This window comes from Photorhabdus africana (assembly GCF_035181445.1).
GTDB lineage: Bacteria > Pseudomonadota > Gammaproteobacteria > Enterobacterales > Enterobacteriaceae > Photorhabdus > Photorhabdus laumondii.
This window is the reverse complement of sequence record NZ_JAXBVE010000008.1, coordinates 57672-115342: the sequence shown is the minus strand read 5'-3', so window position 1 is coordinate 115342 and position 57671 is coordinate 57672. Positions and strand designations below refer to the sequence as shown.

At 40.6% G+C, this 57671-nt stretch carries 52 protein-coding genes and 2 pseudogenes (1 of these 54 only partly in view); 37 read left to right on the top strand and 17 right to left on the bottom strand.

Going from position 1 to position 57671, the window contains the following annotated elements:
- Nucleotides 1-120: 120 nt before the first annotated feature.
- Entirely contained in the window at nt 121-624 is a 504-nt protein-coding gene (gene tpx, locus SLS51_RS06910; protein ID WP_323836748.1) for a thiol peroxidase, read from the bottom strand.
- 298 nt (nt 625-922) lie between these two features.
- Between tpx and SLS51_RS06905 the strand changes: the two genes are divergently transcribed.
- Entirely contained in the window at nt 923-2545 is a 1623-nt protein-coding gene (locus SLS51_RS06905; protein WP_323836746.1) for a peptide ABC transporter substrate-binding protein, read from the top strand.
- Nucleotides 2546-2561: 16 nt separating this feature from the next.
- A complete protein-coding gene (gene zntB, locus SLS51_RS06900) occupies nt 2562-3545 on the top strand; it encodes a zinc transporter ZntB (protein ID WP_323836744.1) in 984 nt (327 codons plus the stop codon).
- A 510-nt stretch (nt 3546-4055) separates the two neighbouring features.
- On the opposite strand, the gene ttcA is transcribed toward zntB, so the two are convergent.
- From ttcA to SLS51_RS06875, 5 genes are all read right to left on the bottom strand, one after another.
- The gene (gene ttcA / locus SLS51_RS06895) at nt 4056-4976 is read right to left on the bottom strand and encodes a tRNA 2-thiocytidine(32) synthetase TtcA (protein ID WP_439126852.1); all 921 of its coding nucleotides are present in this window, start codon (nt 4974-4976) and stop codon (nt 4056-4058) included.
- Nucleotides 4977-5226: 250 nt separating this feature from the next.
- Nucleotides 5227-5634 (bottom strand): hypothetical protein, encoded by a 408-nt coding sequence (locus SLS51_RS06890; RefSeq protein WP_323836740.1) that lies wholly within the window; start codon nt 5632-5634, stop codon nt 5227-5229.
- Between the two features lie 29 nt (nt 5635-5663).
- Nucleotides 5664-6068, bottom strand: coding sequence for a hypothetical protein (locus SLS51_RS06885; RefSeq protein WP_323836738.1), 405 nt, complete (start codon nt 6066-6068; stop codon nt 5664-5666).
- Nucleotides 6069-6360: 292 nt separating this feature from the next.
- The gene (locus SLS51_RS06880; RefSeq protein ID WP_323836736.1) at nt 6361-6768 is read right to left on the bottom strand and encodes a hypothetical protein; all 408 of its coding nucleotides are present in this window, start codon (nt 6766-6768) and stop codon (nt 6361-6363) included.
- Between the two features lies 1 nt (nt 6769).
- Nucleotides 6770-7771: a hypothetical protein gene (locus SLS51_RS06875; RefSeq protein ID WP_323836734.1), complete on the bottom strand. Its 1002-nt coding sequence runs from the start codon at nt 7769-7771 to the stop codon at nt 6770-6772.
- 400 nt (nt 7772-8171) lie between these two features.
- Between SLS51_RS06875 and SLS51_RS06870 the strand changes: the two genes are divergently transcribed.
- The 3 genes from SLS51_RS06870 to SLS51_RS06860 all read left to right on the top strand — a co-directional run bounded on the left by SLS51_RS06870 (nt 8172) and on the right by SLS51_RS06860 (nt 9884).
- Entirely contained in the window at nt 8172-8651 is a 480-nt protein-coding gene (locus tag SLS51_RS06870; protein ID WP_011146791.1) for an Hcp family type VI secretion system effector, read from the top strand.
- Nucleotides 8652-9180: 529 nt separating this feature from the next.
- Entirely contained in the window at nt 9181-9513 is a 333-nt protein-coding gene (locus tag SLS51_RS06865; protein WP_011146789.1) for a DMT family transporter, read from the top strand.
- Between the two features lie 53 nt (nt 9514-9566).
- Nucleotides 9567-9884: a putative hemolysin gene (locus SLS51_RS06860; protein WP_323836732.1), complete on the top strand. Its 318-nt coding sequence runs from the start codon at nt 9567-9569 to the stop codon at nt 9882-9884.
- 119 nt (nt 9885-10003) lie between these two features.
- Here SLS51_RS06860 and dsbB read toward each other — a convergent pair whose 3' ends face one another.
- Together dsbB and nhaB are read right to left on the bottom strand one after the other, a co-directional pair.
- Nucleotides 10004-10513, bottom strand: coding sequence for a disulfide bond formation protein DsbB (gene dsbB, locus SLS51_RS06855; protein ID WP_323836730.1), 510 nt, complete (start codon nt 10511-10513; stop codon nt 10004-10006).
- Nucleotides 10514-10694: 181 nt separating this feature from the next.
- Nucleotides 10695-12242: a sodium/proton antiporter NhaB gene (gene nhaB / locus SLS51_RS06850; protein WP_323836728.1), complete on the bottom strand. Its 1548-nt coding sequence runs from the start codon at nt 12240-12242 to the stop codon at nt 10695-10697.
- A gap of 347 nt (nt 12243-12589) precedes the next feature.
- Here nhaB and fadR point away from each other — a divergent pair, with 347 nt between their 5' ends.
- The 4 genes from fadR (at nt 12590) to SLS51_RS06830 (ending at nt 17260) form a co-directional block, all read left to right on the top strand.
- Nucleotides 12590-13309, top strand: coding sequence for a fatty acid metabolism transcriptional regulator FadR (fadR, locus tag SLS51_RS06845; RefSeq protein ID WP_323836726.1), 720 nt, complete (start codon nt 12590-12592; stop codon nt 13307-13309).
- Between the two features lie 523 nt (nt 13310-13832).
- Nucleotides 13833-15143 (top strand): D-amino acid dehydrogenase, encoded by a 1311-nt coding sequence (locus SLS51_RS06840; protein ID WP_323836826.1) that lies wholly within the window; start codon nt 13833-13835, stop codon nt 15141-15143.
- 6 nt (nt 15144-15149) lie between these two features.
- Complete coding sequence (gene dadX, locus SLS51_RS06835; protein WP_323836725.1) at nt 15150-16256, top strand: catabolic alanine racemase DadX; 1107 nt, start codon at nt 15150-15152, stop codon at nt 16254-16256.
- A 251-nt stretch (nt 16257-16507) separates the two neighbouring features.
- Entirely contained in the window at nt 16508-17260 is a 753-nt protein-coding gene (locus SLS51_RS06830) for a MipA/OmpV family protein (RefSeq protein ID WP_112893902.1), read from the top strand.
- A gap of 100 nt (nt 17261-17360) precedes the next feature.
- Here SLS51_RS06830 and gapA read toward each other — a convergent pair whose 3' ends face one another.
- Nucleotides 17361-18356 (bottom strand): glyceraldehyde-3-phosphate dehydrogenase, encoded by a 996-nt coding sequence (gene gapA, locus SLS51_RS06825; protein ID WP_323836722.1) that lies wholly within the window; start codon nt 18354-18356, stop codon nt 17361-17363.
- A gap of 468 nt (nt 18357-18824) precedes the next feature.
- On the opposite strand from gapA, the gene msrB reads away from it, so the two are divergent.
- Nucleotides 18825-19235, top strand: coding sequence for a peptide-methionine (R)-S-oxide reductase MsrB (gene msrB, locus SLS51_RS06820; protein ID WP_323836720.1), 411 nt, complete (start codon nt 18825-18827; stop codon nt 19233-19235).
- A gap of 82 nt (nt 19236-19317) precedes the next feature.
- A complete protein-coding gene (locus SLS51_RS06815) occupies nt 19318-19587 on the top strand; it encodes a YeaC family protein (protein ID WP_323836718.1) in 270 nt (89 codons plus the stop codon).
- Between the two features lie 63 nt (nt 19588-19650).
- Here the strand turns inward: SLS51_RS06815 and pncA are convergent, their stop codons facing one another.
- The 3 genes from pncA to sppA form a co-directional block, all read right to left on the bottom strand.
- Nucleotides 19651-20289 (bottom strand): bifunctional nicotinamidase/pyrazinamidase, encoded by a 639-nt coding sequence (pncA, locus tag SLS51_RS06810; RefSeq protein WP_323836716.1) that lies wholly within the window; start codon nt 20287-20289, stop codon nt 19651-19653.
- 12 nt (nt 20290-20301) lie between these two features.
- On the bottom strand, nt 20302-21321 hold the full coding sequence (gene ansA, locus SLS51_RS06805) for an asparaginase (protein ID WP_323836714.1): 1020 nt from the start codon (nt 21319-21321) through the stop codon (nt 20302-20304).
- A gap of 244 nt (nt 21322-21565) precedes the next feature.
- A complete protein-coding gene (gene sppA / locus SLS51_RS06800) occupies nt 21566-23431 on the bottom strand; it encodes a signal peptide peptidase SppA (protein ID WP_323836712.1) in 1866 nt (621 codons plus the stop codon).
- Nucleotides 23432-23601: 170 nt separating this feature from the next.
- On the opposite strand from sppA, the gene SLS51_RS06795 reads away from it, so the two are divergent.
- From SLS51_RS06795 to SLS51_RS06785, 3 genes are read left to right on the top strand one after another with little or no spacing between them, the layout of a single operon-like run.
- A complete protein-coding gene (locus SLS51_RS06795; protein WP_323836711.1) occupies nt 23602-24153 on the top strand; it encodes an NAD(P)H nitroreductase in 552 nt (183 codons plus the stop codon).
- A 12-nt stretch (nt 24154-24165) separates the two neighbouring features.
- The gene (selD, locus tag SLS51_RS06790) at nt 24166-25209 is read left to right on the top strand and encodes a selenide, water dikinase SelD (protein WP_323836709.1); all 1044 of its coding nucleotides are present in this window, start codon (nt 24166-24168) and stop codon (nt 25207-25209) included.
- A gap of 5 nt (nt 25210-25214) precedes the next feature.
- Nucleotides 25215-27143, top strand: coding sequence for a DNA topoisomerase III (locus tag SLS51_RS06785; protein ID WP_323836707.1), 1929 nt, complete (start codon nt 25215-25217; stop codon nt 27141-27143).
- A 57-nt stretch (nt 27144-27200) separates the two neighbouring features.
- On the opposite strand, the gene xthA is transcribed toward SLS51_RS06785, so the two are convergent.
- Nucleotides 27201-28007, bottom strand: a complete 807-nt coding sequence (gene xthA / locus SLS51_RS06780; protein ID WP_323836705.1) for an exodeoxyribonuclease III — start codon at nt 28005-28007, stop codon at nt 27201-27203.
- A gap of 502 nt (nt 28008-28509) precedes the next feature.
- Between xthA and SLS51_RS06775 the strand changes: the two genes are divergently transcribed.
- Nucleotides 28510-29373 (top strand): helix-turn-helix domain-containing protein, encoded by an 864-nt coding sequence (locus SLS51_RS06775; RefSeq protein ID WP_118985962.1) that lies wholly within the window; start codon nt 28510-28512, stop codon nt 29371-29373.
- Nucleotides 29374-29642: 269 nt separating this feature from the next.
- Here SLS51_RS06775 and SLS51_RS06770 read toward each other — a convergent pair.
- Nucleotides 29643-30020 (bottom strand): annotated as a pseudogene (locus SLS51_RS06770) (hypothetical protein); the annotation flags it as partial.
- A gap of 2 nt (nt 30021-30022) precedes the next feature.
- On the opposite strand from SLS51_RS06770, the pseudogene SLS51_RS06765 reads away from it, so the two are divergent.
- The 5 genes and pseudogenes from SLS51_RS06765 to SLS51_RS06745 form a co-directional block, all read left to right on the top strand.
- A pseudogene (locus SLS51_RS06765) lies at nt 30023-30211 on the top strand (hypothetical protein); the annotation flags it as partial.
- Nucleotides 30212-30304: 93 nt separating this feature from the next.
- A complete protein-coding gene (locus SLS51_RS06760) occupies nt 30305-30565 on the top strand; it encodes a DUF1902 domain-containing protein (protein ID WP_113041296.1) in 261 nt (86 codons plus the stop codon).
- A complete protein-coding gene (locus tag SLS51_RS06755; protein ID WP_323836703.1) occupies nt 30543-30764 on the top strand; it encodes a type II toxin-antitoxin system HicA family toxin in 222 nt (73 codons plus the stop codon). The genes SLS51_RS06760 and SLS51_RS06755 overlap by 23 nt, the downstream gene beginning before the upstream one ends.
- Before the next feature lie 312 nt (nt 30765-31076).
- Nucleotides 31077-31382 carry a type II toxin-antitoxin system RelE/ParE family toxin gene (locus tag SLS51_RS06750; protein WP_323836701.1) on the top strand — a complete coding sequence of 102 codons (306 nt, stop codon included), beginning with the start codon at nt 31077-31079 and terminating at the stop codon, nt 31380-31382.
- Between the two features lie 2 nt (nt 31383-31384).
- Entirely contained in the window at nt 31385-31675 is a 291-nt protein-coding gene (locus tag SLS51_RS06745; protein WP_011146759.1) for a helix-turn-helix domain-containing protein, read from the top strand.
- 364 nt (nt 31676-32039) lie between these two features.
- On the opposite strand, the gene SLS51_RS06740 is transcribed toward SLS51_RS06745, so the two are convergent.
- Nucleotides 32040-32522 (bottom strand): winged helix-turn-helix domain-containing protein, encoded by a 483-nt coding sequence (locus SLS51_RS06740; RefSeq protein WP_323836699.1) that lies wholly within the window; start codon nt 32520-32522, stop codon nt 32040-32042.
- A 710-nt stretch (nt 32523-33232) separates the two neighbouring features.
- On the opposite strand from SLS51_RS06740, the gene SLS51_RS06735 reads away from it, so the two are divergent.
- The 17 genes from SLS51_RS06735 (at nt 33233) to SLS51_RS06655 (ending at nt 54353) form a co-directional block, all read left to right on the top strand.
- On the top strand, nt 33233-33682 hold the full coding sequence (locus tag SLS51_RS06735) for a phage tail protein (RefSeq protein ID WP_036805577.1): 450 nt from the start codon (nt 33233-33235) through the stop codon (nt 33680-33682).
- A 79-nt stretch (nt 33683-33761) separates the two neighbouring features.
- Nucleotides 33762-34928: a phage tail sheath family protein gene (locus SLS51_RS06730; RefSeq protein WP_323836697.1), complete on the top strand. Its 1167-nt coding sequence runs from the start codon at nt 33762-33764 to the stop codon at nt 34926-34928.
- Nucleotides 34929-34939: 11 nt separating this feature from the next.
- Nucleotides 34940-36316, top strand: coding sequence for a phage tail sheath family protein (locus SLS51_RS06725; protein ID WP_323836695.1), 1377 nt, complete (start codon nt 34940-34942; stop codon nt 36314-36316).
- 48 nt (nt 36317-36364) lie between these two features.
- Nucleotides 36365-37546 carry a phage tail sheath family protein gene (locus SLS51_RS06720; protein WP_323836693.1) on the top strand — a complete coding sequence of 394 codons (1182 nt, stop codon included), beginning with the start codon at nt 36365-36367 and terminating at the stop codon, nt 37544-37546.
- A 13-nt stretch (nt 37547-37559) separates the two neighbouring features.
- Nucleotides 37560-38018 (top strand): phage tail protein, encoded by a 459-nt coding sequence (locus SLS51_RS06715; protein ID WP_323836691.1) that lies wholly within the window; start codon nt 37560-37562, stop codon nt 38016-38018.
- Nucleotides 38015-38194, top strand: coding sequence for a DUF5908 family protein (locus SLS51_RS06710; protein ID WP_323836689.1), 180 nt, complete (start codon nt 38015-38017; stop codon nt 38192-38194). The genes SLS51_RS06715 and SLS51_RS06710 overlap by 4 nt, the downstream gene beginning before the upstream one ends.
- On the top strand, nt 38181-38864 hold the full coding sequence (locus SLS51_RS06705) for a CIS tube protein (protein WP_323836687.1): 684 nt from the start codon (nt 38181-38183) through the stop codon (nt 38862-38864). The genes SLS51_RS06710 and SLS51_RS06705 overlap by 14 nt, the downstream gene beginning before the upstream one ends.
- Nucleotides 38861-40462 carry a phage baseplate assembly protein V gene (locus SLS51_RS06700; protein WP_323836685.1) on the top strand — a complete coding sequence of 534 codons (1602 nt, stop codon included), beginning with the start codon at nt 38861-38863 and terminating at the stop codon, nt 40460-40462. Before SLS51_RS06705 ends, SLS51_RS06700 begins: the two co-directional genes overlap by 4 nt.
- A gap of 13 nt (nt 40463-40475) precedes the next feature.
- Nucleotides 40476-40892, top strand: coding sequence for a GPW/gp25 family protein (locus tag SLS51_RS06695; protein ID WP_323836683.1), 417 nt, complete (start codon nt 40476-40478; stop codon nt 40890-40892).
- On the top strand, nt 40889-41305 hold the full coding sequence (locus SLS51_RS06690) for a contractile injection system spike tip protein (RefSeq protein WP_323836681.1): 417 nt from the start codon (nt 40889-40891) through the stop codon (nt 41303-41305). The genes SLS51_RS06695 and SLS51_RS06690 overlap by 4 nt, the downstream gene beginning before the upstream one ends.
- A 71-nt stretch (nt 41306-41376) precedes the next feature.
- Nucleotides 41377-44076: a baseplate J/gp47 family protein gene (locus SLS51_RS06685; RefSeq protein WP_323836679.1), complete on the top strand. Its 2700-nt coding sequence runs from the start codon at nt 41377-41379 to the stop codon at nt 44074-44076.
- On the top strand, nt 44069-47011 hold the full coding sequence (locus SLS51_RS06680; RefSeq protein WP_323836677.1) for a baseplate wedge protein: 2943 nt from the start codon (nt 44069-44071) through the stop codon (nt 47009-47011). The genes SLS51_RS06685 and SLS51_RS06680 overlap by 8 nt, the downstream gene beginning before the upstream one ends.
- A gap of 100 nt (nt 47012-47111) precedes the next feature.
- On the top strand, nt 47112-48398 hold the full coding sequence (locus tag SLS51_RS06675; RefSeq protein WP_323836675.1) for a tail fiber protein: 1287 nt from the start codon (nt 47112-47114) through the stop codon (nt 48396-48398).
- A 57-nt stretch (nt 48399-48455) separates the two neighbouring features.
- Complete coding sequence (locus SLS51_RS06670; protein ID WP_323836673.1) at nt 48456-50243, top strand: contractile injection system tape measure protein; 1788 nt, start codon at nt 48456-48458, stop codon at nt 50241-50243.
- A gap of 18 nt (nt 50244-50261) precedes the next feature.
- A complete protein-coding gene (locus SLS51_RS06665; protein ID WP_323836671.1) occupies nt 50262-52346 on the top strand; it encodes an ATP-binding protein in 2085 nt (694 codons plus the stop codon).
- 24 nt (nt 52347-52370) lie between these two features.
- Nucleotides 52371-53276, top strand: coding sequence for a Pvc16 family protein (locus SLS51_RS06660; RefSeq protein ID WP_323836669.1), 906 nt, complete (start codon nt 52371-52373; stop codon nt 53274-53276).
- A 150-nt stretch (nt 53277-53426) separates the two neighbouring features.
- Entirely contained in the window at nt 53427-54353 is a 927-nt protein-coding gene (locus tag SLS51_RS06655; protein ID WP_323836667.1) for a cycle-inhibiting factor, read from the top strand.
- A 994-nt stretch (nt 54354-55347) separates the two neighbouring features.
- Here SLS51_RS06655 and SLS51_RS06650 read toward each other — a convergent pair.
- Both SLS51_RS06650 and denD read right to left on the bottom strand, forming a co-directional pair.
- The gene (locus SLS51_RS06650; RefSeq protein ID WP_323836665.1) at nt 55348-56733 is read right to left on the bottom strand and encodes a GntP family permease; all 1386 of its coding nucleotides are present in this window, start codon (nt 56731-56733) and stop codon (nt 55348-55350) included.
- A 2-nt stretch (nt 56734-56735) separates the two neighbouring features.
- On the bottom strand, nt 56736-57671 hold the 3' portion of the coding sequence (denD, locus tag SLS51_RS06645) for a D-erythronate dehydrogenase (protein ID WP_323836663.1). It continues 30 nt past the right edge of the window; 936 of the gene's 966 nt are visible here — the last part of the coding sequence; its start codon lies off the right edge, out of view — the gene reads right to left on this strand; the stop codon is at nt 56736-56738.

Here is a 57671-nt window from a genome sequence, read left to right as displayed (position 1 = left end):
AGTTGCCTCTTTGTTGGCGGCACTCGCTCACCCCGGTCACATAGTTTGCTATGCTCCCGGGGATTCACTCCTTTGCCGTCGCGATGCATCTTGAAATCCATAGGGTATAAATCATGGGATTTATTTCAGTGCGGCCAGTGCGCTATCGTAATCTGGCTCATTAGTGATTTCATCAACCAGTTGGCTATAAATCACGTTATCACTTTCATCAAGCACAATGACAGCACGGGCTGTGAGACCACTCAGAGGACTACCGTTGATAGCAACGCCATAATCTTCACTGAAAGTACCGCCACGCAGGGTAGACAGCGTGACGACATTTGATAACCCTTCCGCGCCACAGAAACGGGACTGAGCAAAAGGCAGGTCGGCAGAAATGCACAGTACGACGGTATTTTCCAAATCATTCGCTACCTGATTAAATTTACGTACTGATGCTGCACAAACACCGGTATCGATACTTGGGAAAATATTCAGCACCTTACTTTTTCCGGCATAGTGGCTAAGAGAGACATCGGAGAGATCTTTGGCTGTCAGAGTAAAATCTTGCGCTTTTTCCCCTGATTTTGGGAACTGGCCGCTTACGGAGATATCATTGCCTTGAAATTTTACTGTTTGTGTCATAGCTTTCTTCCTCTGATAAATGAACCACGATTGCCCAGTGTAGAAGAATATTCGGCTCTTGCCCATCAAAAATAGTGCTTGTGAGAGTAAAATTGTCTGATTGTGTCATTCTAACAATGGCTTATAATTTAGTAATGGGATATCTATATCCTATGGATTTCAAGATGCATCGCGACGGCAAAGGAGTGAATCCCCGGGAGCATAGCAAACTATGTGACCGGGGTGAGCGAGTGCAGCCAACAAAGAGGCAACTTGAAAGATAACGGGTATATTTTATAACAGGGCAGATTATTACCTTATGCGCTATTTCAATTTGATTTCTTGTGCACTACTTATCAATAGTTCTTTTATTACCGTTTCTGCTTTTGCTGCGGAAGTTCCTACTGGCACTCAGCTTAATGACAAACAGGAACTGGTTCGTCACCTAAAAGACGAACCGGCATCCTTAGATCCGATTAATGCCGTGGGTTTGACAGAGGCGCAAGTTCAGCGTGATCTGTTTGAAGGGCTGGTGAATCAGGATGCGTATGGCAATGCGATTCCCGGTGTAGCAATAGCGTGGAAAACAGCAGACAACAAAACTTGGTTTTTTACCTTGCGTTCTGATGCCCGTTGGTCAAACGGCGAGCCCGTTACTGCGACAGATTTTGTATATAGTTGGCAGCGGCTAGTCACTCCGGCTAATACGTCATCATTTGCTTGGTTTGCTGCACTAGCGGGTATTGAAAATGCTCAGGAAATTATTGACGGTAAACTGCTACCAGCAAGACTGGGTGTTGAGGCCATTGATAAGCACACATTAAAGGTGACGCTAAACCGGCCTGTGCCTTATTTTCCCAATCTGACTGCGAATTTCAGTCTCTATCCGGTCAATAAGAAAATAGTAGAAAAATATGGGAAAGAGTGGATAAAAGTTGGTCATTTGGTGGGGAATGGTGCTTTCGAATTACATAATAGAATTGTTAATGAGAAAATCGTTCTGACACCAAACCCTTATTACTGGGATCATAAAAAAACCGTCCTGACAAAAGTCACATTCGTACCCATTAATCAAGAATCGCACGCGACTAAACGCTATCTGGCGGATGATTTAGATATCACCGAATCCTTCCCGAAAAATATGTATAAAAAATTGCAGCATGAATTACCCGGGCAAGTCTATACGCCGGATCAGTTAGGAACCTATTATTACGCTTTTAACACCCAACGGGCACCAACGAATGATGCCAGAGTGCGTAAAGCGCTTTCTATGACAATTGACCGTAAAATTATTGCGGAAAAAGTCTTGGGGACAGGAGAGAAACCCGCCTGGCATTTTACACCGGATGTGACGGCGGGTTTCCACCCGATGATCAGTGATATGGAACAACATACGCAAGCAGAATTGGACCAACAGGCTAAAGTTTTATTACAAGCGGCGGGTTACGGTCCGAACAATCCACTGAAACTTTCTCTACTCTATAATAATTCCGAAAATCACCAAAAAATTGCGATTGCTATCGCTTCCATGTGGAAGAAAAAGTTGGGTGTACACGTGAATCTAATGAATCAGGAATGGAAAACGTATATTGATAGCCGTAACACGGGCGATTTTGATGTTATTCGTGCATCTTGGGTAGGTGATTATAACGAGCCCTCTACATTTCTAAGCCTGCTAACTTCAACGCATAGTGGCAATATTGCTAAATTCCATCAGACAAATTACGACAAACTACTACAATCGGCTAGTTTGCGAACAGATGATGGCTTAAGAAACGATGACTATAACAAAGCGGAGCAAATGATTGCTGAACAGGCGCCTATTGCACCGATTTATCAGTACACTAACGGCAGGTTGATAAAACCTTGGTTAAAAGGATACCCGATCACCAATCCAGAAGACGTGGCATATAGTCATACTATGTACATAATTAAGCACTAAGGGTAAGGAGCTGGATGTGGAAACCATTTATGGCTCATCATTGAGAGAGGCTGATGCAGTCTATGCTTGTCAGTTTGATGGTCAAGGCGGTATGACGCCGATTGACATGGATGGATTAGCCACACCAGCTCAACCTTTTTGGCAACATTTGGATTACCGTAATCCCAAGAGCTACCGCTGGTTAATGGACACTGATTTATTACCAGAAACGGTTAAAGCGGGGTTGGCTGGAGAGAGTCTTAGGCCGAAAATAATGCGTACCGGCGATGGGATGATGATTACGCTTCGAACAATTAATAACAGTGAGAGTGAACGCCCTGATCAATTGGTGGTGTTTCGTATTTATATTAATTCTCAGATCGTGATTTCCAGTCGTCATCGTAAAGTTTATTCACTTGAACAGGTACTGAGTGATTTACAAAATGGTATAGGTGCGAAAACGACCGGGCACTGGTTGGTTGAAATGGTTGATGCAATAACCGATGAAGTGGGGAATTTTATTGAAGATCTTCATGACAACCTTATTGAGCTTGAGAATAGGGTTCTTGATCAACGGATACCGGGGCGGGGTGGGTTAGCTTTGCTGCGTAAACAATTGATTATTCTGCGTCGTTATATGGCACCTCAGAGAGATGTATTTGCCCGGCTTGCGAGTGAAAGATTACTTTGGATGAGTGATGAAGATCGTTACCGAATGCAGGAAATATCTGATCGCTTAGGAAGAGAATTGGATGATTTGGATGGTTGTATTGCTCGCACGGCAATTATTTCAGATGAAATTACATCGATGATGGCGGATGCGATGAACCGCCGTACTTATACTATGTCATTACTTGCTATGATTTTTTTACCGACAACATTCCTGACCGGATTATTTGGTGTCAACCTTGGTGGTATTCCTGGCAATGAATATTATTTAGGTTTTGCTATCTTTTGCTTATTGTTATTCGGGTTGGTTTTATTTGTTGCGTGGTGGTTAAAGAAAAGTAAATGGTTGTGAAAATTAAATATATCCTATGGATTTCAAGATGCATCGCGACGGCAAGGGAGAGAATCCCCGGGAGCATAGCAAACTATGTGACCGGGGTGAGCGAGCGCAGCCAACAAAGAGGCAACTTGAAGGATAACGGGTATAGTTATTTGGAGAGGTAAACATAGCTGCGGGAAAGTGTTACGAAAATTGATTCTTAATTTGAGATATATCAATATTCACCCGCCGTCATTGAGGCATAATAACTCTCGCAGGTGAAAACAACGTTAAGCGATGAATGTTGTTCTCCGTAATTGTAGTTTTTCTCACATAAGTCTTTATACAGAATAATTGCCCATTCTTATGCCGATATTAATTTATAATGTCGGCTTTTTTTATTTTTCATTTGCTGTTTTAGGAAAATAAAAAAATCAAGGTGAAAGTGAAAGAGAAGCAAAAATCAACGCTCTGAAATATATCCAGAGCGGTGCGATTAAGAGTCTACCCCAATAGTCCTATTGGGATAGGCGGTAAGAATAACTATTTGACTTCAATGATATCCAACCGTTCTGATTGATAATCGGGTTGATCTTCTATATCAACAACGGGTTGTATGGATAATTCCTCGCGGTCAAAGGCGAGATCACCACCATCAATCACTTCGCTGCCGTGAGTGATATTCTTAAAATCGAATAGATTAAAATCGCTGAGATGTGACGGAACAACATTTTGCACTGCACGAAACATGGTTTCAATTCTGCCCGGATAACGCTTATCCCATTCCCGTAACATATCTTTGATAACCTGGCGTTGCAGATTGGGTTGAGAACCACAGAGATTACAAGGAATGATCGGGAATGCTTTGGCGGTTGCATAGCGCTCAATATCTTTCTCGCGGCAATAAGCGAGAGGGCGAATGACAATATGTTTACCATCATCACTCATCAACTTTGGCGGCATACCTTTTAGTTTGCCGCCATAAAACATGTTGAGAAATAGGGTTTGCAAAATATCATCACGGTGATGGCCTAATGCAATTTTCGTTGCACCCAACTCAGTGGCTGTGCGATATAAGATGCCACGACGTAGACGGGAACAGAGTGAACAGGTTGTCTTACCTTCGGGTATTTTTTCTTTCACTATGCCATAAGTGTTTTCTTCGACAATTTTATATTCGACACCCAGTTCATCCAGATAAGCGGGAAGGATATGCTCAGGAAAACCGGGTTGTTTCTGATCCAGATTAACGGCAACAAGTGAGAAATTAACCGGAGCACTTTTTTGCAGATTTTGCAGGATAGATAGCAGGGTATAGCTGTCTTTACCACCAGAAAGGCAGACCATAATGCGATCGCCTTCCTCAATCATATTGAAATCAGCGATTGCTTGACCGACATCACGACGTAAACGCTTCTGTAATTTGTTCTGGTTATATTGTTGTTTCTGATCCACCACGGACACTCGTAGATAATGTTTAAATGGGATTTAGGGGAAGGAGTATACCATTTTTATGACCTGACACCTTAAAAGAGTTTGTGATAGATTCCGCTTATTTTTACCTGTTAATGCTAATCAATTGATAGCTTTTTCTGTATGGAAGACGAGGATCGCCCATACCTTAGATTCTGTTGATAACTGGTATCAGAATGGAGATGAAAATCAAATTGCGGTGCTCTGTTCATATAAAAAGTCCATTGAGTATTCAGTATAATTAAGCGTATTTTTCAAACAGGCATATTGCCATTGATATAATAAAGGATGCAACACTTATATTGATGGTAATGTAACATATTTTTATCCAGTGAGTTAAATTGGGGGGTAAATTTTGAATAAAATCGTAAGACTCTTGTGGCATATATTTACTACTAGGCTCATTTATTCTTATTCTTTTTCCTGTTAATAACTTATAGAAAAATGCGGCAGTATAAAACTGACCGTGAATACCCATAAAATGCCCAATGTATGCTCCTGATGATAAACAAAATCCTTTTTCCATATATAAATCAATAATTTTATCCATCTTTTTTTGATTTGTTTTGTAAATAGCTGCTGATATAATGAAAAAACCAATAAAAGAAAAGCAAGAAATAAGTAAAATGATAAAGGTGACTCTATTCATATTAAAACCTCATTGAATGTCCAGTATAGTTAAGCGTATTCTCTAAATAGAAATGTTATCATTGTTATGAAGAAGAATACACCACTTATATTAATGGTGATGAAATATATCTTTATCCAATGAGTTAAACTGGAAGGTAGGTTTTGAATAAAGTTATAAGATTCTTGATACATATATTTGCTATCCTTTTCATTGATTCTCATTCTTCTTCCAGTGAGTAGCATATAGAAAAATATCGCAACCTGATACTGACCATAAACACCCAAAAAACGGCCCAACTTTACGCCTGCTGATAAATAAAGTCCTTTTCCTATATATGATTCAATAATTTTATCCATTTTACTTTGGTTTGTTTTGTAAATAGTTATTGATATAATGAAAAAAAAGAAGAGAAAAATAACGGAAATGATGGTTATTAGGTCTAATATTTTCATAATAAATGCTCTATAAATTGATCTGCGAAAAATCCCATAGTCTTCTCTAATCCATAGCATAGCTAGCTAAGTGTTTTCCTAAAAAAATCTTAATTAAAAAATAGCTCATTTTTGCGCGTCCTAACATATATAGTACAGACTCTGTGTATAATTCAATGATTTTATCTGTTTTTTTATTTATTTTGAAAATGACTATAAATATAATCATAAAAATATATAATGAAATATGCGAAATAAAAAATGATGTGTTTTACTCTGCTATTATTAATGTTAAATATAAATTTTTAGTCTTTCAGGTGTATTTGAAATATAAAACAAATATCATTCCAATAGAGAAGGATAATATGCTGATGGAAGTGGTTAAAATATAGGGTCTTAACCAGCTTGTCATATTTTCCGGTAATTTCTGGATAAAGTCGTAGGACTCTTTATACATATATTTACTATCCTTTTCATTGATTCTCATTCTTTTTCCAATTAGTAATTGGTAAAAGAACATAGCAACTTGAAATTGACCGTAAACACCTAAAAAACGACCTAGCTTTACGCCTGCTGATAAATAAAGTCCTTTTCCTATATATGATTCAATAATTTCATCCATCTTACTCTGATTTATTTTGTAAATAATGATTGACACAACTAAAAAAACAAGAAATAAAATATAAAGGATGAGCATGATAATAAAGGTTATTTTATTCATATCAATTCCCTATTGTGTGTTCAACAATAACTCCACTAAACCATTCTCCACCTTTACTTCCAACATAGCCTCCTGCTAAACCACCACCAATCATGCAAAGTCCGGCAACTAAACCTCCTGTTGCAGCTCCAAGAGCAATACATGCTGTTCCTGCTGCCATAGTGCCACCATATCCTATGGCCATCCCACCACCCGTTCTACCAACAAATTTACTATATTCCTTAATTGCCACTTTTTCACATTTTCCTGCTTGCCCATAATTACAGGCATCAATAACTTGCCCGGTGGTATCAACAAAGTCCAGACCAATGGCAATTCTGCCACCATATTTCATCCATTTAATCATTTTTTCACTTTGTAAAATTGTTTGACTATATCCCTTTATTGCGCCAATCCCTGCTTTATCCCATTGGTGAGCAATGGCTTTGGTTGATAACTTTAGCGCGTGTTTTAAATTAGGATGTTGGTCGATTTTCAAAGAGAGTCGGCCAACTTTATTTAATAATCCCTTTAGGTTACCCATAATCAGTTGTCTTTCTACATAAAACTCGGGGCTGGCAAATTTTCGGTTTAGCCCATTTAACCGATATTCTCTTTGATAAAGCTTCTGTAACTTTGACAGATTTTTTTTGATTTGGGAGAAATAAGTGTCACCCAGTGACGATGCGGTGCCAACTAAGGTTCCTCCCTGATCCAGTACATAGTGAAACAGACCAAAATGATGATGCAAAAATGCTGCGGATTCATTAGGCAGAGCTGAAACGGATCGGTTGACTTCATACTGAGATTGTTTTAATAGCTGTATGATATGCGGGGGATTATAGGAATCTGGATCTGCTACCAGCAGAATTTGCCCCGGTTTCAGGAATCGGTAATTTGAATTTAATGCCATAAAATAGCGAGCCGCTTCGCTATTTGAATGGCTGAATAACAGACTGGCTTGAAAACTTAATCCTCCAGGTTGCTGTACGACACAGAAACCGGGTTGAATGTTTCTTTTCATAAATACTCTATTTGTTCCTGTGGTAGCTTTTAACATGTTGGCCTGACGTTAGATGACATAACTTAATCAGATAATCGGATTATTTTCAACATATAATAAATGGGTTTCTAATCTTTACAGAGTGAGAATTTATAGGGAGTCGGTGATGTATAAATTCAATCTGATGTTGTCGGTTGATATTGATTAATTTGCAGTTTTTTCTTTTCTAAAGGATAGCAATAGTGAATGGAATTTGTTTATATATTTGGTCTGACTACGAGCCTTCAATATTTACATTTATATAAGATAATTAACAATTTGTTACAATTATTTTATGGAAATTACAATTATTTTATTGAAATCAAAGGAAAATAACTCAGAATGAGAACTTGAACATAAGGTAAATTAAGTAGGTATAGTTATGGCAAATATGATTTATGTGACGATAAAAGGTGAATCTCAGGGGCTTATTTCTCAAGGATGTTCGACTTTGGATTCCATTGGTAATCGGTATCAGCATGGACATGAAAATCAAATTATGGTGTTGCAATTCAATCATGGTCTGACAGTTGCTCAGAATGTTAATTATCAGCCGGTAAACTTCATTAAACTATTAGATAAATCTTCCCCATTGTTAATGATAGCGGCAGCTAATCATGAAAGACTGGAGTTGACATTTGATATTTATCGGACTTCTCAAATAGGTTCACAAGAACTTTTTTATTCCATCTTGCTCACCGGGGCAAAAATTTGTGATTTAAATGTTAATTGTCCGCATGTTATTAATGATAATAACGGCCAGCCGGAGGAAGTTATTTCAGTTCAGTATGTTAATATTACTTGTCGGCATCATATGGCGGGAACATCAGGATATTGCATTTGGGATGAGATGGTTTATTGATAAATACAGTTTATACGCTTAGTTTTCATTTAATAGCTAAGCGTGTTTTTAAAAGTAAGTACTATAGTCACTCGCCATGCAAATTTCAGCAGCTAATCCTTCAGTTATAGCGCCAAGAGTAGCATATGTTGACTCAACGTTAGACGACATAACCTCCTTATCGTTTCGTCACCACCATTGCTTAATCAAATGATAAGATTATTTTTAGTTTATAAATGTACATGTTTTTAATTCTACTGCCTATGTTTTCTTAGAAATCCTAAAGGGTATCCTACGAATGATTCTGATCTAAATCTCAAAGCTGGAACCTATCGTTAGTACTTTTCCATATTCTCTGTAAAATCCCTCCAACGATTTTCCTGCCTGTGCGGTACTTCTTGAGCAGGGATAAATAAGGTTTGAATTGGATTTAAGGAACGAAATATATCAATTTTGTTACGTTACACCTTAAAGCATTTGTGATAAATTCAATCCGTTTTTGTCTATTAATGTTGGTCGATTTATTTTTTCTACTATAGAGAGTAATGATATGAATGGATTTGTATATTTAGCAATGGCAATTGTTGCTGAGGTTATCGCAACGGCTTCATTAAAAGCCTCTGATGGGTTTAGTAAATTATTCCCTTCTATACTGGTCATTGTTGGATACGGTATCGCTTTCTGGGGGTTATCTCAGGTGGTCAAAGTTGTGCCATTAGGAATTGCTTATGCCATATGGTCTGGCTTGGGTATTGTGTTGGTTTCTATTGCCGCGATATTTTTATATCAACAGAAGTTGGATTGGGCGGCTATTTTAGGTATGGCTCTTATTGTTGCCGGTGTAATGGTAATAAACCTGCTTTCTAACAGCAGTGCACATTAATTAACAATTAACGGCGCGCCTGTTTTCCCTGAATCGTTTTCTGGAGAAGAGATATGTTAAATGCCAGTAATAAGAAAGGATTCCAGACAGTCTTATTAGGAGTACTCTTTAGTATTGCTGTATTAGCGGGTTGTAGTCGCCAGACAGGGAAAACAGCGACTCAATATCAGGGGATACCATACTCTCAACCGGAAAATTCTCAACCGGCAGTTGCGCTTAGGGATAATGCCAGAGCAATCTGTTCTTATGCAGGTGGTATGCCTGCATTAGCAATACAATTAAATGGTGCGCAAGTACCTGTTTGCCAGTTGGCAAATGGTAAGCGTTGTGATGAAAGGGCGTTATTGCAAGGTTCCTGTGCATCAATTTGAGGTAGAAATCAAGCAACTGATATGAGCAGAAACATGCCGTTGGAAAGGCAGCCTTGGGCATGATTCTGTGAGTATATTTGATTCATCAGACAATCATTTTTAACTGTCTGAGTGGGTAATTATTTACGGATAAAAAATTGGCTGATTAATACTAATACAGCAGCTACTAGGTAAGCAGCAAAAATACCGATTAACCATTGTGGCATCTCTAATGTCAGGAATTGCCACTGTCTTACTGAACAATCACCCGTAGCTTCAAATACAGAAGGAAGCCATTGGTTTAACGCCAACCATGAAGGGAAGTTGACGAAGAAATCACAGGTATTAAATGGAGAAGGGTGCAATTGCATCATAGTATGTTCCCACGCAAGTTGCAGGCCACTCCAGGCACTGTAGATCCACAAAATAATAGCCAGCCAGCGTAACGGCGTTTTTGGTGCGATTACACCTAATATCCCCGCGCCCAACACACCAAACAGAGCAACCCGTTCATAAATACACATCACGCAGGGTTGTAATTTCATTACATGTTGAAAATATAATGCCGAGCTTTCTAGTATCAGGGCAGTCAAAATCATTAACAGCCATGCGCTTCGTCCTTGAGAACAGTGGTTCAAAAATCGCATCATTTCCGTTTTTCCATGCAGATTAAGATAAACAATTGAGCGCCTATTTTGCCGATTTACAGGTAACAAAAAAAGTCAATTAAGGTAAATCTGGCTTTTTCGCGGAAAAATAATACCGTATTGAGCGTTATCATTGCTCAATACGGTATTGGTTGGTTAAGGCGATAAAATGAATTATTACTGGTTATGGCAAAGCAATTAGGCCCCAATGAACCATCATGTCAGTGGCTGGAATTAGCAGAAATTCTACACACAGCAAACCGGCCAGCGTCATGACAATGGTATAAGGCAATGCCATGAGCACCATGCGGCCATAAGATAAACGAATTAATGGCGATAATGCCGACGTCAACAGGAACAGAAATGCGGCTTGTCCATTAGGTGTGGCAACGGAAGGCAGGTTAGTGCCGGTATTAATCGCAACAGCCAGATATTCAAATTGTTTATGTGAAATCAGGCCCTCTTGCATCGCAGTTCTTGCTTCATTGATATAAACCGTACCGACAAACACGTTATCTGATACTGATGAGAGTAGGCCATTGAACAGATAGAACAGGGAAAGTTGAGAAGTTTCAGAAACCTGTAATACGAACTGAATAAATGGCGTAAACAGTTGCTGGTCAACAATGACGGCAACGATAGAAAAGAATACAGTCAGTAATGCCGTGAACGGTAGTGCCTCTTCAAATGCCTTACCCAGTGCATGTTCTTCGGTAATACCACAGAACGACGTGGTTAGAATAATGACGGAAAGGCCAATCAGACCAACTTCTGCCAGATGAAACGCCAACGCGACAATGAGCCATATACCGATTAACGCTTGAGCAATAAGCTGTGCTTTTTCTTTACGTGTTCGTTCTGCGCTGGTTTTTTTATCGTAATCTTCCAATACCTGTCGGACGCGCTCTGGCAATTCTGTACCATAACCGAACAGTTTAAAGTGCTCGACCAGAAAACAGACTAGCAGCCCGCAGATAAAGACAGGTAGGGTAATTGGAGACATGCGAATAAAGAAGGTGACAAAATCCCAATTGACGTTTTTGGCGATAATCAGATTTTGGGGTTCTCCTACCATTGTCATCACTCCACCGAGTGCAGTACCTACACCTGCATGCATCATCAGACTGCGCAAAAAAGCGCGAAACTGTTCAAGCGTTTGTTTCTTTTTTGCTGTATCAATGTGATTGTCATGTTTGGCGTTAATGACATCATGCTGATCAGTGATGAAGTTGTTGTAGATAGAATAGAAACCAAGGGAAACACTAATAACTACCGCGATAACTGTCAGGGCATCAAGAAATGCTGACAGGAATGCGCTGGCCAGACAGAATGCTAAGGCAAGCATGCGCTTAGATTTTATGGAGAGCAGGAGTTTAGTGAAAGCAAATAATAGTAATTGCTTCATAAAGTAAATTCCTGCGACCATAAATATCAGCAACAGTATAACTTCCAAGTTATTAGCAATTTCATGACCAACTTGTTGAGGTGAGGTCATGCCGATGATGACCGCTTCAATTGCCAACAGGCCACCTGGTTGTAACGGGTAACATTTAAGTGCCATTGCTAACGTAAAGATAAATTCGATAACAAGCAGCCAGCCTGCGACAAATGGATTAATAAAGAAGAATATCAATGGGTTGATGATGAGAAAGATGATGATAGCGAGCTTATACCAATCTGGCGAGTTGCCGAGAAAGTTTTTTACCGCTGTTTTTAGGATACTGGTTTCCATTGCAATTAAAGTTCCTCTAAATTCGTAAAATCGTGTTCTTGAAACAATAGTACGCTTTTATACAGAATGTTTTAAGGGAAATGAGGTATACCCGTTATCTTTCACGTTGCCTCTTTGTTGGCTGCGCTCGTTCATCCCGGTCACATCGTTATCTATGCTCCCGGGGATTCGCTCCCTTGCCGTCGCGATGCATCTTGAAATCCATAGGGTATATAACTAAGCATGAGTACGCTTTTTTTCATGACCGCCTTTGCGCTTTCTAGACTACATAGCTATATTGAAGTTGCGTATTCTGATATAATTTCATCTATTATTAGTTGAAAAAATCACGTTGGAATAATAAAAATATGGTCATTAAGGCTCAAAGTCCCGCAGGTTTTGCGGAAGAGTATATTATTGAGAGTATATGGAACGGCCGTTTTCCTCCAGGCTCCATTCTTCCGGCAGAACGTGAATTATCTGAGTTAATTGGTGTGACAAGGACCACCCTGCGTGAAGTATTGCAGCGTTTGGCACGTGATGGATGGTTAACAATTCAGCATGGCAAACCAACAAAAGTGAATAACTTTTGGGAAACATCGGGTCTTAATATTTTAGAGACTCTGGCCCGTCTTGATCACGATCGCGTTCCTGAGTTGATTGATAATCTACTGGCGGTGAGAACGAATATTGCAGCGATATTTATTCGCACGGCTTTTAAGCATAATCCGGGTAACTCATTGGAAGTACTGGCAGAAAAGGAGCAGGTGGAAGATAATTCAGAGTCATTTAGTATGCTAGATTATGATATTTTCCGTGGTCTGGCTTTTGCTTCAGGTAATCCAATTTACGGCCTTATTATCAATGGGTTGAAAGGGTTATATACCCGTATAGGGCGTTATTACTTCTCTAATCCTGAGGCGCGTAAATTGGCGCTGAATTTTTATCAGCAACTGGTGATATTGTGTCGTGATAAATCTTACGATAACGTCATGGAATGTGTACGTAACTATGGTAAAGAGAGTGGTGTCATTTGGCACAGTATGCAAAGTACGATGCCAAGTGATTTGTCTGAAGTGTGTCGCTGATATTTCGTTAGTATTTTTACTTAATTCCAGGCGTTATCCGATCTATTAGTTTCAAATCAAAATTATTTTCAATTGACCCGGTGTGGAATGCTCTGCACCGGGCGTTTTGCTTCTTTTTTCTCATTCAACCTTAAGCCAATCGTTAATGTCTCTATTTCAGAATATTATTCTGGTTTTTTGGTTTTTGTTTGGGTTTTTATTTTGATTAATTGATGGTTATTGGTATCTTGTGGTTGTTTAATTGATTCATTTTTTTCACCGAAAAACTCAGAATAATGACTTGATATGAAATAATTAGCATGCGGTTTATATCGTAATTATTATCTTAATTTTATGATTTTAATATCAATTTTCATAAATTGGTTATGTATGAATTACAAATAAGCCTGTTGCATAAATGTAATCTAATTGTGACCTAAATCATAAATGTAGATTATTGACGTGACCGATGATTGTTCTATATTGGTTTTTTATAAACAGCATATTATGCTTGCCTAAAATTTTAAATCGTCTGGGGGCCATGATGAAAATCCTTATTTTAGGTAGCGGTGTTATTGGTGTAACCAGTGCCTGGTATTTGGTACAGCAAGGTCATGAAGTCACTGTCATTGATCGCCAGGGAAGTGCGGCTGAGGAAACCAGTGCGGCTAATGCCGGGCAGATCTCGCCGGGATATGCGACCCCGTGGGGAGCACCGGGTATTCCATTGAAAGCGATTAAATGGATGTTTCAACGTCATGCTCCATTGGCTATTCGTCCAGATGGATCGCTGTTTCAGTTACGCTGGATGTGGCAGATGTTGCGTAATTGTGATGCAAGTCACTATGCGATAAATAAGAGCCGGATGGTACGATTGGCAGAGTACAGTCGTGACTGTATCAAACAGTTGAGGGCAGATACGGGTATTCAATACGAAGGGCGTCAGGGGGGCACGCTTCAGTTATTCCGCACCAATAAGCAGTTTGATAATGCAGTGAATGACATCGCCGTTCTTGAACAGGAAGGTGTTCCTTACCATTTATTAACGGCAGATAAACTAGCGACAGTAGAGCCGGCATTGGCCCATGTCGCTCACAAACTGACGGGGGGCTTACAATTACCGAACGACGAAACGGGCGATTGCCAGCTTTTTACCAAAGAGTTGGCAAAAATGGCAGAAGCAGCAGGTGTAACGTTTTTGTTTAATAAACAGATCAAACAGTTATTGGTGGAAGGGCAGCGGATTACCGGCGTCCAGTGCGAAGATGGTGTTATGACAGCAGACAACTATGTCGTTGCAATGGGAGCTTATTCCACTGAATTACTGAAAGGTCTTGTCAAAATTCCAGTATATCCACTGAAAGGTTATTCATTAACTATGCCTATTGTCGATGCGGAACGGGCTCCGGTCTCTACTGCATTGGATGAAACATACAAAATTGCGATTACTCGGTTTGATAACCGTATTCGTGTGGGTGGAATGGCAGAAGTTGTCGGCTTCAATTTGAATCTGCTTAAAGCACGTCATGAAACATTGAAAATGGTGGTGCAAGACCTTTATCCAGGCGCTGGCGATATTACTCAGACTCATTTTTGGACAGGATTACGTCCAATGACACCAGATGGTACGCCAATTGTGGGTCCGACTGAATATCACAATCTCTACCTAAATACAGGGCATGGTACATTGGGATGGACAATGGCATGTGGTTCCAGTCAATTACTGGCTGATATTATTTCGGGTAAAAAGCCGGCCATTGTATCTGATGATTTATCAGTATTTCGTTATGTTAATGGTTTTAATCCAAAATTGGTGCCATTTAGCCATCAATTACACACTGAACTGAGAGGCTAATAGAATATGCCACGTCCGATTTCGGCAACGATCCATCTTAATGCATTGGAAAATAATTTGGCGATTATTCGTAATAAGGTCGGTAATAGTAAAATCTGGGCTGTTGTTAAAGCAAATGCTTATGGGCATGGCCTGAGTTGCATATGGCAGTATCTCGGTCAGGCTGATGGGTTTGCTTTACTTGATTTTAATGAGGCGATTTTATTACGGGAACAGGGGTGGCAGGGGCCAATTTTGCTATTGGAAGGGTTTTTCAAACCTGAAGATTTGCCAATAATTGATGAATATCAGTTGACAACGGTAGTGCATAGCCATTGGCAACTTGAAGCAATAGAAGCGGCCAATTTGAGTAAACCCATCAATATTTATCTCAAACTCAATAGCGGTATGAATCGATTGGGATTTCCTGCGGATCAATATAGTGCGGTTTTATTATTAGCAAAAGGTATCCGGCAACTTGGACAAATAACATTAATGTCACATTTTGCGAATGCGGATAAGGATAATAAGGAAATTAGCGTTACTGAACAACTTAACGTTATTAATTCGGTGAGTCAGGGATTGGATATTTCTCAATGTTTGGCTAATTCAGCCGCTTCTTTGTGGTATCCACAAACTCATAGAGATTGGGTACGTCCCGGTATCGTGCTTTATGGTGCTTCACCGAGCGGAAAGTGGAAAGATATTGCCGATATTGGGTTGAAAGCGGTGATGAGCCTGCAAAGTGAGATTATTGCTATTCAGAATCTCAAGGCAGGAGACAAAATTGGTTATGGCAGTAAATATACAGCGCCAGGCCCTATGCGAGTCGGTACCGTCGCTTGTGGCTATGCTGATGGTTATCCCCGTTGTGCCATGACGGGAACACCGATTATTGTCGATGGCGTTAGGACCCAAGTATTAGGTACAATATCAATGGACATGTTGTCGGTGGATTTAACGCCTTGTCCGCAGGCCCAAATTGGCAGTCCTGTTGAATTGTGGGGGCAAAATTTGCCGGTGGATGATGTGGCGGAGAGCTCTGGAACAATTGGTTATGAATTATTGTGTGCATTGGCAAATCGGGTCCCGGTATCTATTGATTTGAAAGATGACGGGTATAGTGTCAAATAGTCGTTAGCTTCGGGTATTATTTCAGGAAATAAAATAGCCCTATTGGGATAGGCAATAAGTTACCGTTTTCGCTAAATTAATATCTCTTTGTTTCCTATAATCAGTCTATTTTTGTCAGAAGAATTAGGTGGGAATTAAACATATCGTGCTTTTTAAGGCAAAATAGGACGTTATTACTTGGAAATGAGGGAAATGATCTTTTACACTTGATATAGCTAATCGCATAATTGTTTTAAAGGAAATAGTTAATCATGATCAACAAAGCTAAAATTTTAGCCACAGTCGTCACTTTTTGTCTTTCTTCATCTTTAGCTTATGCGGGGCAGTGGTCAATTGGCGCCTCTGTTTTGGCTGAGGCATCACCTTATAAGGGGGTAAAGAATAAAGATAAAGTGTTGTTTGTTCCAATGGTTAATTATGAAAGTGACAATTTCTATTTTCATACTTTAGCCGCCGGGTATTATTTGTGGAATCAACCAAAAGATCAGCTATCTTTAGATGTTTATTACTACCCTCAAAATTTCCGCCCGAAAGATAATGAAGATAAGCAGATGAAAAAGCTGGATCGTCGCCATGATACTATGATGGGCGGCTTTAGTTATCGTCATATTGAAGATTGGGGAACATTGCGTAGCTCTTTTGCTGCGGATACTTTGGGTAAAAGTAAAGGCATAACGATTGACCTGGCTTATTTATATGAATTTAAAAGTGATGATTGGTCATTACAACCAGGATTAGGTGTGGTTTGGAATAGTAAAAAACAAAATCGTTATGAATATGGTATTAAAGATAGTGAATCACGCCATAGCGGATTAGAAAAATATACTCCAGATGATAGTTGGACTCCCTACCTGGAATTATCTGCTAATTATAAATTTAACCAGGAATGGTCTGTATTTATGATGGGGCGTGTTGAGCGTTTACCGAGTGAAATTAAAGATAGTCCAATGGTGAATAAGTCATATTCAAGTATTGTTTGGACAGGTGTTACATATAGTTTTTAATTACTCACGGCGATAATATACCCTATGCAACTTGAAATCCATAGGGTATAAAAGAGCTGCCGGGGGAAGGCAGCTCTTTTCAGACAAAATAATTACTCCGTTATTTGGAGATATGAGCAATCAGATCCAGAACTTTGTTAGAATAACCGGTTTCGTTGTCGTACCAGGAAACCAGTTTTACAAAGTTGTCGTTCAGAGCGATACCTGCTTTTGCGTCAAATACAGAAGTCAGCTTTTCACCATTGAAATCGTTAGATACGACGTCATCTTCGGTGTAACCCAGAACGCCTTTCAGTTCACCTTCAGCCGCATCTTTGATTGCATCGCAGATTTGTTGATAAGTGGCGGGTTTTTCCAGACGTACAGTCAGGTCAACAACAGATACGTTAGGCGTAGGGACGCGGAAAGCCATGCCAGTCAGCTTACCATTTAGTTCAGGGATCACTTTACCCACAGCTTTAGCTGCACCGGTAGATGATGGGATAATATTCTGAGCAGCGCCACGACCACCACGCCAATCTTTCGCAGAAGGACCGTCAACCGTTTTCTGAGTTGCCGTTGTTGCGTGAACAGTGGTCATCAGACCTTCAACAATGCCGAATTTATCATTGATAACTTTAGCCAGCGGCGCCAGACAGTTAGTGGTACAGGAAGCATTGGAAACGATCTCCTGGCCTGCATAAGTTTTGTGATTAACGCCCATAACAAACATCGGCGTGTCATCTTTGGACGGGCCGGTCAAAACAACTTTTTTCGCACCAGCGGCAATGTGCTTACGTGCAGTTTCGTCAGTCAGGAAGATACCCGTTGCTTCTGCAACAACATCAACACCGACTTCGTTCCATTTCAGGTTAGCTGGATCTCTTTCTGCTGTAACGCGGATAGCTTTGCCGTTAACAATCAGGTGGCCGTCTTTTACCTCAACAGTGCCGTTGAAGCGACCGTGAGTTGAGTCATATTTCAGCATGTAAGCCATGTATTCGGCGTCGAGCAAATCGTTGATTGCAACGATTTCGATGTCTGAACGTTCTTGTGCAGCACGGAAAACAATACGGCCAATACGACCAAAACCGTTGATACCTACTTTGATAGTCATAGTGTTCCACCAGCTATTTTTTAGTGAATTAAAAATTATTACTAAAGTTACCAAAACCTTGCCAGCCGTCAAGCGGAATCGTGTCAATAGCCGAAAAACATTAGCTTTGAGTTCATCATTTAGGCGCTTGCTATGGGGTACTGGCAATCGAGACGCCCATCATTATCAAGGTGCAGACAGATATTGAAAGTTAATTGGTTAGATATGCGAGTCACATCACAAATAGTAGGATATACCCGTTATCTTTCAAGTTGCCTCTTTGTTGGCTGCACTTACTCACCCCGGCCACATTGTTCGCTATGCTCCCGGGGATTCGCTCCCTTGCCGTCGCGATCCATCTTGAAATCCATTGGGTATGGGCAGATTCAGTTAACCACTTGAAATAAATTTCACTGATGCAATGTTAATTTTTTGTTATTATTAATCAATTTTATTGAGCACATGAGTCTTACTATTAAGGTGGTCGTTATGGCTAAGCATCCTGATGTTTCCCTTTATAAAGAACTTACTGATATTCAGCGTCATGTAACCCAGAATGCCGGGACAGAGCCGCCATTCTCAGGGAAATTGCTACATAATAAGAAAAGTGGCGTGTATCATTGTTTGTGCTGCGAGCAGCCGTTATTTATGTCCGACACTAAATTTGATTCTGGTTGTGGCTGGCCGAGTTTTTACCAGCCTGCCATTCATGATGCAGTGCAGTATCTTGATGATGATAGTCACAATATGCATCGTATTGAGGTTCGTTGCGGTCATTGTAACGCTCATTTGGGGCATGTGTTCCCTGATGGACCGCAGCCGACAGGAGAGCGTTTTTGTATCAACTCGGCTGCATTAAGCTTTACTGATGAAAATACAGGCGAAAAAACAGTAGGTTAACCGTTTTTATTATTGCGGGCATAATCTTAGTTTATGCGAAAAATCGTTTCAGCTAATTCTGGAAAATAATGAGGAAATATCAATGGAACTGGATGATCTGTTATCTGTAATGACACCAGAAATATATCAGCGCTTGGTTCAAGCAGTAGAACTGGGTAAATGGCAGGATGGTGTGCCTCTAACGGTCGAGCAGAAAGAGAATAGTTTGCAAATGATTATGCTATGGCAATCAAGGCATAACCATGATCCGCAACATATGACGATTGGCACTGATGGTCAGTTGGTGATGAAGAGTAAACAAGAACTGAAAACGATCTTTCAGTCTAAAATGGTGGCAACATTCAAGCCATAATCTTTGGTAAATTAGGTATGAAAGGGCTGAGTGTGTAAAACTCAGCCTGGCCTTGGATTGATATCAGAGAAGAGCATTTTCTAGTTGATCAAGTTCTATCAATATAGCGCCTTGTTCTTTTAGCTCTTTGAAGGCTGATTGGCTATCATTTGGACTCAGGTTAACCCCTCGACAACCATCCGTAATGACCCAAGTTTCATAACCTAATGCCAGCGCATCCAGCGCGGTAAATTTCACACAATAGTCAGTGGCGATGCCAATAATAAACAGACGTTCAATTTGCTGTGTTTGCAACCAGTCATCAAGCCGGGTTTTGTTCTGATGGCCGTTGTCAAAGAAAGCACTGTAACTATCGATCTGTGGATTTTCGCCTTTGTGGAAAATTTCAACAATTGCCTGCTTGTTTAGCTGTGGATGGAAATCAGCGCCATGCTGACTTTGAACGCAGTGTACCGGCCACCATACTTGTGGAATACCGTTTAATAGACCGATATCACCGATCTTCTGGCCGGAATTTACGGCAAAGCTCATATGTTCAGCAGGATGCCAGTCTTGGCTGGCAATAATGCTGATATTGTGTTTCAGACAAATAGCAATTGCCTGATTTGCCGCAACAATGACTTGTTCACTCTCTTCTACGGCTAAAGCGCCGCCGGGACAGAAGTCATTTTGTAGATCAATAAGTAATAGGGCTGTTTTCATTTCTTTCCTTGATTATTTATCTGTATAACTTAATTCACCACGTAAATTTTGTTGCATTAAATAACGAATTTTTTCATTGCTATGGGGTTGACTGAGTAAATAGTGCAACTTGGTTAAAGTTGCTTCAAAAGTCATATCGTAGCCGCTTATCACCCCCGCTTCAGCCAGAGCATGGCCCGTTGCATAACCTTCCATATTGACTCGGCCAGAAATGCATTGAGTCAAATTAACCACCACGATCCCTCTCTCTGTTGCCTGTTTTAGCGCTTTTAATAATTCAGGGTGTTGAGGTGCGTTTCCGACGCCATATGAGCGCAGGATGAGCGCCTTAACCGGTTGCATCAAAATATTATTCACAATTTGACTGGAAAGGCCGGGATAAATGGTGATTACGCCAATGGGCTGAGGGGTAATCTGATGAGTAATAAACTCACCGTGATTGGCAGGGGCAGAACATGCATTGAAGGTTTTGATGTTAATACCGGCTTCCATCAATGGAGAACAGTTTGGTGAAGCAAAAGCATCGAAACCGTCGGCATGTGCTTTGACGGTCCGGTTCCCCCGAAACAGTTTATTATTGAAAAACAGGCTGACCTCGTTAACCGGGTAATTAGCGGCAAGATAAAGCGCATTCAACAAGTTTGTCTGTCCATCAGAGCGCAATGCTTCCAGCGGGATTTGTGACCCGGTGACAATGACTGGCTTACCTAGATTCTCAAACATAAAGGAGAGGGCCGATGCCGTAAATGCCATTGTATCCGTACCATGCAAGATCACGAACCCATCATAATCATGGTAATTTTCTCGGATATCATCAGCGATAAATTGCCAGTCTTCTGGGGTCATATCAGAAGAATCGATCAATGGTTGATGCTCACGGATGGTGAATGTCGGCATTTCCGGTCGATGGAATTCGGGCATCTTTGTTAATTGGTGTTGTAAATGCCCGGAAACGGGGATGTATCCCTGAGATGAGTGTTGCATCCCAATGGTTCCGCCAGTATAAACGACATAAATAGATTTCTTCTGCATGACTGTACCTCATAAAAAGATCAGCTGGATTATATACCCGTTATCTTTCAAGTTGCCTCTTTGTTGGCTGCACTCACTCACCCCGGTCACATAGTTACCTATGCTCCCGGGGATTCGTTCCCTTGCCGTCGCGATCCCTCTTGAAATCCATAGGGTATAGGAGTATTACAAAATAAAAAAAGCCTGACAGGGTTTGTCAGGCTAAATTAATCGAGCTGTTACTAGAATCATGCACTATAGGTTGCTAGCGAATATCTCCGCAATTTAAACAGAATGCATAACGATTTTGTGGATCATTCAGATGGCGATAGAACTCACTCTGTTGTTTCACTTCCTGAGCTACCTGCACCAATGGCGCGGGTAGCCAGGCTTGAACCGCTTCCGGCACGATAGCTTGTGCGGTTGTTGTCAACTGGCTCATTAGCAACTCACTGAATGACATTTCAGGTTGCATCCAGTCAAGCTCAGGGTTATCCAATTTTGCTAATTCAGCCACTTTAGTGACTGCATCATCGAAATCCCCTAATTGGTCGACCAATCCATTGGTTTTCGCATCATTACCAGTCCACACATGGCCCTGGGCAATTTTATCGACTTCTTCACGTGTTTTATGGCGCGAAGTAGCAACAAGGCCAATAAAGTTGTTATAGCCGTTCTCAATATTAAGCTGCATCAGCGCTGAGAACTCTTTGCTGAGCCCTTTAGTAACAGAAATACCTGCGAGTGGGGTGGTAGACACGCCATCAGTGTGGATACCAATATGTTCCAGACTGTTTTCATAAGTGGTAATGACACCGAAGATACCGATAGAACCCGTCAACGTACTTTGGTTTGCGATGATGTAATTAGCCGGGGTAGCGATCCAGTATCCGCCGGATGCCGCCATTCCCCCCATAGAAACCACCACAGGTTTATTCGTTGCACGTAGCGCAGCCAGTTCGGTGCGGATAACATCAGAAGCGCTCACGCTGCCGCCAGGGCTGTTTACTCGCAGAATAACGGCTTTGATATTATCATCCAAACGAGCTTGACGGATTTGAGCGGCGGTTGTGTCACCGCCAACCATGCCTTGGGTCTGCTGCCCATCGACGATTGCACCTTGCGCGACAATAACGGCGATATTGCCTTTAGATGATAACCTGCCTTCTACCAATTGCGGTGCATAATCATAAATGCTGATAGCATTGAAGTGACGGTTTTTCTCGTCCCAACCAAAGGCTTTTGTCATGTCACTTTCAATGACATTGCGTGGCGCTACGTAATCGACCAGCTTGTGTTTAAGCGCATATTGCGCATTATCTCCGCCAACAGCACGTAAGCTGGCAATCATCTCATCAGCGCCTGGGAATACTTGATCAACAGTGAGTTTGCGGTTGGTGGCGACAGTATTGAGGTAGTTGTGCCACAGGCCGTTGATCCAACGGCTATCAGCTTCGCGGGCAGCGGGGGACATATCATCACGCATAACCGGTTCAACGGCTGATTTATACGTCCCGACACGGAAAATATGCGCGGTGACTTTCAGTGAATCCAACAGGGATTTGTAATACAGGTTATTGGTTGAATAGCCATAAAGGCCAATCGTTCCTTGTGGCGATAGATAGATTTTATCGGCAAAGGTAGCCAGATAATATTGTGACTGATTATAACTATCACTGATAGCATAAACCGGCTTACCGGAAGTTTTAAACTCATTAATTGCCTTACCGATATACTGCATAGATGGCTGGTCGGTGCCGATGAAATCATCAAGTTTCAGCACCAGACCGGTGATTTTATTATCGGTTTTTGCTTGGCGAATGCTATCAACAATATCAAACAGGGAGTTTTCCTGGAATTTATTGCTGGATGTACCAAACAACTCACGGCCTAATTGAGTCAATGGCGTACGGCTGGAGACCTGATCCACAATGATACCGGTGAGATTGACATATAATGCTCCTTGATAACTATCTGCCGTTTTGTTTGTCTGTTGGTAAAGTAGAAAACCGCCAACCACAACCAGAATCAGCATGATAAAAATCAAGTTTGAAATGACTTCCCGAATAAAATTTAATAGTCGCCAACTCCATTTAAATAATCTTGCGATCAACTTCCATAAAATACGCATATCATCTCCAAAAATAGGATCAAGTGAAGCTATCCTAATGATCAGACGTGTAAATGTCAGCTTCAAATAGTGGCATATTGCCTGAAAAGACAGCTTTAGGGCTTTTATTTGTTAACAAATAAACAGAAAATGTTAGCTTATAACAAAATACATTACTTAGGAGAGAAAAGATGGACGCACTAGAACTTTTGTTGAACAGACGTTCAGTATCACGTTTAACCACCCCGGCACCTCAAGGTGAAGCATTACAGCATATTTTGGCGGCGGGAATGAGAGCACCTGATCATGGTGCATTACGTCCGTGGCGCTTTATTGTCATGCAGGATGAAGGTATTGAGCGATTCAGTCGATTACTCCATCAAGCCGCCATTGATAGTCAGCTTGGCGCTGAGGCGGAAGAAAAAGCGAAAAGTGCGCCTTATCGTGCACCATTAATCATCGCTGTTATTGCAAAAGTGGCTGAGAATTCCAAAATACCTGAATGGGAGCAGGTGGTTTCAGCCAGTTGTGCGGTGCATGCGATGCAAATGGCGGCTGTGGCTCAAGGGTTTGGTGGTATCTGGCGTACGGGTTCATGGACTGATGATAATACCGTGCGTACCGGTTTGGGTTGTCATGAACATGACAAAATAGTGGGTTTTCTCTACCTTGGAACGCCTGCACTAAAAGCACCAAATAAGGTGACTGCGCCTGATATGACCAATTTTGTCAGCTACTTGTAACCGGGGTCTGTTATGTCAACAGAAGTTCGTCTTACCCAATACAGCCACGGTGCTGGATGCGGTTGTAAAATTTCACCAAAAGTGTTGGAAACCATTCTGCATAGTGAGCAGGAAAAATTTCTTGATCCTCACTTACTGGTTGGTAATGAAACCCGTGATGATGCTGCGGTTTATGATATTGGCAATGGTACCGGCATTATCAGTACGACAGATTTCTTCATGCCGATTGTCGATGATCCATTTAATTTTGGGCGCATTGCTGCCACAAATGCTATCAGCGATATTTATGCGATGGGCGGTAAACCTATTATGGCGATAGCTATTTTGGGATGGCCTATTGATAAATTGGCGCCGGAAATTGCCCGTAAGGTGATTGAAGGTGGCCGGGCTGCGTGTAAAGAGGCTGGGATTGTACTGGCGGGGGGGCACTCTATTGATGCGCCTGAGCCTATTTTTGGTTTGGCTGTAACCGGTATCGTTAATATTGACCGAGTGAAACAGAACAGTGCCGCGAAAGCGGGAAGCCAGCTCTTTCTGACAAAGCCACTCGGAATTGGTGTATTGACCACCGCGGAGAAAAAAGGCTTGCTGTTACCTGAGCATCAGGGAATCGCGATAGAAACCATGTGCCGCTTAAATACATTGGGGATGGATTTTGCCGAGGTGGCTGGCGTTACAGCAATGACCGATGTCACCGGGTTTGGTCTTTTAGGGCATTTAAGTGAAATTTGTGCAGGATCGGGGGTTCAGGCAACGCTCCATTTTGCAAAAGTGCCTAAACTGCCGGAAGTGGAATCCTATATTGAAAAGGGTTGTGTTCCGGGGGGAACCGGGCGTAACTTTGATAGTTACGGTCATCTTATTGGTGAAATGACAGAACTTCAGCGCAAACTGTTATGTGATCCGCAAACCTCCGGTGGCCTGCTGTTGGCTGTTCTACCAGAAGCGATGGACGAAGTGAAAGCGATTGCACGATGTCATGGCATCGAACTGACCGCGATTGGTGAATTGTCTGAGCAACAGTCAGGCAGAGTACTCATTGAGGTTAATGAATAATATCCATGCGGCTTTTTATTGCAGAAAAACCAAGCCTAGCCAGGGCGATTGCCGATGTTTTACCAAAACCGCATCGCCGTGGTGATGGCTTTATCGCTTGTGGAGATAACCAGTTTGTTACTTGGTGTATTGGGCACTTGCTGGAACAGGCGGAACCTGATGCCTATGACAATCGCTTTGCTCGTTGGTCATTAGTTGATCTTCCCATCATTCCTGAAAAATGGCAGTTAAAACCGCGACCTTCTGTTGAGAAACAGCTCAATATTATCCAGACGTTGTTGGAAAAAGCCGATGAAATAGTGCATGCCGGTGACCCAGATCGGGAAGGGCAACTGTTGGTGGATGAGGTGCTGGATTTTTTGAAACTGGATGCAGTGAGGCGGAAAAATGTTCGCCGCTGCTTGATAAGTGATCTCAATCCACAAGCGGTAACCAGAGCGGTTGATCGGTTAAGAGATAATCGGGATTTTATTCCGCTATGTGTTTCAGCTCTCGCCAGAGCTAGGGCTGATTGGCTTTATGGCATTAATATGACCCGTGCTTATACCTTGCTTGGCCGCAATGCGGGGTATCAGGGGGTACTATCTGTCGGGCGGGTTCAGACCCCTATTTTGGGTTTAGTTGTTCGCCGGGATGAAGAGATTGAGCATTTCGTACCCAAAGATTTTTTTGAGGTGAAAGCGCATATTGTTACGCCGAAAGATGAACGTTTTATCGCTATCTGGCAACCAAGTGAATCTTGTATCGATTTTTTGGATGAAGAAGGGCGATTGATACACCGGCCTCTGGCTGAACATATTATTACCAGAATAACCGGTCAACCAGCCTATGTGATCTCTTATCAGGATAAACGGGAATCTGAAGTCGCTCCTTTGCCATTTTCATTATCTTCTTTGCAAATTGAAGCCGCTAAACGTTTTGGCCTAAATGCGCAACAAGTGTTGGATATTTGTCAGCGATTGTATGAAACACATAAGCTAATTACTTATCCCCGTTCTGATTGCCGTTATTTGCCCGATGAACACTTTGCCGGTCGTCATGCAGTGCTTAATGCGATATCTATTCACGCAACAAAGCTGTTGCCACAAGCGTTACTGGAAATAGATAGAAAGAATCGTTGTTGGGACGATAAAAAGGTTGATGCTCACCATGCAATTATCCCGACGGCTCGAAGCAGCCATATAAATCTGACGGATAACGAGGCTAATATTTATGGTTTGATTGCTCGACAATATTTGATGCAATTTTTCCCGGATGCCATATTCCGTAAATGTGTTATTGAATTGGAAATTGCGGGTGGGAAATTTATTGCTAAAGCCCGTTTTCTTGCTGAGGCAGGTTGGAGAACGTTACTTGGTAATAAAGAGCGTGATGAAGAGAATGACGGAACGCCATTACCCGTTGTTGCTAAAGGTGATGAATTATTGTGTGAAAGAGGAGAGGTGGTGGAGCGTCAAACTCAACCGCCAAAGCCATTTACTGATGCGACTATCCTTTCTGCTATGACCGGAATTGCCCGTTTTGTACAGGATAAAGAGCTGAAAAAAGTCCTTCGTGCAACAGATGGGTTGGGAACGGAAGCCACGCGGGCTGGCATTATCGAACTATTGTTTAAACGGGAGTTTCTTTATAAAAAAGGGCGTCATATTCATGCCACACCTGCGGGTAGGGCGTTGATCCATGTATTGCCTGATATGGCTGCTTTACCGGATATGACCGCCCATTGGGAGTCGCGGTTAACGCAAATCAGTGAAAAACAGTTCCGCTATCAAGATTTCATGGGGCCACTTGAGGAGACATTGCAGCAATTAATTTGGCAGGCCAAACAGAACCGTAATTTAACCGCTTTTCGTGATTTACCCCCCCTCCCAGTGAGAGATAAAAAAGGGAAAAAAATAAAAGCACCGAAAAATGCCAAAAGAGCTGCGCCATAGCGCGCAGCAATTATTACATTATTTTAAAAACGATTGATATTCGGTGTTAACGGAATATCAAATTTTAAATTCTGCCCAAACTGGGGCATGATCTGACGGTTTTTCCATCTCACGGATTTTATAGTCAATACCTGTTGCGATACAGCGTTCCATCAAAAGCTTACTTGCAAGCAGTAAATCAATACGTAGCCCTCGATTATCATCAAACCCTTTGGAACGATAATCAAACCAGGAAAATTGGTCGTTACATTCAGGATTGAGATGGCGGAATGTATCAACCAGACCCCAGTTTTTCAGGCGATCCATCCAATCTCTCTCTTCTGGCAGAAAAGAACATTTACCTGTTTTTAACCAGCGTTTTTGGTTGTTCTCACCAATGCCGATATCCAGATCGGTCGGACTAATATTCATATCACCCATGATAATCACGTGTGATTGAGGGGTTAAGTTTTGCTCCAGGTAGTTTTGCAGATCCTGATAAAATTTCTCTTTTGCCGGAAATTTCACTGGATGTTCACGATTTTCTCCCTGAGGGAAATAGCCATTAATAACGGTCAATAACCCGTGTGGGGTTTCCATTTCTGCCATGATAACCCGGCGTTGAGCATCTTCATCATCCCCAGGAAAACCACGATACACTGCAAGAGGCGCCTGGCGCGTTAACAGTGCAACGCCGTAATGGGCTTTCTGGCCGTAATAAAATACATGATAGCCAAGCTTCCCAACCTCTTCTAGAGGAAACGCTTCATCATGAACTTTTGTTTCCTGTAGACCGATAACATCGGGTTGATGTTGCTCGATGATCGCAGCTAACTGATGGGGGCGGGCACGTAATCCATTAATATTAAAAGAGATAAATTTCATCTTTTACAGCCATCCAGTAAAAAGACACAGGAACAATAGTAACAGATGGATCTTAAAAAGTAACTATTGACAATGGTCAGCACGAAATAGTAACGGATCCCCTAATATTATAATTTGCTGTGAAAAATATAATAATTTGTAGTGAGAAAGAGCCTCAGTTAGACCGTTTTTATCTCAAGTGTTACAAAAATTGATTACTGAAAAATGTAGAACCCTATCCTAATCTTTGATAGAAAATTGAGCTCGTTAGTAATGTTTATATTTTCTAATGGTTGATTGGTTGAGATTAATTTTTGAACCATGATAAACATGAATAATAGAGTTTATTGAGCCACCTATGTATTGAACATACGCTTTTTTTATGTGGTATATGTTTGAGAAGTATTTGTTTTTTTGTACAAAATTTATGCCTTCACAGTATCAAACTTGATTTAGCTGTCATTTGGTGAAGGCTATTTCAAAGAAATTATTTTAGCCACAAGTTATATAGGAACGGTGAATTATGTTTTTTTCTCGTAAATTAGAAGCATTCATGGCAGTGGTGGAAAATGGTTCTTTAAGTAAAGCGGCAAGAGTGATGAACCGTACAACTCCTCCAGTAGCTAAATCAATCAAAGACTTCGAAGCAACATTAGGGAAGCGCCTTTTCAAAAGGGAGAAATTTGGGATGAGTCTGACTAAAGATGGTTTAGAATTATATAATGATCTTAAAGATCTTTATTTACAAGAAAAAGAAATAACTAAAAAACATATCAGTGGTAGTATATGTAACATAGTTAATATTTATTACGATTGGGGGAAAAACAAACATCTTATTTATTTATATAAGGCAGCTGATAGAAATAGCTCACAGGTAAATATATTCCGGTTTAGTTATGATAACATTGAAGAAATAGTGGATTATGACGGCAACACGCTCATTTTGAGCTCAGAAAAGATACTAAGTGACCGTTTTAGTCTCATTAGCAAAATAAAAGGGCCTGAATTGGGAATTTGCTGCCGAAAAGAGTTATTAGATATTGCTAATGGCGATGTGATGCAATTGCTAAAGAGTAATACTTGGCTATGCGATCCTGTACTTTATAAAAGTAGCTTCATTAAAAACTTGGAAGAAGAAGTTATTCAAAGTGGTGGGAAAGTAAATATGCGTCAGATGGATAATATGGGATGCTGCATGAATTTCATTTATTCCAGAGATTATATATTTATTACAGACTCTCATCCCGATGAATTGGAAGGAGGAGACGCTTTGAGTTTTGTTCCCATTGAAAAACCGGGTGCAGCAAATCAATGTTATATTTATAAATCTAAATCACACTCAAGTGTTCTTAATCGTTTTATCGATTCAGTTAATGACATGAGTTAAAATTCATCTACGCGGAGAGGATTATTGTAAGCTCCGCGTTGTTATTATGCGGAGATAATTATAAAGATCTTTCACTGTACCTAAATGATAAATTTATATTTATAATTCTTATTTGAATATTCCGAGTGAATGTCTGATCGTGGTGAGGAAAAATGGACTGTTCCTCGCCTTTTGGCGCAACTTGTACTACAAGCCTGACATTATTATTCGTTCTCGTCTGGTGGTTGGTACAGCCCATTGTGCATACACAAATCTGCATGGCTTTTGCTTTACTGCTTTAGCCAGGGTGTTGTGGTACTCCAAAAAATAATGTTAGCCCCCAAGTAGTCTTCGGCAAAATGAGTAAACTCCTGCTGAGTGAAGGGTTTTTTAGTTTTTGGGTTGGTGTAGATCAGTGTGGGTTCTTGGACTGCCATTGCCACCAAATCCAGTTTGCCTTTGTAACGATTGAAAAAGGGGTAAGCGTTTTTCATCTGAGCAGATTGATACGGCACGATATCGGGGCCACCGAGACCGATCTTATTTTTCGACGCGAAATTAAAAAAGCGAGACATATACTGATGATCGTTATCCCATTCACATGGACAGAAATTAACATATTGTACTACGTAGGATTTTTTAAATACCTGGCGGGCAAATTTGATATTATAAGGTAACAAACCGCGCATTGATTCTGGTACAAGCTGGTGGCACGACTTTGCCGGATACCACCTGAACGTTAGCTCTGTGATTGAATCAGTTCGGTGTATCAGCAGCCGAGGCAGATTGTTATATCAACGTTCTTGCAGTCGGCGCAAAATACGGTTCATCTGAAATTACAGATACAGCCGCAGCAATTTTAACGATGCGTTAGTGATGGCTTAAATAATCACCTTTTCTTACATTATTATGTGGGTTATTATTAACCAATAGCGAGCATTAAGGGGGCATCATGAGCAACACAGTTTACAAAGCACATTTCGGTGATCGACAAACTAGTTTTGTTGTAAAAATCACACATGATGACGTATGGATTGCGGAATGTGATGAGCTTGGCCTTGTTACGGAAGCTAAGTCATACGATGAATTAACAGAGCGAGTGTGGGAGATAGCTCCCGAACTATACGAGCTGAATGAATTTGGTAGTAACCCTGATGGAATGAAAATTAGTTTCGTTCAGGAACAAGCTTATGATTCAAGGATGGCGCTCTGACATGGGATCTGGCTTATATCCACAACTTAAAGAAATTCTATTAGTTCATGGCTGTTATTTTATTAGGCAAGGTAAAGGCAGTCATGAAATCTGGCGTAGCGATATCACAAACAAAAATTTCAGTGTTCCATACACAATAGTTTCAAAACATACAGCTAACGCTATTCTTAGGCAGGCCGGAATTAACCTAAAAATATAGCCCTTACGGGATTTTTTATACACACACGCCGCTTAACTACGGTTTTTTATTTAATCAACCTCGCTGAAATCGCGAGGTTTTTTTATGGAGTTTTCACAATGCCAATCTATTGGAAATAAATCAGGAAATATCGTAATCACTAACTACTCTTATTAATAGTTTAGGCTTAGCACTCGCGGTGCTTTACCGTCTATGCAGTAGTAAACTTAAGAATATTCTATTGAAGTAAGAATCTAATTTGAATAATATCTTATGGTTATTTGCCAGTAAGATGAAATTACCTTTATTAATAAATAATTAAGTGAGGTGTTTATGTCTGAAATTAATAAGCCAGAAGTTACTGAAATAGAAAATAAACTCCCTGAGCATAAATCATTAAACCCTGATCAATACAAATGTAATCATGTTGTTGCCCCAGAAAATTCTTGTCCGTGGGCGATACGTAAAGTCAGATGGGCATCTGGGAGTAAAGGTAAGCGGGGTGGTGTGCGCATTATTTATTACTATAAAGTAGATGTTTCACACATCAGATTGTTACTGATTTACAGAAAAGGCATCAAGGATGACCTTAGTGAATCAGAAAAGAAAGTCTTGAGAGCACTAAATGAGGGGTGGTAACAATGGATAGTAAATTATTTTCTAGGCTAACTGAAAGCATGACACAGATGAACGAAATTATTAATGGCGAACGTGCTGCCTCTCGTGAAACTCACGTTGAAGCAGTAAAAGTAAAGAATATTCGCCAGGCAACCGGTTTAACTCAGACCGGTTTTGCTAAGTTGATTTCCGTTAATGTTGGAACTCTGCGCAACTGGGAACAGGGAAGGCGTGAGCCAACCGGACCAGCAAAAGCCCTGTTGAAGGCAATAGAGAAAGATCCGGTTCATGTTTTAAAGGCGTTATCTATGTAAATAGAGTGCATAGGAATTCCTCAGCCTCGTTTCAGCGAGGTTTTTTATGGGGGAAATATGGCAGAAGAATTTAAATGGAGAACTCAGATACAGAATACCTACCGCTTTGACAATTAATGCAACATTTGAGCAGGCATTTTCAGCATGAATATCACATCAGACGTACAAAAATTAGAACCGGGCGAAAAACTGGGTTACACCGATAAAAAAGAATGTCATGAATAATGATCTTTTCTTATGAAAGCGGCCCATGACTTGCTGAAATGAGCCGCAAAGAAGAAGTGGATAACCCAATTGTATGCTGTTTAATTTAATGGACCATCCATTGATGGGGATTTAATCATTTTTTAAATAAAAATCATCATTATCTCTTAGCCAGAAAAGGAGCTGTATATAGGATAGTTGATATCCAAATGATTGCGGTGATAAACATAACAATCATCCTGGTGAAACGCCAGTAAAATGGCTTTAGAGGTGTAGCGGTGGGAATAGGTAATTGAGTATTTTGGAGCTGACGATTATCTTGTTCGTCATCTTGAAGTGGCAGGATAAAACGATAACCTTGTCGGTACACCGTGTGTATGGCTTCACCTAGATCACAATAACGTAATGTTCGGCGTAACTTACAGATTAATTGCAGTAAATTGGTTTCTGCTACGCCATCTTTGCGTTCAGGCCAAACTAGAGGGATCAGTTGCTCCCGGTTTAACGTATTCCCTTGGGATGCATGTTCCCACAGTGCAAGTAGCAGGCGTTTCTCTTTCTCTGTAATGATAAATATATTTTTACCATGAATTATTTTGTTTGAGTCACAGTCTAAATAAATATCTCTAGTTATTTTCAACATAACGCATTCTCTGCCTCTGTTTAGTGTTTGTCTATTTTTTATATAGCCAGGAGGGCTCAATAGGCACTGATGCCTGTTAGAGTTTATATATTTTATGAATGAGTAATGCAAGAAAATAAATTATTTAAAATTTTTTATTTTATTTTGTCATATGGGTTATTTTTCTGTTTTTTATTAAGAAGTAAAACTAATGATAATTAATTATTAGTTTTATTTATATTGTGATGATTACCCATGAAGTGATGTAAGATTTAGAAATATAGATAAAATATTTTTAGGTGTTATTTATTGTTTATAAATTCCTTTTGTAAAAATTAATGAATAGATATCCACGAGCAATAATGCTGTGAATTGAATGTGATTTATTTATGTAATTGAATTAAAAGGTAAAAAATAGATAAAAATAATTATTTTTTATTTTTAACTTTTATTTGGTGGTATTTGCGTGATTACTGTTCGATGAATAGTTTAAAGCTCCAACAGTGTGATGTTTATCACGTATTAACTTACGTTAATCATACGTTAACCAGTAGTCAGGTCGCCTCATTCCTTGAACCTTGAACCTTGAATGAGGGTTTGGATATTAAAGCACAGTAGTGAATACACAAGTAAGGCATTAGGCATGATACCTAAGGGCGGTAGCGTACCTAAAATCCTAAAATGATGTGTGTTCTAACCCAGTTATGAATTTAACTTTTAAGGAAATAACAATGTCTACAACTGCCGATCAAATTGCTGTTCAATACCCCATTCCCACTTACCGTTTTGTCGTGACCGTTGGTGATGAGCAAATGTCTTTTCAAAGTGTATCGGGATTAGATATTAGCTATGACACCATTGAATATCGTGATGGAATTGGTAATTGGTTACAAATGCCCGGTCAGCGGCAGAGACCAACTATTACCTTGAAGCGTGGTATTTTTAAAGGTCAATCTAAATTGTACGATTGGATTAATTCTATTTCGCTTAATCAGATAGAAAAGAAAGATATTTCTATTAGCCTCACCGATGAAACAGGTTCAAATTTGCTGATTACCTGGAATATTGCTAATGCTTTCCCAGAAAAATTAACCGCGCCCAGCTTTGATGCGACCAGTAATGAAGTTGCGGTGCAGGAAATAAGCTTAAAAGCCGATCGAGTGACTGTTGAGTTCCATTAATACACTGTTTGGTGTCAGGACTGTTTGTTGTCAAGAATAGTCTGGCACGTCAATGCAGTGCTTTTTAAAGGCGAATATTATGACAACTTATGATTATCCCGGTGTCTATATTGAAGAAGATGCCTCATTGGCACTCTCTGTCCGTTCCAGCGCAACAGCAGTCCCTGTTTTTGCTGTCGGAGATGAAAATCTATTTAGGTCAGGAGATGACTATCATCGTGTTAATAGTTGGCTAGAATATCTGGCACTAAGAGATAGACAATTTAATCCCAATGACAAGCTTGATATCTCATTACGCGCCTATTTTATTAACGGCGGTGGATATTGCTATCTTGTTAAAACCGAAAAGTTAGAAGAACAAGTGCCAAAGCTGGATGATGTCACATTGCTAGTTGCTGCTGGAATCGGCACCGAAAACATCAAAAATGCTGTAAGTACACTTTGCCAACCGGGCAAAGGTTTATTTGCCATTTTTGATGGTCCAAATTCTGATATCACCAAAAAGGATGATACTAAAGGGGATAACGCCAAAAAGGTTGATACCAAAGGAGATGCACCCCCCAATGTAGAAGAATCAGAAAATATACTTACACCTTACCCTTCTACTCCTTATGGCGCAGTTTATTATCCTTGGCTGACCGCTGAGTGGGGAGAAAAAGATGAAGAAGGGAAAAGAGCTAGCGTTGATATTCCACCCAGCGCAGTGATGGCCGGTATTTATGCCAGTGTCGATAACAATCGGGGTGTTTGGCAAGCACCCGCTAACGTTGCTATTCAAGGAGGATTACAGCCTAAATATCCGGTGACTGATGATCTGCAAGGACAATATAACAAAGATAAAGCGTTGAATATGATCCGTACTTTTCCTAAAAGTAGCCCATTGGTTTGGGGAGCCAGAACACTTGAGGACAGTGATAATTGGCGTTATATCCCTGTTCGCCGTCTGTTTAACAGCGCGGAACGAGATATTAAAAATGCCATGAACTTTGCGGTCTTTGAACCTAATAGCCAACCCACTTGGGAAGCGGTGCGCCGAGCGATTGATAATTATCTCCATTCTCTCTGGCAACAAGGCGGATTGGTGGGAAATAAAGCCGAGCAAGCTTATTTTGTTCAAATTGGTAAAGGCATCACCATGACTGATGACAATATTAAACAGGGTGAAATGATCGTTAAAGTGGGTATGGCGGCAGTTCGCCCAGCCGAATTTATTATCTTGCAGTTTACGCAAAACATCGGACAATAATTGGAGGCAGTATGCCAACAGTACCAACTTATCCTGGCGTCTATATTGAAGAAGATGCCTCACCGGCGCTTTCTGTCAGTCAAGGGAATACGGCAATCCCGGTTTTTATTGGGCGTTTCTTTCCGAAAAAAGACAATGCCATGCCACAAGTGACGCGTGTTAGTAGTTGGTTGGATTTCACTAACCTGTTTCATGTGGGTTGTGTTAAATCAATAACCATCATATCGACACCCCCGTCTGCCACTAAAAAAGTTAAAAAGGTTGAAGGTGATATATCGGCTAAAAACAATGACAATGGAGAGGTTAATAGCGATCCAGAAGAAGAAAAAAAAGCTGATTACACTTACGAGGTGACAGTTAATTACACAATAAGCAGTGATTCCTTAAAACTTTATTTTCAAAATGGTGGTGGGCCTTGTTATATCCTACCAATTGCTAAGTCGGAAGATACTAAAACTCTGGCCTTAATCCCTGAGTTAATTAAGCAGGCTTTAGAAATTACTTTAATCGTCTGCCCTGAACAAGATTCTGATTACCGGAGCAATATATATAACAGTCTGACACCTTCATTATTGAATGAGGGCTATTTCCTTATCGCTGACAATCAGGATAAAGCATCCGCCATCAGCACTAATGTATCTTCACAAACCGCAACGTATTATCCTGCGGTAAAAGTTTCGCAGCTTATGCAAACCGAGGAGAATCTTGTCGTTGTTTCAGGTTATCAGGATGCAAAAGCAAACAATGTTACCACTTTGACGGAACTCAAAGAGAAAAACCCGGATGTCTATAAGAAGGCTGTTACTGCAATAAAGGATGTAAACAAAACTATTCCTGCCAGTGCAATCATGGCTGGTGTCTATTGTGCCACTGATGCCAATCGTGGCGTTTGGAAAGCACCGGCTAACATTGTGCTGAATGGGATTAGCGATGTGGAAGAACGGCTCACTGACGATGATCAAAAAGTCATGAACCCAAAAGGCATTAATGCCATCCGTTATTTCAGCAACAAAGGTTTTGTTGTCTGGGGCGCATGTACCCTGAAAAAAGATGATGACAACTGGCGTTACATTCCGGTACGGCGTCTATTTAATGCGGCGGAACGGGATATCAAACAGGCAATGCGATTTGCCGTCTTTGAGCCTAATAGTCAACCAACCTGGGAACGAGTAAGGTCAGCCATTGACAACTATCTCCATCAACTCTGGCAACAAGGGGCGCTGGTCGGTAGTCATCCCCAAGAAGCCTATTTTGTCCAAATTGGTCAAGGTATCACTATGTCCGAGGTGGATATTAAGCAAGGAAGAATGATCGTCAAGGTTGGCATGGCGGCGGTCCGTCCGGCTGAATTTATTATCCTGCAATTTTCGCAAAAAGTAGCACAGTAACCGTACTGGGGCGCGGTTTGCCGCGCCTGTCCTGTTGAGGAAACGATAATGGAAATAACACAGCCGGGTGTGACAATCGCGGAGAATTTGATATCCCAAAAGCCGGATGAGGCATTTATTGGTGTGCCGGTTTTTATTGGTTATATGCCAAAAAGTTCGGGTAATAAAACCGCAGTCAAATTAAACGGCCTAACCGACTTTACCCTAAAATTTCGGGAATCAGGGTTAATGTACTACTCCGTGCGCCACTTCTTTGAAAATGGCGGTCAACAAGCCTATGTACTGCCGCTGGCCTCTGATGAACCACTGAACGATTTTCAATCATTGATCATCGCACTGCAACAGGATTGGCTTAAGCAGACGATTGCCGCAGAGAGCGCTATCTCGTTGATTGTCATCCCTGATAGTGTCCGCTTTAATCAGACGGGGGAGCTAGGTGCTGACATCGATCTTTGGTTGCGGTTTTGGCAGTCGATACTCGAACTGTGTAAGAGCCGACGTGGCATCATGGGATTGCTGGATGCCCCGGATGATCCGGTACTGGCCGCGACATGTTTAGAGCAGTTTTCCTCAAGTGACCGGCAATGGGGCGCGGTATATTGGCCGGGGCTGAAAACCACATACCAAGAAAAGGGTAAACATATCACCCTTTCTCCTACCGCGGCGGTGGCGGCTGTTATCCAGCGTAATGATAATCAGCAAAGTATCTGGACCGCGCCAGCCAACGTCGCTTTAGCTAAGGTGGTCAGCCCAGTACGATCCTTTATTGAAGCTGATGCGCTCTTTAATCAGAATGGCACTTCGTTGAATCTGATTCGCAGCTTCCCCGGCAAAGGGATTAAAGTCTGGGGATGCCGAACTCTGGACAACATCTCAGGCTCTCCTTGGCGTTATATCCAAACTCGCCGCTTAGTCTCCTATATCGAAGCTCATCTCACCCGATTAGGCCGGGCTTTTGTTTTCGAACCCAACAACGCGATTACTTGGATGAAACTTAAGGGTCAAACTTACAACTGGTTGCATCAATTATGGTTAAAAGGTGCCCTGTTAGGGACCCAAGAGGACCGAGCATTTGACATATTACTCGGTGTTAACGAATCAATGAGTGAAGCGGATCGGCGGGCCGGGAAAATGATGATGAAAATCAAACTGGCTCTGCTCATCCCGGCGGAATTTATTGAGCTGAGTTTGACGTTTGATACGCGTACCGGGACCACGGGATTAAATTAAACAGGGGCAAAATATGCACAATCTATACCCCCCGTCAGTGTCACACCGTTTTATCGCCAGTTTTCTGTTTAACAATATTCCCAGTCCACTTGATATTGCCTTTCAGCGCATATCGGGACTCAGCCGTGAACTGCAAACCACCCAACACAGTCAGGGCGGGGAAAATGCCAGAAATGTTTGGCTGGCCGAGAAGATCCAGCACGGTAGTTTGGTATTGGAGCGTGGTGTTATGACGATTACACCGCTTACTTTGATATTTGATCGTGTCTTGCGAGGGGAAAAAGCGGTTTATGCTGATGTGGTCATTATGTTGCTGAATGAAAATTTTTTACCGGTGGCAAGTTGGACCGTAAGTAACGCCTTACCGGTTCGTTGGTCTACCGGTGACTTTGATGCCAATAGCAATGCCGTTTTGGTCAATTCCCTAGAATTACGTTATCAAGATATGCGCTGGTTAGGAGTGAAAGCATGACTGTAGAAATTAAAGAACTGATTATTCAGGCCAAAGTTACCGATTCTGCGGGTGATTTATCATCTCCACGAACATTAGCCCAAGAAGCATTGGACGATGCTCGCCTGATTGAGAGGGTGAAACGGGAGGTGTTAGAGGCATTACGTGAAACAGGAGGCGATTATGAGCTTAATTGAACGTAACCTGTCCAAACTCACGCTGATGGCTTTTAAAGATCGGGAAGGTAAAATCTTGGTGGGCAGTTTGCCGGTGATGTATAACCCCGATGCGATCCAGTTCAATTATCAAGCCAATTATAGAAACGATGAAAGCATTACCCATGCTCACCAAGGCAACCACTATGTGTCGTCTCAGCCTGCGGGCTTGTCATTAGATCTACTGTTTGATGCGTCTATGCCCGGCAACAATACGCCGATAGAAACTCAACTGGCGACGCTGAAAACCCTCTGTGCCGTTGATGCCGGTACCAACGTTCCTCATTTTCTTAAAATCAAATGGGGCAAAATGCGTTGGGAAAACAAAGGTTATTTTGCCTGCCGGGCCAGCGGTCTCAGCATTCATTACACCTTGTTTGATCGGGATGCCATGCCGTTACGGGCAATTGCCACCTTATCGCTGGTGGCGGATGAGAGCTTTGTTATTCAGGCCACGGAGCAGCAGTTAAAATCACCACCGGCTACTGCGGTTAGCGTAACCGATATGCTCTCTCTGCCATTGATTGCACTGGGTGCTGGCGCGGCTTTGGCGGGCGGTATCGATTATCTTTCGCTGGCTTGGCAAAACGATCTGGATAATCTTGACGATTTCACGCCAGGACAAACGCTACAAGCACGGAGGGAGGCATGAAAATACCCCCGCTCGTGATTAAGATAGGCGGAAAAACGCTCAGTCAGTTTACGGTTATCAGCCTGTCAGTCAATTATCCTATCAATGGTATTCCTTCGGCTAACGTCACTTTGGGTACCATTGGTGATACCAACCATATTTTTGATACCAAGGCGCAGGCTGAGTTGGCAAGTTGTCGCCCAAACCATGAACTTATCGTGCAAATGCAAAAAACCGTGTTGTTCAAAGGGATCATCGTTCGGCAGACACTGGGGCTTAAAGGTCAGGACAGTTTAATGATTCTGACGGCAAAACATCCGCTGCAAAAATTGACGCATAATTTCCACTCACAACTGTTCAGCAAGCAGAGTGATGAGGCAATTATCAAGAAACTATGCAGTCAGGCCGGGGTGCCTGTCACGATAAAACAGGCACCTCAACTTAAAACAGTACATGAACAAATGGTGCAGTTTCGTTGCAATGATTGGACATTCTTAAAGAGCCGATTGAGTGCTACCAATACCTGGCTGATCCCCGGCCATGATGCCGTTACGTTGGTCACGCCGGAATCACTTAATCACTCAACCGTGCATACCATTCGTCAGCGCGGCGACCTTCGGGACATTGTGCTGTTTGAAGCTAATCTGCAATGGGATAATCAGCGCAGCCCTAAAACGATAAGTGTACAGTCTTGGGACATTAACCAACAAAAGTTGTCTCAGGCAGTTCAGGTAAAAAGTAGTGGGTTTGGGCATGATCAACTTGCTACCGACGCGCTGAAACCGCTGACCGATCAAGAGTGGCAATGGATTTTCAGCTACCCATTGGATAATGAACAAACCAAGCAGCTTACTCAAAGCATCATGGGCAACCGGCGGAACCATAATATATCCGGCAGTTTTGAGGTTGCAGGCAATGATCGTTATCAGCCGGGTGATGTTTTGGTGTTAACTGGTTTCGGGCCGGGAATGGATGGTCAGGCGATTATCTCCGGTGTCAGCCAGATCATTAACCCGCGGCAAGGTTGGCGCACCCGGTTAACGTTAGGCATGCAATCAGATGTAGAACAGCCGGTACCGCCGGTTAAAGAGTTGCATATCGGGATCGTGGAAAAATACCAACAGGATAGCCAATCACTAGACCGTATTCCGGTCAAAATACCGGCCTTAAGCTTAACCAACGGCACCCTTTTTGCCCGTTTAGGTAAACCTTACGCTAGTCATGAGAGTGGATTCTGCTTCTATCCAGAGCCGGGGGATGAAGTAATAATCGGTTTCTTTGAATGTGATCCTCGTTTTCCGGTGATATTAGGGGCCATGCATAATCCTAAAAATAGATCACCGTTAGAACCCAGTGAAAAAAACCAAATGAAAACGTTAGTGATTAAACAGGGAGAAAATCAGCAGGCATTAATCTTCGATAATAAAGACCATATGCTCGCATTTAATAGTGGAAAAAATACCTTATCTTTGCAGCAGGATAAAGATATCACCCTTAATTCCGCTAAAAATATCATTACGCATGCGCAGGAAATTAATATTCAGGCCGAAAAATCCCTATCAGCCGCGGGAAAATCTGGGGTTGATATTAAAGGGGCGAAAATTAATTTAACACAATAATAGGTTAAATAAGATGGTAGATAAAATATTAGCCGATATTTATGGTCGAGGTTGGGCATTTCCGCCACAATTTTCTGCTCAGACGGGAGTCATCATGGCAGAAGGGGCAGAACATGTCCGCCAGAGTATGAAAGTACTTTTTCTCACCGAACCCGGTGAGCGGATTATGCGTGAAGATTATGGCTGTGGTTTACATGATTATCTGTTTGAAAATATCAGTGATGAATTAATGGCGCGTATTCAAACGCATATTGAAGAGCGAGTATTGCGTTATGAACCCCGCGCGGAAATTACTGAAATTCAGGTGAATCAAAAAATGAATTTGCCTAATACCCTGCATATTCAGGTGAGCTATGCCCTGAGAGGTAGCGAAATTAGCCAGCAAATTGAAGGTATTCTTGAGATTGGTGAAGGAGAAGTGATCTTATGAGTAAACAACTGGTGATTGATGGTGACACTTTGCTATTCGAACCCTTGTTCGGTAACCGGCAAGTCACCATTCTGGGGCCGGCAATCATCCGGGGCAGCGGTCACGCCAAGATCCAAGGTAAAAAGATCGTCATGGTGGGGGATGAAAAAAAGGTCCAACTTCAGGCGCAATATATTACCCCTAGCCATCCAATACCCGGCATGGGTATGGTCACCATTGCTCAATTGGATGTCGGCCAGCAGGTAAATTTTTGTCGTAGCCCTGCCACGGTGATTGTGGTTGGACAGCAATTTATTGCCCGTTTTACCCCATCACAGCCAGCAAATAATCCATCGAGTGGCCCCGATATAACCGCACCCAGTATGGGAAAAGGCCGATTTATTGCCAGTCAATATGCTGTCAGTGCTGGATAAATTTATTTTTAAATAGTAATGATCTCCTGAAAACAGATTAAAGTTATATTCAAATAACAGGTGGTATAAATATGGGACAGATCGAATTAGAAAATAAACTTACCGCGATGGTATCGGATACGACTTTTAAACTTGATGAAAGAAGTACGCTGGATATATTAAATTGGATTCAGGAATATACGGAGAAAATTCCTTTTGATCAAGAGAAAGAAAAACTCTGGCATAGCTTCTACTTTATTCAGGAAAACCATCCTCAGCAATTAGCGGATATTTACCAAAATGCGAATAAAGCCAATGGTACTTTACCCGCTCATCAGGCTTTTTTACTGGCTTTTTTAAAACTATTAGAAACGACTAAAATATTATTCAATACTTTTCCGGCACGTCATCGCGATCTTTATTACCGGGAATTATTGGGCTTGAAACCGAGAGATGCTCAGGCGGATCGGGTGGCGATAGGTATTACTTTGAATTCTGATCGTGTTGAATATCTTATTCCGAAAGGAACGCTCTTTGATGCCGGACATGATAGCGCTGGCAATCCATTACAGTATGTGTCCGAGTCGGATGTATTGGCGAATCAAGGAGAATTGACCGACCTATGTTGGTATCGAAAAGAGGGCGATGGTTGGAAATCGGCAATACTATTAAATCTTGCTGATAATATGGCATTTCCTGAAAACGGCATTCGGCTTTTTAGCCCAACGCCTGATGATGTTTCGGTTCTGTCCGGTTACTTAATTACTTCGCCTTTATTTGCGATGTCAGCAGGAGAGCGCACGATTAAAGTCACATTAGACAGCGAGTGGACGGGTAAACCTGAGCACATCACGGCGAATATCAGCGCAGAAAATCGCTGGCTTTCCTTAGCGGTAAAACTTGTCAACAAAACAACGCTTGAACTTGGATTGTCTGCCAGTGATGCGTCGATCACTCCTCCTGATGCTCTGGAAAATATGACGTTTGATGTCCCGGTATTAAAACTGGGTACCATTCAGGGACAGAGACTGCCTAAGATTAAAGACATCGAAATTATCATTATCGGCAACCGTAGTGTGTACTACGCCTCTGATGGTGGTATTGAACGAACGGATGCATCCAGTTTTCCCTTTGGTCAATTACCGTTGCTAGGCGCCGGTTTTAATCTGATGGCCCCTGAATGGTATGGCACTGAAAACGCAACAGTGACGATTACCCCTCAATGGGTTGGCTTGCCTCAACAAAACTTTTCAACATGGTATGGGAAATATGAGACCAAGCCTGATAATAGTGCATTTAAAGTACAGGGTTACTTAGTCACGCCTCAAAAGAGAGAAAAACTTAATGAAGCACAATCATTATTCAGTGGAGAGGAAGAACCACAAGGACAGAGCTTAAAATTCACCTTACCGGCAATGAATCACCTTGTTGCAGATAGCCCATCGCCCAATGAATGGCCTGCATCCGTGCGTATAGAACTGGCCGGACAGGATTTTATGCATAGCCAATATTGGAAAGATCCCAAAGATAAAAGTTTACCCTATATGCCACAAATCAGTGCATTGCAGGTTCAATTCAGCGCTAAAGCTAAGCCTAAGCAATTTACTGTTTACTCCCTGACGCCTTTTGGCCGGAGCGAAGCCGCAGAAACACCGACATTTACTCATGATGCATTCTATTTAGGCTTCACGGGGGGACTAGCGGGGCAAACTTTATCTCTCTATTGGCAATTAGAAGGGGTTAAAGCGCTCGATTTATCTTGGTCTTACCTCGATAAGCGCAATACTTGGCGTAAATTGGATAAATTAGTTGACGATCAAACCGGTAACCTGTTCGACCGGGGTATCTGGCGCACCTTATTGCCACAGGATGCATCAAATCAGGCCGCTCTGATGCCGACAGGGCGGTACTGGTTGAAAGCCGAGATAGTTGGAAAGACAGATCCTCAAGATTACCCACGCATTAAAGGCTTGCTGTATAACGCCATCATCGCCACATTAGCCAACGCAGAAACTGTTGAGCAAGAGCATTTTATTAATGGATTGACCGCCGACAGTATAAAGCAGCCGACAAACACTATTGCTGCAATCAGCCGCGTCACGCAACCTTGGGCTTCCTGGAACGGTCGTCCACAAGAGACTGAGCAAGCCTTCTTAAAACGAATTCCTGTCCGGTTGTCCCATCGTAATCGAGTGTTGAGTTGGGGGAACATGGTGACTTTACTAAAGGCTAATTTTATTAGCCTATTTGATGTTAGATACCATTCGGGCAGTAAATTAACCACCATCCCGGCACCGGAAAAGCAACAACTGATAGTGATCCCGGATAACCGTTACAAGGATAACGATGATGCATTACGCCCAACACTAAACCCGGCGCGATTGAAAAAGATGATCTCATGGCTAAATCAATTAAGTAGCCCTTGGGCAACTATTGAAATCAACAACCCTACTTATGTTGATGTTAATGTGGACTATCGAGTGATTTTCATCTCTGGCGTTAATTCCGACTATGGCCACCATCAGCTAAAACAGCAATTAAGCCGAATATATATGCCGTGGGCGGAAAATCCTGCTATCGGCGTGACAATGGGTAACCACATTGACTACTACCAGCTATTAGCCACCATCCAACAATCCCCTCTGGTGGAACGCGTCACTAATTTAAGCATAACCACCGCTAACCAAACTACGGGTGCCGTGGGTGCAAGTATTGAAGCTAACGATGACGAAGTGTTGATTTTAGTTTGGACAGATAAGCGTTCCTCAAACCAAGGAGTTAACAATGAATAATCAGGATGCTCTGTTTCCCATCGTCAAAGATGATATTGCCTTTGATACCTTACTTGCCCAAGCTAAGGCGGTGATTGAGCAATATTCTGGTCAATGTTGGAGTGATATGAGTGAAAATGATCCTGGTATCACCTTATTAGAAGCCTGTTGTTATGGCGCGTCAGATTTAGCTTACCGTCACTCATTACCACTGAAAGATCTGCTTACGCCCACCCCAGAGGAACAGACAACCGGAGAGGGTATTTTCCCCCAAGAGTTTGGTCCACAACAGATGCTGACCTGTGGCCCAATTACGTTGGCGGATTATCGTCGGGCATTGCTGGATTTGCATAGTGACGATACGGTTGAGGGTTACTTTTTATTTAATGATGCGCAGTTGATATGCGAACCTAAAGATCAACGCTACACATACTGGTATAGCAAAAAGAAACGTGAATACAGTTTTAGGCAAATCCCCGATTCAGAGAGTGAACAGCTAACATTAAGAGGAAATTATTGGCTTTATTTGCTACCTAGTCGGGAAACTCAGGCCGATAATAAGCTGGCTCAGGAAAAACTTAATGCTTTCCTGAAAAATAACCGTAATCTGGGGGAATGGGTGAGTCGGGTTATCTGGTTAAAACCTGTTGATTTGCCATTGAAGATTGATATTCAGCTTGATAATGATGTTAAAGATATCGCTGACATATTCGCCCAAATTTATATGACAGCGGAACAAACGATAATTGAAAAGCCGCTACGTTATACCACCCAAGCAATGAAAGAAATGGGTTACAGTAATGAAGAAATTTTTGATGGACCTTATTTGCATCACGGTTGGATACCTAAATTACCGCCGATCAGAGATTACAACGGCACTATGGTATTAAACTTAAGCCATTTGGTTAACCAATTATTGGCTATCAAAGGAGTTCAAGGTATTACTCGACTGGAATTAGATAAATATAATAAGGAAATTATTTCTCTGCTACCGCAAGATAATTGGTCTTGGGAAATTGCGAAAGGATATTATCCCAGATTATGGGGTGAAGATCCCTTAGCATTGATTACCTTACCAGACAGCCCATTGACTATTATTGCTAAAGGTGGCGTGAAAGTTACGGTTTCTAGCGAAGAGATCAAGAAAAAGCTTATTACAGAACCGTTGATTAATACACAACCGGAATTATTGAACTGGGGAAAATATCGTAAAGTGCGGGATTATTACCCGGTAAGCAATAAATTACCTGCATGTTATGGATTGCAGACTAATAAAAAAACCTTACAACAACGACAGTTACACCAATTTTTGCTGCCTTTTGAACAGATGCTAGCTAATGGCTGTGCAGAACTTGCCTTAATGCCAAAACTATTGGCGTTTAAACAACGGGGAAATACGGTATACGGTGCACAATGGCCTTTTAAAGTTAATTCCGTTAGTCAGAACGTTCATCAGGCGATAATGCCTGACTTAATTAAGAAACTGAATAATGATGCGCAAATTGATAACGATGATGGCATACAGGAACGAAACTATGCAAAAGAGCTGGCTATTCTGGAGTATCTGTTAAGCTATTTTGGTACTCATCGAGCCGCCAGACCACTTATTCTCAATCGACGGGATTTTCTATCCACTCAGCGCGGTTACTTGGCTCAACAACCAGAGCTGGCCTACCATCGTAATAATATTCGTATTGATAAAGTATCGGCGCTGCAAAAACGGATTGCAGCTCGGTTAGGTTTGGGAGGAAAATGTTTTAGTGAACCGCCTGATTTGGCTGATCTGCCTTTCTATTTAATTGAGCATCGTCAATTGTTACCCGTGAAACCTGATCCGGTATTCAACGATAAACAAATACCTGATGGACTGGAAATTAAAGATCATCCTGATTCTAAAAGTCATCACTTAATTATTATTCAGAAAAGTGCGACAGGGCAGTTATTGCATGGTCAGATAATTGACTTGATTATTAAAGGTGAAAACGGATTCACATTACGGGGCCAAGTGATCACTGAGATTACAGAAAAATCATTTTATCTTGATACCCGTAATAGTGTTGCTCTGGAATACAATTTGAACAGAGTGCAACAGGCATTTATCGACAAAAAACTATTCTGGCAAAATAGCTCGGTGTGGTTGGAAGATATGGATTATCAACTGGTTTATGCCGATGAGATAGATAAAATCGATGCCAAAGATGAACACTGGATCACTTCCAGCCCCCAAAGCCATTTTCCAGCCATGATTAAAGAAGGTGATGAAATCACGCTAAAATATAAAATCACCCCTTATGAACCAGCCAAAAAAATAGTAGCTAGCGTGAATTCTCCATCTGACTATATGCTTAAAGCTGTGGTAAAGAAATTCGATCGTATTGAGGGTAAAATATTAATTAAACGAGATAAAGACAATGAGGCTGCTTTTCCACAAAAGGAAAATGCATGGCGTTATCGCTGGTATTTCTCTGGTGCAGAATACGCGCATACTGATCGTTTCTCATTTGTCGTCAGCGTAGTCATTAATCGTCAGTTAATTGAAAATAGCAAAGTTGATCCTCATAAATTGGAATCATGGGTAAAAACTGAGATTTTAGCTGAATTTCCTACGCATGTTTCCATGATTATCCATTGGTTGCCTCCAGATCATTTCAAGAATTTTGCCAGCACTTATAAACATTGGCAAAATAACGGTTCTGCTTTAGGAGATGAAGCATACCATATTTTAGAAATGTTGACTTTAGGACGTCTGCCTTCCCCATTAACGGGGACCGGGAATATGCGAATTGCCACTGAAGAGCAGAGAACTGAGGTGATTGGTGAATCTAAAACAGAATGGCATTCTGAATTTATTGAGAGTAACCAGTTGCTATATATACCGAAAATTCAAGAGAGTGGAAGTGGTATATTAATTGAAGATTCTCGATTTAAATTTATGGATAACAAAGAAAAAGATTGATTTTATCCATAAGTAAAATAAATACTTTCTATATTATTAAATTAATTGTCTTTAATAATTGCTATGTTATTAGAATAAACTAATATATAAGGTGATAAAAATGGAAAAGAAGAATAATCTATCTAATTCAGAGATTAATCCAGAAAATACCAATAATAAAACAGAAGCTCCCTCGGCGGATGATTTAAAAAAACGCTTTAAAGCAGGTAGTATTCCATTGCAAACTGATTATGAACACTTGATTGATATGGCTGATATTGGCCGTAAAGCAACTGGGCAAGCGCCTCAACAAAATGGACCAGGAGCCGGATTGAAGCTGGATGTTAATGGTACGCTTAATTTAAAAATGGGTACTATCTCCGATCTCGCCGATAAAGGCTTTTCTCCATTAATGTTAAAAAATGATATTTTATCTGTAGACCTTGGTAGTGGTTTGATTAATAAAGACAATGGAATATCTGTTGGTCAAGGTAATGGTATTGTTGTAAATACAGATAATATAGCTGTCAAGGCCGCTAATGGTATTACTGTTGATGGTAGTGGTGTTTCAGTTAAAGCGGGTAATGGTATTTCTGTTAGTGGAAATGGAGTAGAAGTTAAGGCCAAGAATAATGGCAGTATTTCTGTCGAGCCAGATGGTATAGCTGTTAAATGTTGGGACGGGGGCGGTATTGTAGTAACTGATAATACCGGCCTTTATTTAAAATTAGAGGGAGGAAATACAAATAATGCTTGGAGTGGTGTAAGTGGTTTGAGCTTGAGTAAAAATGGTGTAAAAGTCAAAGCGGGTAATGGTATTAAGGTTGATGATAAGGGCGTAAGTATTGATCCTAACAAAGTCCTTCCCAGAGGAATGATTGTGATGTTTTCTGGGGATAGTGCTCCTCCTGGATGGGCTTTTTGTGATGGCGGAACTTATGATGGAGTTAAAGTTCCAGATTTAAGAAATCGTTTTATTGCTTGTGGTAATACAATGAGTGAGACTAAAGGGAAAAGCTTGAATACATTAAGTGGAGAAATAAATAATAAAATCTATAGTATAATGACGAAAACGGCGAAAACAAATCTCAATGTTACTGTTAATGAAACTAAATTGACAGAAGAACAATTACCTAGTCATTTCCATTATAATGGTATGCGTTATGATTCACATAAGGGTAATTTATATGCTTGGCGGAAACTTGAAGAAATGACAGCTGATAAACTTCAGAATGGATCTGAATCTGTAGTTAAGTCAAAAGGAGAAAGACCATATGAATTTAAAACTTCCACTGTAGGTTCAGGACAGGGACACAAACATACAGCTTCAGTATCTGATTCAGGGCATTCGCACAGTGTAGATATTACTACACCTTATTATCTTTTGGCTTTTATTATGAAGCTTTGATATTTATGAATAAATTGAGAGTTAAATTATCAATTAATCGCAAAGAGAATACTATTTATGATTTCAGAGAGAAGTTTGTTAAATCGAATTATTATTACTATTGAAGCTAATAATAAACAAGTAGCTAAAAAATTATTACATGGTTCTCTGCTTAATCAAGTTAGTGTACATAAATTACTTAATTTATACTTTAATAATCATGTGATTAGTCAGGGTATCTATTTAGATAAATTAACGCTGAATCTTGGTGAAATTAACTCACCTGATTTTAATTCATTGTTTCCTATTAGGTTTAATGCTGAACTAAATAAAGCATTGAGCCAATACTGGACGAATAATCAGGAAAAAATTTTTACGGAAAATTCAATAATACCCAAAAATACCGATAAATTCGATTTATTACATAGTGATTATTTATCTGATATTGAGGAATTTATCCAGTATTTATATCGAAAAGATTTTGAATTGGATCCTGAAAATATAATGTCAGAGAATAGAAATATTGATGTTAAGATCAAATCTCTAATTGATCAATTAATGCGAATAGAGAATAATTTAACATTATTATTAGCAAAAAGCTGCTTATCTGAGCACGGTTTACAACGGCTTTTAGCTATCAGCCAGCCGGCTTTATTAACCGCGATTAATCGCAAATTATCGGAGAATATAGATATACCCGTTATCTTTCAAGCTGCCTCTTTATTGGCTGCACTCTCTCACCCCGGTCACATAGTTTATCTATGCTCCCAGGGATTTGCTCCCTTGCCGTCGCGATGCAACTTGAAATCCATAGGGTATAGATCTCAGCATCAAGGAAAGGTAGTTACCTCTTGGCAATTGGTATTGAATGCGTTGGGATATATCCATCGATATAATACGCAGGAAATACCTAAACCAGATATGAAAGTGATATCATATATCATAGCTGAGTTTAATAACAGTATGCTTGATATTGTGCCTATTATTACTTTATTCCGCCAGAATATAGTCGATGAAAATACCTTATTAAATGCATGGTTGAAGCTGATTTGGCAAATAGAATGGATTCCACAATTGTGTAAGAAACACTTATCTGTTCAGGAATATAAAAATCTAGTCAATCGTTTTGGTTGTGAAACCAAGACTTTGAGAGAACAATCTTTACAGCAAACAGATCCGGCTAATTCAATGATTACTGAGCTATTACAGGAATTATCCACAAAGCATTGGGAAAATTTTCCAATATTAAATCAGCATCAAATTTATCAAGATCAATCAATATTATCAACACCAGATAATTTGCACGACAAAGATAATAATGGTAATCAACTTCGGACTGTTAATAGGCCACATCCTGAATCAGGATTATCTTCTCCATATCAGGTAAGTAATGCGGGAATATTAATTCTATGGCCGATGTTGCCCGTATTGTTTAATCAATTAGGTCTGCTTGAGGAGAAAAAATTTATTCATCATCAAGCTCAATTTAGGGCGGTTGATTTCCTGGATTATCTTATTTGGGGAGATGAAGAAACACAAATAGAGAGAAAAACATTAAATAAAATTCTGTGCGGGTTAATGATTGATGAAGAGACGCAATCAATTGCCGTTGAACCAGAAAAGCAGTTGATAATAGAACAATGGTTGGATGCGATTATCGCTCAACTTCCGGGTTGGAAAAAACTGAGCCGTAATGATGTTCGCCAACTGTTTTTACAACGACCGGGTGAATTGCTGATAGATGAACAGGAAATCAAAATTACGCTACAACATCAGCCATTTGATCTGTTATTGGCCGACTGGCCGTGGCCGTTAAATATCGCTAAACTTCCCTGGCTAAATTATCCTTTACAAGTTGACTGGTAAAATATTTAAAAGGTCTATATGAACTCTTTACTTAAAAATAACCACTATGTGGTGGCTGAATTACATTGGATTTATCCCCATTTGGAGCGTATCGATCTGCTATTACAGCGCTACTATTATCAAAAGAGAGAAAGGTACGATTCATTACCGGAGAGTTTTTTACTTACGGAGAATAAGGTAGAGGAATATCTGACACAACCACAAGGTTTTCCTCATTGGCTATTTGAGGAGAGTAATATTGTTGGTCATCCGAAAACCGAAGAACATTTTGCCTCTGATGCACTGTCTCGATTAGTTGAGCGTTTTGAGCTCACGGAATTTGAGCGCGATATCTTATTACTCGGTTTATTGCCACATTTTGACAGCCGTTATCATGCATTATTTGCTGCTCTACACGGTAATAGTAAAAAACAGTGGCCTGGCTTTGCTTTAGCAATTGAATTATTTAGTCAACGCCAAAGTGATTGGCAATTATTGCAAAATTGCTTTTTACCACACGCACCGTTAATCAATAACCAACTATTACGGCTCAATAACCACGAAGAATCTATCTGGCTACAAACGCAATTTATAACCCACAGTGCCGTCTGGCATTTTTTATCAGAACAGCAGGGCATTTTGCCGCCCCTAATAACTTGTGCTTATTGGCATTCTCCTACTTCGAACCTTTGGTATCCATCAACTCTTTATCATTCATTTGGAAAGATATTATTGAATGAAACTGATGAAATTCGCCCGCTGGTGGTACTTAGAGGAAAACAGGACAGTGCCAGAGAATTAGCGGTCAGCAATATTATGGCGTTTCACAATATCAGCACGTTAATTTTGGATTTAGCTCGATTACCAGAGGAAGAGAACTTAACTGTAATAGCTAATTTGCTGGCAGATGCAGTGAGAGAAGCACGGTTACATAATGCTTGTTTATTAATTCGTCATTTTTCTTTACTTGCAAATGAAAAGAAAACATTGAATAACCTATTATCCGTTTTGCTGAATCAACCAAAATTACGGGTGGTTTGTTTGGTAGAGTCGGGAGACGCATTAGTATGGATTAAACATTTGCCAATGGTGCAAATTGAGATGCCGGTAGCTACGCTGGTGGATAAAGAATCTATGTTGAAAGAATGTCTACCGGATAATGCCATTCAGAGAATTAATACTATTCAATTGTGTCAGCGTTTCTCATTTACTGCGGAAACTTTACCGTTAATTCTTAAAGAAGCTTATCAATATCAAATATTACGACAACCGGATGATCAATTAGAAGAGATAGATTTACGTAAAGCATTAAGTTTCCGCGCTCAACAGAATTTAGGTAAATTGGCTCGACGAATAACGCCAAAACGTAATTTTAATGATTTAGTGGTTTCTGATGAATTAGCTCAACAATTGAAAGAGATTATTGCGTCGATTAATTACCGTGACCAGATTTTGGGTGCTGGCTTTCAGGAAAAAGTAGGTTATGGCACGGGTATTAGTGCACTGTTTCACGGTGAATCGGGAACGGGTAAAACGATGGCCGCAGAAGTGATTGCCGGGCATCTTGGTGTTGATTTGATTAAAGTCGATCTTTCTACCGTGGTGAATAAATATATTGGTGAAACGGAAAAAAATATCGCCCGTATTTTCGATTTAGCTGAATCAGATTCCGGGGTACTGTTTTTTGATGAAGCCGATGCACTGTTTGGCAAGCGCAGTGAAACCAAAAATGCTCAAGACAGACATGCCAATATTGAAGTTTCTTATCTATTACAACGGTTGGAAGATTATCCGGGGTTGGTGATTTTAGCGACTAATAATCGTAGCCATCTGGATAGCGCTTTTAATCGTCGTTTTACTTTTATGACCCATTTTACTTATCCTGACGAAATATTACGTAAAAAAATGTGGCAGACTATCTGGCCTGAACAACTGAAATTATCCGATGAAATTGATTGTGCACATTTGGCTAAACGGTCTGATTTGACTGGGGCTAATATCAGAAATATTGCCTTATTGGCATCAATATTAGCCGCAGACAATAATAGTGAAAAAATTGAGAATCAACATATAGAGCGGGCAGTTATTCTCGAATTAAATAAGAGTGGCAGACTGATTTTTTAAATATTTATTAAATTTGGAGTCGATATGAAAGATATCATTGAACCTAACAATGCTATTGTCGAAGTTAATAATGCATTAAAAGATATTCTATCTCGATATTTAAATAATATTGATATTCGTTTTGATTTGCCAGAGATAGATTCAATTCCATCTAAACCGACAATAAGTGTATTTCTTTATGATGTACATGAAGATTTGCAATTACGCTCTGCTGAACCAAAGCGTTATAATCCTATGACTAATTTATTGTTACCGGGATGGGTCAATATTAATTATAATTATTTAATTACTTACTGGCATTCGAATAAACCCTCAGTTGATGGCAGTAGCCCGGATAGCCAACCTGATAATCAGGCAGCAAAAATAATGACTTCTGTTTTGAACGCGTTGATTAATTATCGTCAATTACCCAAAATTCCTGGTGCCTACACCAGAATCATTCCGCCACAGGAAAATTTAAATAGCTTGGGTAATTTTTGGCAGGCTCTCGGCAATCGTCCTCGACTTTCTTTATTATATTCAGTTACCGCACCGGTAGAACTTCAAGATATTAAAAATACAATAGAGCCAGTTATGGAGATTTCCCATTCTGTGGATCAAAAATTGAATCCTATTAGCTCACAAATAAGGCAGGCTTTGTTAGAAAAATTATATACTGATTTAGGTGATACAGAAGATGTGCGTTTTGCGCTGACTAAAGTGAATCTAATAATTAAACCAGTCTTATCGGTTATAGACAATAATGATAAGCAGGAAAATGAAAAAATTATCCTTGAGGTTTCAGGTATTACTTTTTCAACCTATTGTTCTAAAATAAAGGAGATTCTTTCAACTTGGGTAAAGGGTCATAAAGCGGTTGTTAAGATAAATGGTATAGGTATTATTGTTGATAAAGTAGATGCTAATAAATTAATTGACATTGAAAAGTAATCATCTAATTAATTACCCATAATAAGATGGTGAGTAATAGAAGATAACAATGTTTTTATTGATTGATTTATATAAAAGCATCTTGTTGTATTTGGTATTTTAATCTATATATTACTTATTCCTTACTTATAATTCTTGGGTGATAATATTATGCCAATCAGCGATCTTGCAAAAAAAATTGAAACTCGTGTGGGAAAAGATAAAGCATGTGAAAATATAGAAACCGGTAATCATCTGGAAAGAGGTCTTTCTTCTGGCTTATCGAGATCAACGGATTCCTCAAAATTTAAAAAACATAATGTAAATGCAGTAAAATTGATAGATGATATTATCTCACTACATAATGATCCGAAAGGGAATAAATTACTGTGGAATGATAATTGGCAAAACAAAATCATTGATCGGGATTTTGCAACTATATTGAAAGCAATTGATGAAATGGTTTACGAATTAGGTGGTCTTGAAATGTACCAAGAAATAATTGGGGTAAATCCTTATGATCCTACTGAGCCAGTTTGTGGTTTATCTGCTCAAAATATATTTAAATTAATGACTGAGGGAGAACATGCTATTGATCCAGTAAAAACGGCCCAGACAGGGAAAATAGATGGCAATGAATTTGCTGAAAGTGTTGATCAGCTTAGTAGTGCAAAAAATTACGTTGCATTGGTTAATGATCGTCGACTTGGGCATATGTTTTTAATTGATTTCCCATCCAATGATCAGGAAACAGTGGGATATATCTATCAATCAGATTTAGGACAAGGGGCATTACCTCCGCTTAAAATAGCAGATTGGTTAAATTCCAGAGGAAAAGATGCCGTTAGTCTTAATAAGTTAAAAAAATTATTAAGTCGTGAATTTAATCTATTATCTGATGATGAAAAGAGAGCGTTAATTTCAGAGACGCTTGATATACATAGAGATGTATCCAATGTTAAGTTGGATAGAATGAAGAGAGATGAAAATGTGGATATTTATTTAACCGAATACGATATTAATAATTTTTATGAAAATATTGAAACATTAAAATCTAAACTTGATCATTATGATGGAAAATTTAGTAAACCAGAATGAATTGTGTTATCTAAATATTTATACCCGTCATCTTTCAAGTTGCTTCTTTGTTGGCTGCACTCACTCACCCCGGTCACATAGTTATCTATGCTCCCGGGGATTCGCTCCCTTGCCGCCGCGATGCATCTTGAAATCCATAGGGTATATACCCGTCATCTTTCAAGTTGCTTCTTTGTTGGCTGCACTCTCTCACCCTGGTCACATAGTTATCTATGCTCCCGGGGATTCGCTCCCTTGCCGCCGCGATGCATCTTGAAATCCATAGGGTATAGTATCCTTTTTTATGCCTGAGTATTTAACTTCTTAGGCATTTTATTTTCCTTTTGATTATTTTTTACAGTTTCAAGTATTTTGTTAATTCTTGAAATATTATTAACAAGGAAGTGTGGATGACGTAATGTTTTGTTTTAAATGTTTTATTGGATTATATTCAATGCATGATTTACTTATTAAATAGTAAAATTCATTCCTAATTTACTTTCGGTAATTAAGATTATTATTGGAGAATTAATAGTATCAAGAAGAATAGGAAAATATTAAACATTTTAGATTGTGTTTCAATTTTATGGAGTAATGTTATGAAAATATATAATAATGGTATCATTTAATCGATGAAATATGTTTAATATTTAAATGTATTAATTGTAGTTCATATATAATTATATAAAATCGTAATATAATATTTAGTTTTCTATTAATTTAACCTGCTTTTAAAGAGTAAGAGAATAAAAATGTAATCCAATAATATTTTTTTTTACCGTTGTTAAAAGTCGAAGCGATTTGGTATCAATTGGGAAAAGAGAAACAAGTTTTATCTGGCGTTGTTTCTGGTAAGGAGTTAAGGGAAGGGTTAGCGAAACGTTTTTTCAGTCTGGGTTGAAACTTCGATGATTGATAAATGAAATTTTATAAAAAATTATGGTGTGGTCAATATATAAATTTAGCCTCTTATTTTTAAAGAGGCTAAATGGTTATTTTGCTAATGATTTGGTGTTTATAACACCAGATCCAGAATGATGACACCACACAAGCCAATCGCCCATGCAATAGTGGTGGGTATTGACCAAACGAACATCTGTTGTTTGGCATCTTTAATTCCCATCATGCGATTAACGACCCAGAATAGGCTGTCATTAAAATAACCAAAGAATAATGAGCCCATCGTTGCTGCTTGTGCGGCAACCAACATGTTGATCCCCGGAATTTGACTAATAATTGGCGCAGAAATAGAAGCAGCGGTAATCATTGCCACCGTGCCGGAACCTTGAATTAAGCGAACCAGTGTTGCGATGATAAATGGAATCAGCACCGGTGTTAGTGGTAGATTGGCTATATATTGCGCCAGAATGGTGCCGGTACCACTTTCACGCAGTACCGCTCCTAACGCACCGCCGGCTCCTGTCACCAATAAAATAATACCAGCAGCCTGTAAACCTTCTTCCAGACGATCAATAACTTCATGTTTATTGGCTTTTGGCATCAAGGTATAAACCGCCAATAATACACTGATGGCTAAAGCAATAACGGGTGCGCCAAGGAAATCAAGTGTCTGAAAATAGAAGTTGTTTTCTTGTCCAGTGAAAGTTTCAGTGTTTAATAATAGGCCATTAATGGCTTTAATGAAGATCAAAATGATAGGGACAATAATCGGCAACAAGGAAAGAAATAGGCTCGGTAGTGGTTTTTTCGCCTTATCTTCCATGTAGCGTTGGTGGATTGTTTGTAGATCTTGAGCTTCTTCTGCTTCATCAATGGGTTGAAATTCAGGATATTTTACTGCTAACCATTTGGCATAAAATACAATGCCAATAACGCAAGGTACCGCCAGAACCATACCGGTTAACATCATAGCGCCGATATCTACACCGAAAATACCGGCAACCCCCAGTGGCCCCGGTGTTGGCGGAACAGTGTGGTGGGTAACAACCAATCCGCCAGCCAGTGCCACGCCAAGCGTTAGAAGATGACGTTTTCCCTTTTTTGCGAGTGCTTTTGCCAGTGGATAGAGGATAACAAAGGCAGAGTCGACGAAAATTGGGATACTGACGATATAACCGGTGATCGCTAATGCCCACTCTTCGCGTTTTTTACCTAACCATTTGATAAAACTGTAGGCTATCTGTTCCGCCGCACCGGAAACTTCCAGCACCCGTCCCATCATGACCCCTAGACCGATAACAATCCCAATACTGCCTAGTGTGGAGCCAAAACCTTTAGTCATAACATCAATGGTATTTGCTGCAGTTAAGCCACCAGTGAGCCCGGCGATCGCCGCTGCAATGAGCATGGCTAATAAAGCATGAACACGGGTACGTAGCACCAGAAAGATCAACACAAATACGGCTACACCCAGACCAATGACCGGAATGTAGTGTTCCATAATTAGCCTCCAGCTTGGGATAGGTTATTGGAGATGAAAGCACGGATTGCATCACTGAAAGCATTATCAGCATGGAAACCCAGTGATAAGCCACGGCTGATATTGAAGTGACCCGGCCAACTGGCAACAATGCGGTTAATGTTTTCGTCTGGTTCGAAGCGGATGAGATCCACCGCTTTCTGCCCGGCAACCTCTGCCAGTGCATCAATCATGCCCTGAACTGTGACACTAATGCCCGGTAAATTCACTGTGCGGGAAAGACCAAATTTTTCCGCCGGAATTTGACCCGCATGTATCAAGTTGCGGATCACGGTTTCAGGGCTGGAAAGCCATAAAGTAAGATCGCGGGAAACTGGGCAGATACTGCTTTCTCCGTGCAGAGGTTCACGGATGATAGCACTGGCAAAAGAGGATGCTGCTTTGTTTGGTTTACCTGGGCGGATACTGATTGTCGGTAGACGAAGTACTCTCCCATCAACATATCCTTTGCGGGAATAGTCGTTAATTAGCAATTCACACATGGCTTTCTGTGCGCCATAGGATGATTGAGGATTAACCGCACACTGATCCGTAATGGTTGCTGGTAATTCTCCGCCAAATACCGCCAGGGAGCTGGTGAAAATAAATTTCAGGTTTGGATTTTTAGCCCGTGCAACGTTTAATAAGTTGCAAGTAACATCAAAGTTAACTTGCAAGCCGAGATCAAAATCGCTTTCCGCATGACTACTGACAATGGCGGCGAGATGGAATAATACCGCACTGTTTTCGTCGATCAGCTTTTCCGCGGCACCTGATTGAGTTAAATCCAGTGCCAGACACTGAATGCGGGGATCATTAACTGGCGAAACAGGACATTGAATATCGGTCAATATGAGTTGGTCGAAATTTAATGTTTGATCGTTGTTTAGTAAAGCGCTGGCGAGTTGCTGGCCCAGAAA

What these genes read in the sequence shown, in the direction of transcription:
- SLS51_RS06720 (WP_323836693.1), top strand. Translation starts at nt 36,365, where the DNA reads ATGGAAATAACACAGCCGGGTGTGACAATCGCGGAGAATTTGATATCC.
- SLS51_RS06715 (WP_323836691.1), top strand. Translation starts at nt 37,560, where the DNA reads ATGCACAATCTATACCCCCCGTCAGTGTCACACCGTTTTATCGCCAGT.
- SLS51_RS06655 (WP_323836667.1), top strand. Translation starts at nt 53,427, where the DNA reads ATGCCAATCAGCGATCTTGCAAAAAAAATTGAAACTCGTGTGGGAAAA.
- ansA (WP_323836714.1), bottom strand. Translation starts at nt 21,321, where the DNA reads ATGCAGAAGAAATCTATTTATGTCGTTTATACTGGCGGAACCATTGGG.
- SLS51_RS06695 (WP_323836683.1), top strand. Translation starts at nt 40,476, where the DNA reads ATGGTAGATAAAATATTAGCCGATATTTATGGTCGAGGTTGGGCATTT.
- SLS51_RS06785 (WP_323836707.1), top strand. Translation starts at nt 25,215, where the DNA reads ATGCGGCTTTTTATTGCAGAAAAACCAAGCCTAGCCAGGGCGATTGCC.
- SLS51_RS06660 (WP_323836669.1), top strand. Translation starts at nt 52,371, where the DNA reads ATGAAAGATATCATTGAACCTAACAATGCTATTGTCGAAGTTAATAAT.
- SLS51_RS06875 (WP_323836734.1), bottom strand. Translation starts at nt 7,771, where the DNA reads ATGAAAAGAAACATTCAACCCGGTTTCTGTGTCGTACAGCAACCTGGA.
- SLS51_RS06670 (WP_323836673.1), top strand. Translation starts at nt 48,456, where the DNA reads ATGATTTCAGAGAGAAGTTTGTTAAATCGAATTATTATTACTATTGAA.
- SLS51_RS06650 (WP_323836665.1), bottom strand. Translation starts at nt 56,733, where the DNA reads ATGGAACACTACATTCCGGTCATTGGTCTGGGTGTAGCCGTATTTGTG.
- tpx (WP_323836748.1), bottom strand. Translation starts at nt 624, where the DNA reads ATGACACAAACAGTAAAATTTCAAGGCAATGATATCTCCGTAAGCGGC.
- SLS51_RS06675 (WP_323836675.1), top strand. Translation starts at nt 47,112, where the DNA reads ATGGAAAAGAAGAATAATCTATCTAATTCAGAGATTAATCCAGAAAAT.
- pncA (WP_323836716.1), bottom strand. Translation starts at nt 20,289, where the DNA reads ATGAAAACAGCCCTATTACTTATTGATCTACAAAATGACTTCTGTCCC.
- sppA (WP_323836712.1), bottom strand. Translation starts at nt 23,431, where the DNA reads ATGCGTATTTTATGGAAGTTGATCGCAAGATTATTTAAATGGAGTTGG.
- gapA (WP_323836722.1), bottom strand. Translation starts at nt 18,356, where the DNA reads ATGACTATCAAAGTAGGTATCAACGGTTTTGGTCGTATTGGCCGTATT.
- SLS51_RS06880 (WP_323836736.1), bottom strand. Translation starts at nt 6,768, where the DNA reads ATGAATAAAATAACCTTTATTATCATGCTCATCCTTTATATTTTATTT.
- SLS51_RS06705 (WP_323836687.1), top strand. Translation starts at nt 38,181, where the DNA reads ATGAGCTTAATTGAACGTAACCTGTCCAAACTCACGCTGATGGCTTTT.
- SLS51_RS06725 (WP_323836695.1), top strand. Translation starts at nt 34,940, where the DNA reads ATGCCAACAGTACCAACTTATCCTGGCGTCTATATTGAAGAAGATGCC.
- SLS51_RS06870 (WP_011146791.1), top strand. Translation starts at nt 8,172, where the DNA reads ATGGCAAATATGATTTATGTGACGATAAAAGGTGAATCTCAGGGGCTT.
- SLS51_RS06665 (WP_323836671.1), top strand. Translation starts at nt 50,262, where the DNA reads ATGAACTCTTTACTTAAAAATAACCACTATGTGGTGGCTGAATTACAT.
- dsbB (WP_323836730.1), bottom strand. Translation starts at nt 10,513, where the DNA reads ATGATGCGATTTTTGAACCACTGTTCTCAAGGACGAAGCGCATGGCTG.
- SLS51_RS06710 (WP_323836689.1), top strand. Translation starts at nt 38,015, where the DNA reads ATGACTGTAGAAATTAAAGAACTGATTATTCAGGCCAAAGTTACCGAT.
- SLS51_RS06795 (WP_323836711.1), top strand. Translation starts at nt 23,602, where the DNA reads ATGGACGCACTAGAACTTTTGTTGAACAGACGTTCAGTATCACGTTTA.
- SLS51_RS06680 (WP_323836677.1), top strand. Translation starts at nt 44,069, where the DNA reads ATGAATAATCAGGATGCTCTGTTTCCCATCGTCAAAGATGATATTGCC.
- SLS51_RS06830 (WP_112893902.1), top strand. Translation starts at nt 16,508, where the DNA reads ATGATCAACAAAGCTAAAATTTTAGCCACAGTCGTCACTTTTTGTCTT.
- SLS51_RS06775 (WP_118985962.1), top strand. Translation starts at nt 28,510, where the DNA reads ATGTTTTTTTCTCGTAAATTAGAAGCATTCATGGCAGTGGTGGAAAAT.
- SLS51_RS06840 (WP_323836826.1), top strand. Translation starts at nt 13,833, where the DNA reads ATGAAAATCCTTATTTTAGGTAGCGGTGTTATTGGTGTAACCAGTGCC.
- SLS51_RS06815 (WP_323836718.1), top strand. Translation starts at nt 19,318, where the DNA reads ATGGAACTGGATGATCTGTTATCTGTAATGACACCAGAAATATATCAG.
- SLS51_RS06750 (WP_323836701.1), top strand. Translation starts at nt 31,077, where the DNA reads ATGTCTGAAATTAATAAGCCAGAAGTTACTGAAATAGAAAATAAACTC.
- nhaB (WP_323836728.1), bottom strand. Translation starts at nt 12,242, where the DNA reads ATGGAAACCAGTATCCTAAAAACAGCGGTAAAAAACTTTCTCGGCAAC.
- fadR (WP_323836726.1), top strand. Translation starts at nt 12,590, where the DNA reads ATGGTCATTAAGGCTCAAAGTCCCGCAGGTTTTGCGGAAGAGTATATT.
- SLS51_RS06860 (WP_323836732.1), top strand. Translation starts at nt 9,567, where the DNA reads ATGTTAAATGCCAGTAATAAGAAAGGATTCCAGACAGTCTTATTAGGA.
- msrB (WP_323836720.1), top strand. Translation starts at nt 18,825, where the DNA reads ATGGCTAAGCATCCTGATGTTTCCCTTTATAAAGAACTTACTGATATT.
- SLS51_RS06735 (WP_036805577.1), top strand. Translation starts at nt 33,233, where the DNA reads ATGTCTACAACTGCCGATCAAATTGCTGTTCAATACCCCATTCCCACT.
- SLS51_RS06905 (WP_323836746.1), top strand. Translation starts at nt 923, where the DNA reads ATGCGCTATTTCAATTTGATTTCTTGTGCACTACTTATCAATAGTTCT.
- SLS51_RS06760 (WP_113041296.1), top strand. Translation starts at nt 30,305, where the DNA reads ATGAGCAACACAGTTTACAAAGCACATTTCGGTGATCGACAAACTAGT.
- selD (WP_323836709.1), top strand. Translation starts at nt 24,166, where the DNA reads ATGTCAACAGAAGTTCGTCTTACCCAATACAGCCACGGTGCTGGATGC.
- SLS51_RS06685 (WP_323836679.1), top strand. Translation starts at nt 41,377, where the DNA reads ATGGGACAGATCGAATTAGAAAATAAACTTACCGCGATGGTATCGGAT.
- SLS51_RS06690 (WP_323836681.1), top strand. Translation starts at nt 40,889, where the DNA reads ATGAGTAAACAACTGGTGATTGATGGTGACACTTTGCTATTCGAACCC.
- SLS51_RS06885 (WP_323836738.1), bottom strand. Translation starts at nt 6,068, where the DNA reads ATGAAAATATTAGACCTAATAACCATCATTTCCGTTATTTTTCTCTTC.
- SLS51_RS06740 (WP_323836699.1), bottom strand. Translation starts at nt 32,522, where the DNA reads ATGTTGAAAATAACTAGAGATATTTATTTAGACTGTGACTCAAACAAA.
- SLS51_RS06890 (WP_323836740.1), bottom strand. Translation starts at nt 5,634, where the DNA reads ATGAATAGAGTCACCTTTATCATTTTACTTATTTCTTGCTTTTCTTTT.
- dadX (WP_323836725.1), top strand. Translation starts at nt 15,150, where the DNA reads ATGCCACGTCCGATTTCGGCAACGATCCATCTTAATGCATTGGAAAAT.
- SLS51_RS06865 (WP_011146789.1), top strand. Translation starts at nt 9,181, where the DNA reads ATGAATGGATTTGTATATTTAGCAATGGCAATTGTTGCTGAGGTTATC.
- SLS51_RS06755 (WP_323836703.1), top strand. Translation starts at nt 30,543, where the DNA reads ATGATTCAAGGATGGCGCTCTGACATGGGATCTGGCTTATATCCACAA.
- SLS51_RS06700 (WP_323836685.1), top strand. Translation starts at nt 38,861, where the DNA reads ATGAAAATACCCCCGCTCGTGATTAAGATAGGCGGAAAAACGCTCAGT.
- SLS51_RS06745 (WP_011146759.1), top strand. Translation starts at nt 31,385, where the DNA reads ATGGATAGTAAATTATTTTCTAGGCTAACTGAAAGCATGACACAGATG.
- SLS51_RS06730 (WP_323836697.1), top strand. Translation starts at nt 33,762, where the DNA reads ATGACAACTTATGATTATCCCGGTGTCTATATTGAAGAAGATGCCTCA.
- xthA (WP_323836705.1), bottom strand. Translation starts at nt 28,007, where the DNA reads ATGAAATTTATCTCTTTTAATATTAATGGATTACGTGCCCGCCCCCAT.